Origin of the sequence: Thiohalomonas denitrificans (assembly GCF_900102855.1) — a bacterium.
Lineage (GTDB): Bacteria > Pseudomonadota > Gammaproteobacteria > Thiohalomonadales > Thiohalomonadaceae > Thiohalomonas > Thiohalomonas denitrificans.
The window spans coordinates 1-57,671 of sequence record NZ_FMWD01000001.1; the positions used below are offsets into that span (position 1 = coordinate 1).

Below are 57,671 nucleotides of genomic sequence, written 5' to 3' on the forward strand. Positions count from 1 at the left end.
TTGAGGAGAACTTTCGCGATACCAAGAGCGAGTACTACGGCTTCGGTCTAGAGCGCGCCCGCTCACGCTCGACAGAGCGCTATTCGGTTCTACTACTAGTCAATGCGCTGGCCGTTTTTGTCGCTTGGTTGTTCGGGAAGGCTGCTCGGTCTAAGGGAATTGACCGAGGCTACCAAGCCAATACCATCCGTTCCCGAGCCGTCCTGTCCTGCGTCTTCCTGGGGCTGCGAGTGATCTCGCGGGGCGACATTCAGATGACAACTACAAAGCTACGACAAATCAGGACAATCTTCCGGGGTCCAGAATTAGCCGTGTCTTCGTGAAATTCGTGGGGATCCTTCAGGGTCCGACCCCGCTCTTTTTGGTTTTTATGAGCGGTGATGCTGGCACAGCATCATTGGTAACATAACACCAAGGATCTAAAACACCCCAAACATCTTCTCTTTCTTCAAATACAGATTTTGCTAATTCGCATGTGAGCCATGTATCACTAATACCCAGCATATAATCTAATCTTTTGAAATATAGTTCGTAATTAGCTGGATCATTGTACGCAAATGTCGTTGTTGGCGAAAGAAAACCACCTTTGTGATTTTCCACAATAACTTCAACGATTACACCATCGTCAGTCGGAAATGTCTCTATATTCCAAATGATATTCCCTTGATCAACAGCTAATACCATGTAAACATTGTAAAATCTACCGGCAGTTATTCCATTTTTAGTATACGAAAACTCATAGTCATTACCATCTGATAAATTAAATAGCTCTTCAGATGCACTAATTATTTGTTGTTGATTAAAACCAAAATATTCTTTAGTGGAAAATTTCAAAAACTCATCACGTGTTACTCTTTCTTGTTGGACCGCACACCCTGAAGCGGTAGTAATTAAGATACATATTATTACGAATCTCAAACTAAAACCTCCTTTTAAAATGTCCGCGTTTTTTACACTAAAGCTACGGAGCGCCCGCGTAGCTCAAACTTCCGTAAGCCCTTGATTAGGAATAAGCAAATACCTTTATGCCACAGGGTCAACATTGACGGCTGTTCCGGTGGCCACAAGAAAGAGCATTGACTTCCCACCGCCAGATATTTCACTATAATCCAAGTCGACCCCTATTACTGCATTCGCACCCAACATTAGCGCTTCCCTTCTTAGCTCCATAAGGCATATACGTCTTGCGTCCCTCAAAACCTTTTGGGAAGCAGCGCTCCTGCCACCAAACAAGTCACGCATTCCAGAGAAAAAGTCCCGAAACAAGTTCATCCCAAATACACATTCTGAGCTAATAACATCAAATCTTCGAGTTACGCTGTAACCTTGCATAACTGCTTCCGTTGTTACAATGATTTTATCTGATAAGGACTCGATCTCTGTAACTGATAATTTAGAATAATCACCAGTTCGCTTCGCCTCATTTACTTTCGCTTCAGAAGCTGCCTTTTGGTCTTTTACATATTGAGTTCGTACACCTTCAAGGCTCACTCCGCAAAAGGCGCAAACTGATTCAGTATGGAACGTCTCTTTGTCGCATTTCGGGCAAATTAAAAAATCATCCATCGTAGCTCCAAACGAAATTCTTATTTCTTATGTGAATGGCGGCCAATTCAAAATGACGGCATGGTCTACATTGGTTGGATTCGAACACGTCGTTCGGGTCGATCCGAACCCAGGTGCTTAGCGTCTTGCGCTTCTTTTTCCCGGGCTAACGTTAGGTTTTTTCTCGGTATGTAACTGCCATTGCCATAAGTTGAGGTTCATGCTGTCCCTTGAAAACTAACTAATACTGTTGATTTTCTTGTGTGGATAGGCGGTCGCTCGCCGCAAAACCGCCGAAAATCGGTGATGGCAAGAACGTGGTTGGCACCAAGGAACCAAGTTGGGTTCCGGTGGTGCGCAGTCCGGTAGACGCGCCGGCGAAATAGAGAAGTCGATGTATTGAGCGAACGGGCCGAATGGGTTCAGCTTTGCGTGGGGCGTGACGACGACAGCCTGGTCGATGTTGGCCGGCCGGTGTAGTGGATGTCTGATGTCGGGTCCGGGAGCGGCTGCCATGGCGATATCCGTCTCTTCGTCTTTGCGACGCTTCGGTTCCGGTGGCGTCTGGTAAAGGATGACATTATCGGTTAGGCGGAGGTATGGCAAGTTGGGCGATGGATATTCCGAAGGGTGTCAACCGGTCGGGGGGGGCGCTCGGGGGTCAATCAGTTTGGGAAAAATGAGCGTGGACTTCTGAGAGCCGACTCTGGCTCGAACCTGCTTTCAGGCTTGAATCGTTGGGAATCCATCATTTGAATGGCGGAGAGGGAGGGATTCGAACCCTCGGTACCGGTTAGGGTACACACACTTTCCAGGCGTGCTCCTTCGACCGCTCGGACACCTCTCCAATCATGACTTCCTGCCGGGGCGTCGCGCTTGGCAGCGTTCCGGAGTTCGGAATAACAGACCCGCCCGTGGAAGACGCGAAAGGTTAAACCAGATGGATGGCTGACGCAAGGCCACCCGCCCTACCCTAAACTGAATCCGTCGATCAGGCCCCGAACTTCTTCAGACGGCCGGCATTGGCCAGTGCCAGTCCCATGAGGTGCAGGCCGGGACGAAGCCCGAGGCTACCGGTCGCACAGGCCGTTTCATCGAAGTGCTGGGTGGCGTCGATGCGGGCGTATTGGGAACGAATCAGGGTCGGGACGGGGTGCCAGCTGTGGCGCCCCATCACCGCCGGGGTCGAATGGTCGGATGTGATGACGAGCACATCCGGGTCGATGGCCAGCACGCGAGGTAACAGACGGTCCACTTCTTCAATGACAGCCACCTTGGCCACCCAGTCGCCATCCTCACCCGCCTTGTCGGTGCCTTTTACGTGCAGGAAAAACAGGTCGATGTCTTCATCGTGATACCGCTGCTGCAGGGCTTTGAACATGGCTTCGACACTTTCGGGGCGGGGCCCCAACTTCATTCCCAACAGGCGGGAGACCCCGCGGTACATCGGATATTGCGCCAGGCAGAGGCCGCGCAGTCCGAAACGCTGCTGGATGGACGGAAGGGGTGAATAGCGCTGAAAGCCCCGCAACAACAGGGTATTGGCCGGTTCTCCGGCAAGCGCCCGATGGGCCTGCTCCAGAAAACGATTGACCAGTTCGACGGTTCGGCGCGAGCCCTCATCCTGCGCCTGCGGCGGCAATGGTTCACGGCCGGTCGCCTGCGGATCGGTATCGGTCAGTTCGCCGCCAAGCCCTTCCCCGCGCAGCACAAGCACGGCCCGATGCTCGCTGACGGTTTCCAGGTAGAGCTCACCGTCAAATTCCAGCTCGAGGGAGTCCAGCACCTTTTTGCAGAGACGACGGTTCACGTCGGAGTCCAGGCGTCCTGCGCGCCGATCCACCACCTTTCCCGCTTCACTCGTGGCGAAATTGACCCGGGCGGCCACATCCCCTTCCCGTAGCTCGAAATCGACGCCCAGTGCCGAAAGGACTCCGCGTCCGATGCGGTAGCGGAGCGGATCGTAACCGAACATGGCCAGATGACCCGGTCCGCTGCCGGGCGTGATCCCCGGCCCGACCGGCTCCATGAGACCCGTTTCGGAGGCCGATGCGATGCGGTCGAGATTGGGTGTTCGTGCCCCCTGAAGCGCCGTGCGGACCGTAAACGGGTCCGCCAGGCCGCCGCCGCCGTCGAGGACCAGATAGACGATCTTTCCACCGCCCTGAACCAGATCCTCCCAAACATCACTGATGTCGCCATGTTCCGTCATTCGGCACCTGAGCGTTTTATGCGGTTTCCCTACTGCAAAAGGTCCGTGTCCTTACCATAGCCGGCGATGGAGGGTCGGGCACAGCCGGCGCTGCATGGAAGGATAAACCTGTGACGAATCCACCAGCCAGGGAAAGACCCAGTAATTTACTTGACATTTATCGACTCGCCCGCAAAGATGTATTGGCAATACATCTTACGGGGAGAAGATTTCATGATGCAGGAAACGGCGTGGCTCATCACCACGGTCTCAATCGCAACCCTCGCGGCCGTATTTATCTGGGTGATCACCCGCTCGCGTGAGCGAACCGAGTACGGAGCCATCCAGCAGTCCGGCTACCGCTGGAGGAAGCGGCTGTTCGTAGCGCTCGCCGCAGCCGGTATTCCGCTGATGGGAGTCACTCTGATGAAAATGCCCTATGCCGCCGCCACAAACGCCGACGCGCAGGCGCTGCACGTCGACGCCATGGGTTATCAGTGGTACTGGGAAATCAGCGAATCAGAGGCGCAGGTCGGTCAAACCGTGGTGTTTCGGGTCGAAAGCGCCGATGTAAACCACGGCTTCGGTATCTACGACGAGTCCATGCGCCTGGTTGCCCAGACCCAGGCGATGCCGGGCTATACCAATGAACTGGTCCACGTCTTCGACCAACCCGGCACCTACCAGATCCTCTGCCTCGAATATTGCGGCGTAGCCCACCACCAGATGAAAGCCGAATTCCAGGTGCTGACGAATCAAGAAGAAGGGGGAGCATGATGTCCAACGCAAACGAGAGCGGGAATATCCAATCGGCCCAACCGCTCGTGAACATCTACGTCGCAGTCAGCGCCGTCGTACTGCTATTGATGATGATCGTGGGTCTGGTCATGCGTCTCGCTCAGGGCGAGGTGCTGGATATCTCACCGGGTTTCTTCTACCAGCTACTCACCGTCCACGGTGCCGGCATGGTCGGTATCGCTGCCTTGGGTTCAGCGGCGATCATGTGGTACTTCGCGAGCCGTTATCTCGACCTGTCGCGGACCCTGTTCGTTGCGAATCTGCTCCTGTTCCTGGTGGGCGTGGTGATGATCCTGGGAAGCATTCTGGGCGGCGGTTTCGCTGCCGGCTGGACGTTTCTCTATCCGCTGCCGGCCAAGGGCATGGGACTCTGGGGCACGGGAGCGGCAGCGCTGTTCCTCGGCGGTCTGCTGCTGATCGGCACCGGCTTTCTCATCCTTCACCTCGATTTCGCGCGCGCCATCACCCGCCAGTACGGAAGCCTGGGACAGGGGCTGGGCTGGCCCCAGCTGTTTGGCCGCGATTCGGGTGAGGCGCCGCCCCCGACGGTGGTCGCCAGTACCATGGTCACCATCGTGAATATCCTGGGGATTACCGCCGGTGCGGCGATTCTGGTCATGACGCTGGTCAACCTCTACGTGCCCGCCTTCACCATCGATCCCCTGCTCGCCAAGAACCTGATCTACTTCTTCGGGCACGTGTTTATCAACGCGACCATCTATATGGCCATCATCGCGGTCTACGAGATCCTGCCGCTCTATGCCAAACGGCCCTGGAAACCCAACAAGGCCTTCCTGGCGGCCTGGACCGCATCCACCATCATGGTCTTGATTGTCTATCCGCACCATCTGCTAATGGACTTTTCGATGCCCACCTGGATGATGGTCATGGGGCAGGTCATCTCCTATACCAGCGGGCTTCCGGTACTGGTCGTAACCACTTTCGGTGCCCTGATGCTCATCTACCGGTCGGGCATGCGCTGGGATGTGACCTCCAGCCTGCTGGTGCTCTCCGTATTCGGATGGGCCGCCGGGGTGATTCCCGCCATCGTCGACGCCACCATCAGCGTCAACATGGTGATGCACAATACGCTCTGGGTACCCGGCCACTTCCACTTCTACCTGCTCATCGGCGTAGCCTCCATGCTGTTCGGGTTCATGCATTTCCTCGGGAAAGAGAGCGTGGAACAGGAGGACCGCTGGTTCAGTCGCTGGGCGTTTTGGGGCTTCATGTTCGGCTCGCTGGGCTTCGTGTTCATGTTCCTTTACTCGGGTGCGAACAGCGTGCCGCGCCGGTTTGCGGAACACCTGCCCCAGTGGGTCCCCTACGATCAGATTGCCTCTGCCTTTGTGGCCGTGGTGGTCACCTCGGTACTGGTCTTTGCGCTGCAGTTTCTGGCACGGCTGTTCGCAACCAGACCGGTGGCATTGGCAACCGAAGTGAACTGATGCGAACCGCTCTGGCAACCTTCCTTGTGCTGCTGACCGGAGTCGGAATGCTCTGGACAGCCACGGACGGGGCGCGTGCCTTCACCACCGAGGGTGCGCGCCGCCTGGACATCCGTGAATCCCCCCGCCCGGTTCCTGCGCTGATACTGCAGGACCACACCGGCAGCCGGTTCGGTCTTGAACGGTTCCGCGGGAGCTGGGTGGTACTGGATTTCATCTACACCCGCTGCGCCGATCTCTGCATCACTGCCGGCAACACGCTGAGCGAGATTCGCGATGGGCTGCCCGATAAGCGGCTGGGCCGGGATGTGTCCCTGCTGAGCATCAGTTTTGATCCGACCCATGACCAATTGCCGCAGCTGGAATATTACGCCAGACGCTACCGCGCCCATGCCGATCACTGGTCGATTGCCCGGACTTCCGAACCCGACCGGTTACCGGCGTTGCTGGATACCTTCGGGGTAACCGTGATTCCCGACGGGTGGGGCGGCTATGAGCACAACGCGGCGATGTATGTAATCGATCCCGGCGGCCGTCTGGTTGCCATTTTCGACTACGACGACCCATCAGCCGTGCTCGTGTTTCTGGAGGGCCGCCCATGAAACAGATGAACGGAGGCCTGTTGCTTTTCGGGATACTGGCACTTCCACCGATACGCCATGCCTTCGAGCAGACCATGGCGGGCCACATGCTGCTGCAGATCCCTCTCCTGGTCCTCAGCGGCGTCTGGATCGGGCGGGGATTACCTCCCGGGACGCGGAAAGCTTTGCAGGCGATGAACGGGTACGGCGTAACCGGACTGGCCCTGGTGGTGATCACCGCCCTCTTCTGGATGCTGCCCCGCCACCTGGATGCCGCCCTGGAAGGGACGGCGTACGAGATCGGGAAATTCCTTTCACTACCACTCCTGGTCGGCATCCCGCTCCAGTTGAGCTGGCGCCGTTTGACGGCGATCGGCCGTGGACTCGTCTGGAGCAACCTGATCGCGATGCTGTGGGTGCTCTCCTGGCTCTATCTCAGTGCACCGGTTCGGGTCTGCAACAACTATCGTATCGATGAGCAGGCGCTGGTCGGTCAGATTCTGTTGCTGCTCGGCTTTGTGGTCGCGACGGCATTGACTGTTCGTGCGTTCATCCCTTCACGGCCGTCTGGCCTTGCAGCGCGGCCGCTGCCGCCATCAACAGCTTCGGCCCTGAGGAAAACATGATGCAACCGCACGCCAGGAAGAGCGCTACAGGGTCAGCCGGCTGGGGTGTCGATTCGAAGCAGGCTCTTCAGCCGGGTGCGTCGGGATTGAATCAGATCCTGCAGACTGTAACTGTCCAACACTGCAAGAAAGGCGTCCCGCGCCTCGTCCAATACCCCCCGCAAACCGCAGGCGGCAACGATCGGACAGCCCGGTTTGGCACAATCGATGATGTCGAGATTCCCCTCCATCAACCGCACCACCACACCGACGTTGATCTCGACGGGGTCGCGACCGAGCTCAATCCCGCCCCCGTGTCCCCGGACCGTGCGAACCAACCCGGCGCGACCCAGTTCATGCACCACCTTCATGAGGTGGTTGCGGGAAACGGCGTACGCCTCTGCAATCTCGGAGATGGTTGCCAGCCGTTCCGGCTGGCTGCCCAGATACATCAAAACGCGCAGGGCGTAGTCCGTATGGCGTGTCAGGTTCATAAAGGCGGGCTCCACTCGTATCGCCAAGATGCATTACAAATACTAATTATCAGTCTATTAGGTTTGCCATTCACCGACCACCACCCGGAGTAAAAGAGATGCACCAGGAGATCTCCAGAAGCGATATCGTCAGGGCCAGATCACCGCATGAACTTTTCCTGATCAATCTGATATTCAATCATGTGTTTCTGCTCATTGCAGCGCTGATGGCGACCTCCCTGCGGGGCACGGTGCTCATCGTACCCATCGTGTCGGCAGCGATCCTCGGGTACACCATCTGGCGGGCCAGGCGGTCGCAGGATCGGGATCCGTGGTTCGTTGTCTGTCACTGGCAGATCGCTGCGAAACGAAGCGTGTTCTTCGCGGTCATGTGGGTAGTAGCGGGGGCCGTTATCCTGGGACTGCTGGCGATATCAGGCGGTGATCTGAAACCGGGCCATTATGCGGTCGGTGGGGTCTTCGGAGTTCCGGTGATGGGTACCATGTTGGTACTGATTATCATGGAGTCGGAGGCCATGCAGCAGGCCAGTAACGGCACGCTTCCCAAATGGGCCCTCGAGCGCTATCCACGCCAGGAGGTGATTGCAGAGCAGCCGGAATCCGCGTCACCTCGATAAGGCAGAGCAGCGTCGGTGCTGAAGGAACGCACCCCCTGCCCCACCAGAACAGACAGGTGCATTCCGGCGCGAGAAGGAAGATTTTGATAATATCCGGCAATTATTGCCTCACAGTTGCCGCGGATGACTTCCAGCATTACTGACCCTCCTTTTTCAGCCACCCCCATCGGTATCGCCTGATGAGGCATTCCGCAGCCAAGCGTGTGCCGCAAAAAGCCGTGTGGATTCTCGCGCTGCTTTTGCCCGTTGCCCCGGCCGTCGCCGCCGATGGAAACACCCCCACTATCGAGGATTGCAAGGCAGAGGAAACCATCAGATTTCGCGGTGGGACGGCAAGGCTCGAAAACGACCTTTTTATCGGCAGAGACCAAAACTATACGAACGGTGTGGTATTCACCGCTGTATCCCACGACATTCCGGGCAAACTTCAAACCAGATGCCTGCCGAAACCGGTGCGGCTGCATGCAAAATTCATCCAGTCAGTAAATCCCGGTTTCTGGTCCGATGCGGGAGGCTCCGCACCCACACAAAACGTGGTCGTGAAATTTGGTCAGTCCATGTTCACGCCGGAGGACTATACCAGGACCGATTTAATTCGTGACGATCGGCCTTATGCGGGCTTGCTGTACGTCGGCATGTCGTGGAACCGCCGCAAACATGACCCAGGCAGCAATCGGGAAATGCTCGACACACGTGAGGTCACATTCGGCGTTATCGGCCCGCTAGCGCTCGCGGAAGAGTCACAGAACGTGGTCCACGATATGGTCGGCAGCGAGCGATTTGCCGGTTGGGACCATCAATTAAAGAATGAGCCGGCCCTGCAAATCGCCATGGACCGAAAATTCAGAGACTTTCGGGGGGCGGGGGCGGTTACGCCCGGATTCTCTAGCGATTTCATCCACTCACTGGGACTGCGGGTGGGCAACATCGAAACCTCCGCTACTCTGGGCGTTGAAGGGCGTATCGGCTGGAACCTGCCCAACGACTTCGGGACTTATCCGATCAGGCCGGGCGCCGAAAATCGTCCGCCCTCCGCCTCCGTCCACAGTAGCTCCGGCAATGCAGCCCGCCGCGTGCGTCCGGGTGTGCAACTCTTCGGGACGCTGGAGGCGAAGCTCGTCGCCTACGACTTTTCACTCGACGGTAACCTCTTCCGATCCAGTCACAGCGTCACTCGCCGCCCGTGGGTTGGCCAGGCTGCGGTCGGGATCAGTGTTCACGGCCTGGTGGCAGGACACGGCGTCAAATTGGCTGTAATGCGTGTTTACCGTACCGACGAATTCGAGGAACAGGACGTCAACCAGGCACACGGTTCCATAGCCCTGAGTATCGACTTCTGACCGGCGTCCGGGCTCTAGAAATGAATGCACAAACCTCTGCAGGTCGGGTTTCAGCCCGTCAAGCCCGACCGACCAATGCTGCTACGGCCCGCTCAGATAAACTCATTTGGGCTCATTTGAGCTCATTTGAGCGCTTGAAACCTGCAGCGGTGTGTTACCTTACCCAAACTACTCCCCTGACCCGCAACACAAAACATAAAAGCGACGATGGGTCACCGGCAGCGGAGATGGCACTAAGACCATCGGGAAAAGGGGCGTCTGCCACCAATAAGGAGGGTTTGCAGTGCAAAAACAGCTTCGGTCGTTCCTCACCGGTAACCTTATTAATCTGTCGGTAGCCCTAGCCGGTCTGATCCTGCTCGTCTTCGGCCTGACACTCGGCCAGAACGCGTGGCAATCCACACGGGACATCAGTCACACTAAACGCATCAACGGCGTCGTTGATGCGCTTCTGGCCGCGGCCGATGCCCAGGCGCGCGAGCGTGGCCTGACCTCGGCCCTGATCGGCAGCCGATCACCCGGCCAGATCCCGGATGAACTGGCGGCCTTGCGTGCCGAAGTGGATGCCAACTGGCAGCATGTCAACACCCAGCTCGAAATGGTTGCTACCGAACTGGCGGAAAACGGACCGAACGCAATCGCTGCCCGCACCCGGGAACTGCAGCCCGCACTAGATGCGTTTGCCGAGATCCGCGCACGGGTCGACCGTCAGCTGACCAGCGGCGGTGAACAGGTATCAATGAAGCGATGGTTCGAGGCTACCACCGAACTCAATGCCCGTGCCGCTGCGCTGCGGCTGGAGCTGATGCTCGCTACCGGTGCACCGGATGAACTGATGCGCATTAACCTCCTAATCCGCGAGAACGCCGCCCGACTGGCCGAAAATGCCGGCCAGTTACGCGGACTGCTGGCCTACTACGCCGCCAGCGGTGAACCCATGCCCGATGACCAGCTGGAGATGGCCCATTTCGCTTACCGGCTGGCCCATAGCAACCGGTCCGAACTAATGGTATCCACCAGCGAGCTGGACGGGTATCCACCGCTCGCCCAACAACTGGCTTCCCTGGATGGACAAACCAGCGACCCGGGAGCACAGATGCTGGCGGCGGCGGTCAGCGGCGATTATCCCCTCACCGCCGATCAGTGGTACCAAGTCACCACCCGTCGCATTAACCAGATCTTCGCTCTGATCTCCACCGCGTCGGCGATGGCCATAGAGCATCTGCGCGAGCGGGCACATCAGAACCAGGTGAAGCTACTAATCTATTTACTACTGGCCGCGATTGCCGTCGCACTGGCCATGCTCAGCCTCAGGCGCGTGCACACCAATGCCGAGCTGCTTTTCTTTGAGAATGAGATGCGGGAGACCATTCTTCAATCGGTGGCCGATGCGGTAATTGCCGTCGATGAAAACGGTCTCATTCGCTACCTCAATCCAATCGCACAGGACCTTACCGGATGGACCCTGGCTGAAGCGCAGGGCCAGCATTACAGTAAGGTTTTCCAGCTCTACAACCGGCTGCACACCTCGATGACCGACCCAATCGCCACCTGTATCGAGCACAATATGGTCATCGTCCTCAGCGAGGGGCACGTACTGATCAACCGTGAGGGCGCAGAGACCGCGATCGACGACTCCTGCGCACCGATCCGCAACGCTAATGGCGAGTTGGGCGGCGCCGTCGTGGTCTTCTCGAGTAAGGAGCGCGAGCGTAATTCCGACCGGATTCTGACCTACCACGCGACCCGGGATGCACTGACCGACCTCTACAACCGACGAGCCTTCGAGCGCCAGCTACGTGAACTGATCGAACACGCCCGCACCACCGGTGATTGCCACACACTGGCATTCATCGATCTGGACAACTTCAAGGCGGTCAATGATACCGGAGGCCATACTGCCGGCGATCAGATGCTGCGCCAGATTGCCTTTCTGATGAGGCGGCATGTACGCGATACCGATGTGCTGGCCCGACTTGGCGGAGATGAATTCGGCCTATTGCTGAAAAAGTGCAACGGAAAACAGGCGTTCCATGTCGTCGGTAAACTGCTGGAAGCAGTGCGCGAACTGCGTTTTCCCTGGAATGGCAATACCTTCCAGGTTGGCATGAGCGTCGGCCTGGTGGAGATTGCCGAGGACAGTCCGGTACCGGATGAAGTGGTCCGCGAAGCCGACGCTGCCTGCTATGCCGCCAAGGAGAAAGGCCGCAATCATATCCAGCTATACTCACCCGAAAATACGGAACTGACCCGCCGCCAGGGCCAGATGCAGTGGGTCAGCCGCATCACCGAAGCACTCGATGAAAACCGCTTCGTACTCTTCTGCCAGGAAGTCCGGCCACTGAAGAAACATCTGCCGCCGCATCTGGAACTACTCCTGCGCATGCGCGATCGCGACGGTGAACTGATTCCGCCCAATGCTTTCATTCCGGCAGCGGAACGGCACGGCATCATGCCCGACATTGATCGCTGGGTGGTGGAGAGCGTCAGCCGCAAAATCGGTCCGCTACTGCAAAGAGAACCGAAATTGATCATCAACATCAACCTGTCGGGTACCACCCTATCCGATCCGGACGCCACCGATCACCTGACCGACATCATTCGTCAGCACGGCATCCCGCCAGCGCGTATCTGTTTCGAAGTCACTGAAACCGCCGCCGTCGCCAACCTGGAGACCACGGCGGCGCTCATGCAACACCTGCGCCACCAGGGGTTCCATTTCGCCCTGGACGATTTCGGTGCCGGCCTGTCATCACTGACTTACCTGAAGAACCTGCCGGTGGAGATGGTCAAAATCGACGGTACTTTCGTTCGCCGTCTGCCCGATGATCCCGTAGCCGCAGCCATGATCGAGGCCATCGGCAATATCGCCGGTCTGATGGAAATATGCACCTGTGCCGAATTCGTCGAGAACGAAACCATCCTCGACCGGCTGCGTGAACTGAACATCGATTATGGCCAGGGCTATTTTTTTGGCCGCCCGTTTCCGCTTAGCGAATGGAGCAAATCCCCAAAGGAGTTGGTTTCCCCGGAGTAAAAGCTGGTATAGACAGGAAACGGAAGGGGGAACAGGAAACAGGAAACGGGAACAGGAGGGGCCGGGAACGAACCGGGCGACGCGATTGGCGGAGAGGGAGGGATTCGAACCCTCGGACGGGGGTTACCCGTCACGCGATTTCGAGTCGCGCGCTTTCGACCACTCAGCCACCTCTCCGTTCTTTTCTAACCTGCTGATCCGCACAGGTTTTGGTACAGCATGGACCTCCCTACGAAAGGGAGCCCGCTAGCTTAACGCGGATAGATTTCTGTGACAAGGCGGAAATTGGGCTATATTTGTGGTTAAATGTGACCGCGCCCACAAAACCATCCTTCCATGCTCACTGGCACCTACAAGCGTGTTGCAGCTGGCCTGCTGATGCTGCCCCTCCTCACCGGCTGTTCTTACAGCAATGAACTGGACCGGGTACTGGAAGCGGGAGAGCTGCGGGTCCTCACCCGCAATGCAGCAACCACCTACTATGAAGGTCCCGCCGGTCCGACCGGACTGGAGTACCACCTTGCTAAAGGTTTTGCCGATGAGCTGGGAGTCGAGCTGAAACTGATCACGGTTTCCAGTGTATCCGACGTGGTTTCAGAACTGCGTCAACGCCGCGCGCATTTGGCCGCTGCCGGCCTGACGATTACCAGAGAGCGTAAAAACTGGGCCCGCTTCACGCCACCTTACCAGACCATCAGTCAGCAACTGGTCTACCGGATGGGTACTGTCGACCGGCCCGACAGCATTTCGGAACTCAATGGCACACTGGAGGTGTTGGCAGACAGTTCTCATGCCGAGCGTCTGCGAGAACTAAGGAAAGCCCATCCACAACTGACCTGGATGGAAAATGGTGAGTTGGAGACTGAAGAACTGCTGATGCGGGTATCGGAAAAGGCCGCCGATTTCACGATTGCCGATTCCAACGAACTGCGCCTGAACCAGCGCTTCTATCCGGAACTACGTGCCGCCTTTGATATTTCAGACCCACAGGGACTGGCGTGGGCTTTTCCGAGGGGTCCGGACGATAGCCTCTACGACGCTGCCGTCGACTATTTCGAACGTCTCAAGGCAAATGGCAGACTTGCGCAGCTGATTGAACGCCATTACGGCCACGTCGAGAAATTCGACTACGTCGGCACCCACATGTTTATGCGCCATATCCGCGAACGGCTTCCTGATTACCGCGAATTGCTGGAGAGAGCCGCCGCAGAGAACGACCTGGATTGGCGCCTGCTCGCCGCCATGGCCTACCAGGAATCACACTGGGATCCGAAGGCAGTATCGCCAACCGGGGTACGCGGTTTCATGATGCTCACCCAGGCAACCGCACGATTCTTGGGTGTGCAGAAGCGAACCGACCTTTGGCAGAGTATCGAGGGCGGTGCCCGTTACACGCGTAAACTGATTGAACTGGTACCGGAGCGCATCGATCATCCGGATCGTGTATGGATGGCGTTGGCGGCCTACAACATCGGATATGGCCATCTGAACGACGCACGCATCATTACCCAGAGAAAGGGCGAAGATGCCGATGTCTGGAAGAACGTTAAGAAAAACCTGCCACTGTTACGCAAGCGTGCGTGGTACGAAAACACCAAACACGGCTATGCCCGCGGTAATGAGGCCGCGACTTACGTCGGGAACATCCGGAGCTACTACGACATCCTTACCTGGCTGACGGACCAGGAGAAGCCCTCTCCCGAGGAACTCCAAGCCAATTTCACCATCGCCAGTCCCGCACTCTAGGGTACTGTTGCATGCTTGGCGATACTTTCAGAGCCCGCCACATCAACGCCGCGAACGGAAAAACCGACGCAACAGATCTCCCGATTCTTCCGCCAGAATCCCCGCCGTAATGGCGGCACGATGATTCAGCTGTTCGCTCTGCAGAAGATTGAAAACGCTGCCTGCCGCGCCGGTGCGGGGATCGGCCGCACCGAAAACCACCCGTGCAATGCGCGCGTGAACCATGGCGCCGGCACACATCGGGCAAGGCTCCAGGGTGACATAAAGCGTAGTACCCGACAGGCGATAGTTGCCGACCCGCCGGGACGCATCCCGCAATGCCCGGATCTCGGCGTGTCCGGTTGGGTCGTGCTCCGCGATGGGACGGTTCCAGCCTTCACCGATGATGTTTCCATCCCGCACGATGAGCGCGCCTACCGGCACCTCCCCTTCCTCTCCCGCACGGCGGGCCAGCTTGAGGGCGTGCTCCATAAACCGGATATCGGTCTCCGCGTCACCCACCGGTTTCAGCCAGGTCACGGTCGTGCATGCCGAGTAGATAGAGAATGGCATCGAGACCGAGGGTGGTGATGGCGTGCTGGGCCTGCTCCTTGACCACCGGCTTGGCATGGAAGGCGATGCCGAGCCCGGCGATAGAGAGCATCGGGAGATCATTGGCTCCGTCACCGACGGCAATCACCTGCTCCAGTGAGATCCCCTCCTGCGCAGCCAGCTGATGCAGCAGATAGGCCTTGCGCCGGCCGTCGATGATTTCGCCTTTCACTTTCCCGGTCAGTTTACCCTGGCGGATATCCAACGGGTTGGCGAACACATAATCGATGCCCAGCTTGCGCCTCAGGTGTTCGGCAAAAAAGGTAAAGCCGCCGGAGAGAATGGCCACCTTGTATCCGAAGCGCTTCAGATTGCGGATCAGCCGTTCGGCGCCTTCGGTGATGGGCAAGCGTTCGGCGATATCACGCAGTACCGATTCATCCAGCCCTTCGAGCAGGGCCATGCGCTTTCGAAAACTGTCGGCGAAGTCCAGTTCACCGGCCATGGCGGACCGGGTGATTGCCGCAACCTCCTCCTCCACACCCGCTTCGCGTGCCAGTTCATCGATCACTTCCGCCTGAATCAGCGTCGAATCCATATCGAAGCAGACCAGTCGCCGGTTACGACGATAGATATTGTCCTCCTGAATGGCGATGTCGATCTCCAGCGCCCGGGCGGTCTCCAGGAAATGAGCGTGTAGCATCGTCAAATCCGGAACATCGCCCCGGATGGAGAGCTCTACCGAGGCGATGCGCTTCTCTTCAGGCCGGCGCAGGGAAATACGGCCAGTCAGGCGAGTGATGTTGTCGATATTGAGTCCGTGGTGTGCCACCACCTCCGCCACCCGGGCCAGATGACGGGAACTGATCTGACGGCCCAGCAGGGTGACGATATGGCGCGACTGCCCCTGGGCCGCAACCCACTGTTCGTAGTCCTCTTCACTGACCGGCGTAAAGCGGACATTGAGGTCCAGTTCATGGGCCTTGAGCAACAGGTCCTTGAATACCAGGCAGCCGCCTGCGTCCCGGGGCAGCTCGATCAACATCCCAAGCGATACAGTATCGTGGATCACTGACTGCCCGACATCCAGGATCGTGACGTTGTAATTCGCAAGACAGCCGGTCAGGGCCGCGGTAATCCCCGGCCGGTCAGGTCCTACTACAGTAACCAGGACGACTTCACTCATAGAGGCGGTGGTTAGTTGTTAGTTACTAGTGGCGAGTGGCGAGTGGCGAGTTACCCACCGCGGTCATTGCGAGGAGCCCAAGCGACGAAGCAATCTCACTCTCAAACCAGGTTGTCGCATGGCCCAGGCTCCTCCTGAAGAACTCAACGTCGCTACACCAAATGTAGGATGGGGTGAGCCTGCGAACCCCATCGAGCGCGTGCCGAATCGCAACTCCGAACGCGATACACTCAGGGTAGCGATGGGGTTCGTTTTACTCACCCCATCCTACGGTACAACGTGCGTTCTCACCCTTGAATTTCGAAACACGGGGAACACGGCGCACGGGGAGAAAAAACCGAACAACTTGTTTTACCCCGTGGTCCCCGTGCACCCCGTGGTTACCAGAGAGGACTCGCAATCCACTTGTTTTTCCTCGCCACTGCGGTCATTCCCATTCGATAGTGCCCGGGGGCTTGCCGGTAACGTCATAGACCACCCGTGAGATGCCGTTGATCTCGTTGACGATGCGTCGCGAGACGTGATCGAGGAAGTCGTAGGGCAGGTGTGCCCAGCGGGCGGTCATGAAATCGATAGTCTCCACGGCGCGCATGGCCACCACGTATTCATAGCGGCGGCCGTCGCCGGTGACACCCACCGATTTGACCGGCAGGAAGACGCAGAACGCCTGGGACGTCTTATCGTAGAGATCCTGCTTGCGCAGCTCTTCGATGAAGATGTGGTCAGCCAGGCGCAGGATATCCGCGTACTCCTTTTTGACTTCACCGAGAATGCGCACCCCAAGCCCCGGTCCGGGAAAGGGATGGCGGTAGACCATGTCGGCAGGCAGGCCGAGTTCGACCCCGATCTTGCGTACTTCGTCCTTGAACAGTTCACGCAGCGGTTCCAGGAGCTTGAGATTCATCTCCTCCGGCAGTCCGCCCACGTTGTGGTGCGATTTGATCACATGGGCCTTACCGCTCTTTGCCCCGGCGGATTCAATGACGTCCGGATAGATAGTCCCCTGGGCGAGCCACGCCACGCGCTCGAGCTTCCCGGCCTCCTCATCAAAGACATCGATAAAGGTATTGCCGATGATCTTTCGCTTCTGCTCGGGGTCGGTCACGCCTTTCAACCGGGAGAGAAAACGCTCTTCGGCATCAACCCGGATCACCCGCACACCCATGTGCTCGGCGAAGGTGGCCATCACCTGATCGCCCTCCTGGTGACGCAACAGGCCGTTGTCTACAAACACACAGATAAGTTGATCGCCGATGGCTTTGTGGAGCAGCGCAGCCACCACCGATGAATCGACCCCACCGGAAAGACCCAGCAGGACCTGCTCGTCGCCGACCGATTCCAGAACCCAACCGATAGCGTCTTCGATAATATTGCCCGGCGTCCAGTCGGCAGAGCAACCGCAGATATCGTGCAGAAAACGATTGATAATGCGCTGGCCCTGCCTGGTATGCGTCACCTCCGGGTGAAACTGCACGCCGTAGAAGTGTCGCTCTTCATCGGCAATGCCGGCGACAGGAGCGCTATCAGTGGAGGCCATCAGCTTGAAACCGGGCGGCAGATCGATGACCCGGTCACCATGACTCATCCAGACATCTAACAGGCCGTAACCCTCGGGGCTGGTGTGGTCCTCAATATCCTTGAGCAGGGCAGTATGTCCGCGGGCCCGGACCTGGGCATAACCATATTCATGGTGATCCGAGGATTCCACCACGCCGCCCAGTTGTGCCGCCATGGTCTGCATGCCGTAGCAGATCCCCAGCACCGGGACTCCGAGTTCAAAAACCGCCTGCGGGGCCCGCGGCGTTTCGGCTGCGGTCACCGTCTCGGGGCCGCCGGAGAGGATGACCCCGTCGGGCGCAAAGGTGCGGACCGCCTCGTCCTCCATATCGAACGGGTGCAGCTCACAATAGACCCCGGCCTCTCGCACCCTGCGGGCGATAAGCTGGGTGTACTGGGAGCCGAAGTCGAGGATGAGGATACGATGGGAATGGATGTCCACGGACATGAGTTCTCTCTGGATCGAATACTTGGAAGGCCCGGCCGGCCTCTTTTGATGGGCGGAAACCGGCTAAACCACTAATGATCGAGGAAACGTGGACACCGTGCAACTTTTCCCAATACCGCCGGACCGGGAATCCGCCTTCGAGGCATTTGGCGTCACGGGTTATTGCGCCGGGGCGGCTCTCCTACCAAGGACAGCGCAGGCACATTCCCGGTAGGAGGCGCGCCCTCGCGGCGATTGGCATCACGGAGTATCGCGCCGGGGCGGCCCTCCTACCAAGCACAGCGGAGGCACACTCCCGGTAGGAGGCGCGCCCTCGCGGCGATAGGCATCACGGAGTATCGCGCCGGGGCGGCCCTCCTACCGAGCACAGCGCAGGCACACTCCCGTAGGAGGCGCGCCCTCGCGGCGATTGGCATCGCTGGGCTATCGCGCCGGGGGCGGCCCTCCTACCGAGGACAGCGGCGGCACATTCCCGGTAGGAGGCGCGCCCTCGCGGCGATGGACTCATGGACACTCGCGGCCCGACCGGAAGGACAGGATTCAACCCGGACAGCCGGGCACGGAACCGGTATAATGACCGACCTTTTCAGTACGTATTTGGGGAGCAGCACCTCGTGAAACGCATCGGAGCACATGTCAAGACCGTTGGCGGCGTGGACAAGGCGCCGCACAATGCCCGGGCCATCGGCGCCAAAGCCTTTGCACTGTTCACCAAGAACCAGCGACAGTGGCAAGCCAAGCCGTATACGAAAGAGACCATCACCGCCTTCAAGGCCAATCTGGAGGAGGTGGGCATCGCCCCGGAGCACGTATTGCCCCACGACAGCTACCTCATCAATCTCGGCCATCCGGAGAGTGAAGCGCGGGAGAAGTCCTGCCTTGCATTCCTTGACGAGATGCAGCGTTGTGAACAATTGGGCCTGCCACTGCTTAATTTCCACCCCGGTAGCCATCTCCGTAAGATTTCCGAGGAGGAGTGCCTGAGTCTCGTGGCCGAATCCATCAACTGGGCCCTGGACCGGACCGAGAGCGTGATTGCCGTCATCGAGAACACCGCCGGACAGGGCAGCAATCTCGGTTATCGCTTCGAACACCTGGCTGCCATCATTGATCAGGTCGAGGATAAATCCCGCGTCGGCGTCTGCCTGGATACGTGCCACACTTTCACCGCCGGCTATGACCTGCGCACGCCGGAGGCGTGCGACACCACGTTTGCTGAATTCGAACGACTGGTGGGCTTCAAATACCTGCGCGGCATGCACCTCAATGACAGCAAACCGGATCTCGGCTCCCGGGTCGACCGGCACCACTCCATCGGCCAGGGAAAAATCGGACTGGAGGCGTTTCGCTATATTATGAGGGACCCGCGCTTCGATGAGATCCCGATGGTGCTGGAGACCATTGACGACACCATCTGGCCGGAAGAGATCGAGCTACTCTATTCGCTGGAGCACGAGACGGAGACGGCCTGATAGGGCCGGCAACGGAGGCACATTCCCGGTAGGAGGCGCGCCCTCGCGGCGATTGGCATCAAGGGTTAACAGCGCCGGGAGCGGCCATCCTACCAAGGACAGTGCAGGCACATTCCCGGTAGGAGGCGCGCCCTCGCGACAATCGGCGTCACGGATTATCGCGCCGGGGGCGGCCCTCCTACCAAGGACAGCGCAGGCACATTCCCGGTAGGAGGCGCGCCCTCGCGGCGATTTTTTATCACCACCCGACGATAACCGCATTCGTCCGGCGCGGACTCGGTCCGCCAGAATCCCCAGGAGAAAACCATGCCGACTTTGCCCCGAGATGCCGAGACCAATCTGGTACAGGAACACTACGCCGTGATCTATACTCCGCGGCGTTCGCGCAACCGGTTTCCCGAAAACTGCGTAGAGCTGAAAGAGAGCGCCGAAGAGGCAGCGACTTCTGCCGACCCGGACAGCGGCAGGCATCCGGCCAAGGTACTTGGCCCCTCCCGTTCCTCGGAAGGCTTCCGCCTCTACTACCTCGTCCATTGGCTATAGATCCGCGAATAACGCGGAGAGCACAGGGTTCGGAAACTCGCCGACATAAGTCGGCATTTCCAAACCTTGGCGAAAACCGTATAAAAGGTACAGTAGGCAGATGGCAAAACAGCGCGACCACATCTTTGACGAACCCCGGCCGATGATCGTCGACTTTACTTTCGATGAGCGGGTGGCGTCCGTTTTCCCGGACATGATCCGGCGTTCAGTCCCCGGTTACGGCGAGGTCATCGCCCTCACCGGCCTGTTCGCGGAGCGCTACGCACAGCCGGGCAGTACGCTGTACGATCTGGGCTGCTCACTGGGCGCCGCTACCCTTTCCATGCGCCGACGGGTGCATGCCGATCAATGTCGTATTATCGCCGTCGACAACGCCCCCGCCATGGTGGAGCAGTGCCGGGCAAACCTGGAAGCCGAGCCATCCCCGGTCCCGGTGGATGTGCACTGTTCCGACATTCGCAAGGTGCACATCGAAAACGCCTCGGTGGTGGTCCTCAACTTCACCCTGCAGTTTATCGAACCCGACGAGCGACTCGAGTTGCTACACCGCATCCACCAGGGACTTCGCCCCGGCGGTGTGCTGGTCCTGTCGGAGAAGGTCGTCTTCGAAAACGAAAGGGAACAGCAATTCCAGGAATCCATGCACCTGGATTTCAAACGAGCCAACGGCTATTCGGAACTCGCCATCAGCCAAAAACGGACCGCCCTGGAGAACGTTCTCCTTCCCGAAAGTCTTGAAGCACACACGAGCCGTCTCCGAAACGCCGGGTTCGGAGACGTCCACAACTGGTTTCGCTGTTTCAATTTTGCCTCCATGGCGGCCTTCAAGACCCCCTGAGAACGAGACGACGTCACGGCTGCAGCTCTCCCGATAAACTGATCTGGTTCACGCCAGTATTCCCATTGAAACAGTAGAGTCATCACGAAGGCCTAACGTTCAATAGGGAGAAAGAGTGATGGAGACGACAACACTCGCAACAACCACCGATAATTCGTTCCTGGATGAGGTGGTGGATCATCTACTCGGAGACTGGTCCGGACTGCGCCTCTACCTGCGCCAGCGAAAAACCGGCCGAGCGGCCGACCCGATTATGGATTCGCTGCTTTCAGAACTGCTGCGGCTCCATCTGCACGAAGCCGACGCGGCGAAAGTTTTCGCCTATTTGACCGCAAACCCCGCTGAGCCGCAAACGAAGCTTCACCCCTCCTCGATCTGTTAAACCGGATAGCCCTGCAGGGCCATTCGGGCCCGGCCGGTTGTTACCCTCCCCTGCAAACTGATCACCGCTTACGATTCGGCCCTGGAACCGAATCCTGCCAATCCAGGCAGCCAGGACCCATATGACCGGCTGGTTTGACCCTGACGGTCGGCTCATCAATGCTTAGAGGGTAACCTGAAACGGGCGACCTCACATGGATCTGCGATCCTCTCCTCTGCTGACCGACCTCTATCAGCTGACGATGCTTGACGGCTATTTCGAGGCTGCTATGGAGGAAACCGCGGTATTCGAGTTTTTCGTCCGCAAGCTGCCAGACAGTCGCAATTTCCTGATGGCCGCCGGCCTCGAACAATTGATTGAATTCCTGGAGAACCTGCAGTTCACAAAAGAAGAGCTGCAGTGGCTGGCGGACAGCGGGCGTTTCCGGTCCGATTTCGTCGACTACCTGGCCGGCCTTCGGTTTACCGGCGATGTCGATGCCATGCTCGAAGGCACCCTCTTTTTTGCCGATGAACCGATCCTTCAGGTCGTTGCCCCGCTACCCCAGGCGCAATTGATCGAGTCACGGCTGATCAACATCCTGCATCTGCAGACCATGCTGGTCTCGAAGGCTGCGCGCTGCATGCTCGCCGCACCCGAAGGGTCGCTACTGGTGGACTTCGGGATGCGCAGGGCCCACGGTGCGGATGCGGCACTCTATGCCGCACGGGCCAGCTATCTGGCGGGATTCGCCGGTACGGCCACCGTCTATGCAGGGCCCGCCTTCGGTATTCCGCTCTACGGGACCATGGCGCACTCCTTCATACAGGCCCACGCCCGGGAAACCGATGCCTTCGAGACCTTCGCCCGGGCCCAGCCGGACAATGTAATTCTGCTGATCGATACCTACGATACCGAGGCGGCAGCCGAAAAGGTGGTGCAGTTGGCGCCGCGTCTGCAGGCCGATGGGATCGCCATCAAAGGCGTCCGGCTCGACAGCGGTGATCTGGCCGAACATGCCCGCAAAGTCCGGAAGATTCTGGATGCCGGTGGTCTCGACCAGACGGTCATCTTTGCCAGTGGGGATATCGACGAACACAAGCTGGCTGACTTCGAAAATCAGTCGGCCCCGATTTCCGGTTTTGGAATCGGCACCCGTCTGGATACCTCTTCCGATGCCCCCTATCTCAATTGCGCCTACAAGCTGACCGAGTATGCGGGGCAGGCGCGCCGCAAGCGCTCCGAAGGCAAAGAGATGCTACCCGGGCGAAAACAGGTCTTCCGGCACTATGACAATGGCATCATGTCCAGTGATACCATTGCCCGGGAGGGGGAAGAGCCCGGTGGTGAAGCGCTGCTGCAGCCGGTCATGCGTGGCGGTAAACGGGTCGGTCGGCGACCGACCTTGGCGGAGAGCCGAGAGCATGCTGCCCGGCAGTTGGCAACGCTGCCCGCTCCCCTGCGTGGTCTGGGACCCGCGTCTTACCCGGTCCATGTCTCGAATGCGTTAAAAGAGCTCACCGAGGCGGTGGATCGCTTCGTGACCGACCAGGCAAGGCAATAGCAATCCGGAGCGCCTTGCTGTTCGATCGTCAGTGAACCCGGGATTCAGGAGCCCAGGCGCAGAACCGGCATCTCAAGTCACAAAGGAAGGAAAGGATTTTTCGCCTCTCGTCACTCGCAACGGGTGCCCGTTTTTGGGCGGGAACTATTATAGGATGGTGCGCCTCCACCCTCAAAAGCTGATCTGCATGCAGACCGTTGGCCTGCTGCTGCTGTTCGTCCTGTTTGCGGTGCCAGGTCCACTCCCCGCGGCCGACGCGCCCCGGCTCGAGGTCGAGATCACGGGTATCGAAGACCCGTTGAAAAGCACGATTCGCAATGCCCTTTCCCTGGTGCGTGAACAGGGGCATCCGCTACTGACTCAGTACCGAATCCAGGCCCTGCATCAGGGTACGCCGGATGAGATTCGTAACACCCTGGAACCCTTCGGTTATTACCAGGCCGAAATCGAACCTTTACTGGAGCAGCGTAACGGTACCTGGTACGCCCGCTATCACGTGAATCCCGGACCACCGGTCACCATCGGTTCACTGGATCTGGAGATCCGGGGCCCCGGCGGCTCGAACGAGGTCTTTCAAAACTGGCGCCAGACATTTCCGCTTCAGCCTGGTGACCGTCTGCGGCATGCCGGTTACGAACGCGCCAAGGATGATCTGCTGGCCATCGCGAGACGGTATGGTTACTTCGATGCGAGACTGTCGGAGAGTCGTGTACGCGTTGAACTACCGCAAAACCGCGCCGATATCACCCTGCACATGGATACCGGCCCCCGCTACCGCTTCGGCACTGTTCACTTCAGTGAAACACCGCTGCGTGAATCACTCCTGCAACGATTCCTGCATTTTGAGAGCGGAGAGCCCTTCCACTCCGGCGCACTGCTTGAGCTTCAACGAGCGCTTTCCGACAGCGACTATTTCGAACGCGTCGATGTCATTCCCCTGATCGAAGAGGCGGAGGAACAGCGGGTTCCCATCGAAGTCCGGCTGGAGATACAGAAACGGACCCGTTACGCGTTCGGCATCGGCTATGGCACCGATACCGGGCCGCGTACCACCATCGGCATTGATCGGCGCTGGCAAAACAGCCGCGGCCACAAGGCCGGCACCCGGATCGTCGCCTCCGAGATCCGAACCGAGCTGAACTTCAACTACCGGGTTCCACTCACCCCGCCGACAACCGACTATCTGGACTTCACCGCGGACTACACCGAGGAGACCACCGATACCTCGTCCCGCGAAACGGCGCTCATTGGTGGCGCTCTGACACAAATGAGACGCGGATGGCAGGAGACCCTGTCGCTGAATTATCAGGAAGAGACTTTCGATGTCGGGATCGGAGACGAGCGCGCCAATATGCTGGTGCCGGGTATCGGCTGGCAGCGCGTGGTAGTGGACGATCGCCTTGTCCCGCAACACGGATGGCGACTGGCGGCCGGGCTAAAAGGGGCCTCCGAATCCGTGCTCTCCTCAACGGATCTGGCCCAGGCAACGTTCCGTGGCAGCTACATCACCACAATCCTGGGAGGGAGGCTGATAACCAGACTCGAGGCGGGTGCATCGGAGACCTCAAATTTCGATCGGCTGCCGGTATCGCTACGTTTTTTCGCCGGAGGAGACAGCAGCGTCCGCGGCTACGGGTATCAGACACTGGGCCCGGAAAACAGCGCGGGGGATGTCATCGGTGGCAAGCACCTTCTGATTGGAAGCGTGGAGTACGACTATTTCTGGAGCGAGAACTGGGGCGCGGCAGTGTTCATTGATCAGGGCAACGCGTTCAACAGCACCGGTGACTTCGATCTTTCCCAAGGGGCCGGTCTGGGCGTCCGATACAAACTCCCCTTTGGTCTGATCCGCGTCGACGTCGCCTCGGCCGTCAGCGAGTCCGGCAACCCCTGGCGGCTCCATATCAACATCGGGCCTGAACTGTGAAACGCCGCCTGGCAACGGTCGCGCTTGTCATCCTCGTGCTGATAATGGCTGGTGCGACATGGCTATTGAATACCGAATCGGGATTGCACTGGACCTGGACCGCAGCCAGAGCGTGGACGGGAGTTGAACTTTCGGCCGATTCCCTGCGCGGAACCCTTTCGGGCCCATTGCAAGCACAACAGCTGAGGGTCCGTGCCGGGGAAACCCTCATCGAAGCCGGCGCGCTTACGCTGGACTGGCAACCCACAGCTCTGCTGCGGGGCACTCTCGCCTTTCGGCAGCTGACCGGCAGCGAAGTCAACATCCGTCTGCCTGTACAAGAGAAGGAGAAGACCGGTGAGGACGAGCAGCAGCCATTCAGCGGGATCCGTCTCCCTTTCTCCATCGAACTCGCTGACGTTCGGCTCGACGGCCTGGAGGTGCTCAAGGGAGCCGAAACACTTTTTGTTGTAGACAGCAGCGAACTCTCGGCCCGATTCGAGCAAGCGGGAGTGGAAGTGGCGCATTTGATGATGGAAGGCCCCTGGGGGCGATTCGGGGCCGAGGGAAAAATCGGTACGCTACCCGCCATGGCCATCGACCTGATCACCCGCTGGCAAATCACCGTTGCACAACTGGCACAGCCGATCGCCGGCAACGGCCGTATCGGCGGAACGTTCGGCAAACCGCAGATCCAGCAACGAATCACCAGCCCGGTCGTGATCGAGGCGGAAGGTGGGCTCGACTGGCAGGCAGAACCACTTGACTGGCATGCGCGTCTGAAAACCGCCGGAGCACATCTGGATCAACTCAGCAGCGGCTGGCGTCCACTCCTTGTGGCGGGGACGGTTACCGCCGAGGGTCAGGCGGCGTCCTTTACTGCGACCAGCAACCTATCTATCGATGACCCGGAGCTGGGCCGCTGGGAATTCGACAGCCGCTTGCAGGCCGATGAGCGCTGGAACCTGGAGCAGCTGGAATTGCAGCAGGTGGATGGTCCCGCCCGAATGAAGGCCCGGGGGGCATGGATGCCGGCGTTCGGAACACCGGATCTGATCGAGGAGGCCCGGTTAACCCTCGACTGGCAGGATCTCTCCTGGCCCCTGGCAGGTGCCGACCCGCTGGCAGCCAGTCCGCAAGGCAACCTCACCGCTTCCGGCAGCCTTTCCGATTATACCCTGGAGAGCTCTCTGCAACTGAAGCGCCCCGGCCAGCCGCCAGCAATGCTCCAACTGGCCGGTGCAGGAGATCGTGAACAGCTCCGGGCCGAAAGGTTCCGACTCGAATGGCTTGATGGCAAAGCGGCTGGCAGTGGTCGACTGCAATGGTCCAATGGCCTGGCCTGGGACGCTGACCTGAAGGGCAGCGGATTCAATCCGGCCATCCTGCTACCGGAGTGGTCCGGCGACATCGGCTTTGCCGCCCGGGGACACGGAACTCTGCCGCCGGAAGGTGTCGCCACCGTTGATGTCACCCTGGACGACCTGTCCGGCAGCCTGCGGGGTGAATCACTGGCCGGAAGTGCCGCCGCACGATTGACCGGTAACCGGTTGAACCTCGAGCAACTGCAACTGAACATCGGGACGGCTTCCCTCAGCGGTTCAGGTGTCGTTGCAGAAAACTGGAAGATGAACTGGGAACTGGCGGCCCCGCAACTGGGGATCATCCATCCTCAACTTGGCGGGAGTGTGCGTGCTGCGGGTCGACTGGAGGGTGCGAGAACATCGCCGCGGGTCCGCCTGGACGCTTCAACCGAAGGGCTGCAGGTTTCGGGAATTCGCTCGGAAGCGGCAAACCTGCACGCCGACATCGATCTGGCAGGGAAGACACCCTGGGATGCACGGCTTGAGGTCACCGCAATCAGCGGCCCCCCGATACCCCCCATCGACCGGATAACCATCACCGCCAACGGCAACGCCGCCAACCACACCCTACGGGCCGAAACCGCCGGTAGCGAACTCTTTTTCACCCAGACGGCCTCCGGCAGCTACGCGTCGGGGAGTTGGAGTGGCCGGTTGACCGATGGCGCCGTTCGCGGGCTCCCGCCCGCCACCTGGCAGCAATCAGCGCCCGCGTCCCTGTCCGCCGATAGCAGCGGTATCGTACTGAAGACGCTTTGCTGGTCGTCTGCTGACGCCCGGGCCTGTACGAGCGTCGAAGGCAGCCTGGGACAACTTCAGTTGAGTCGATTCCCGCTTACCGCGCTCTCTCCGTTCATCGCCGACACCGATGTTCGCATCGATGGTCTTGTCAATGCCGATATCGAAGCCGATGCCGCCTCCGGTTATCTCGACGCGGAAGTCAACGCAGTGGGCGCCGGTGTCACCTGGGGTGAAGGCGAGACGGATCTGGCCTTCGATATGGAGACCGCCCGACTGGTCGCCAAAAGCAACCAGCAGGGCACATCGGCCGATCTCGAGCTGTCCGTGAAGCGCGGTGGATACCTGCGGGCCACGGTGCAGTCGCCCAACGCTCTCCCCTTTGGAGCGGACGCTCCCATAAATGGCACTATCGAACTCCGCGCCACACAGCTCGGCTGGGTTTCCCTGCTCGTCTCCGATATCGCCGATCCCGACGGGCAGGTCAGGGGGGACTTCCAGGTGGCGGGCACGATAGGCAGTCCCGAAGTCGACGGGAGTCTGCTGCTCGAGGATGGCAGCGCTTTCATTGTTCCGGCCGGTATTCGTATTCAACCGGTCCGACTGGAACTGCGTGCCTTCGGCGAGGATGAACTGAGGCTTAGTGGTGAAGCCGTTTCCGGAGAGGGACGAATCAGCCTGGATGGTCGCATGGAACGCACCGAAGAGGCATGGCGAATAACAGGAACGGTTTCGGGAGAAGACTTCGAGGCGAGTCAGCTGCCCTACGCCCGGGTCTTCGTGAGTCCCGATCTGCAGTTGGAAATCGTGCCGGGTTTGGTGACGGTTAGCGGGCGATTGCATGTCCCCCGGGCGGATATCGAATTGCGCGAACTCCCCCAGAGCGTCCAGCGCTCTCCCGATGTCGTCGTCATCCGGGAGGATGTACCCGTCGAGACCAGGCCTGGCTGGCGAACCCGCACGGATGTAACCGTCACGTTCGGTGAACGCATCGGACTGGAGGGCTACGGTTTTTCGGGCCGGCTTTCGGGCCGGCTTGCCATCTCGGAAAGACCCGGCCAGGCGGCGACCGCCAATGGAGAGCTTCGCATTCTGGAAGGACGCTATGAGGCTTACGGCCAGGAACTCACCATCAGCGAAGGCCGGTTGCTCTTTGCCGCAAGTCCGCTAACCAATCCGGCCATCGATCTGCGCGCCATTCGTGTTGTGGAAGAGGTAACCGCCGGTATCGAAGTAACTGGACAGCTCAAGGACCCGGAGATCCGTCTTTTCTCCGAACCGCCCATGGAGGAGAGCGACGCCCTCGCCTACCTGATTGTCGGACGTCCCCTGAGCCGGGCCAGCCGGGCGGAAGGAAACCTGCTCTACAACGCGGCACTGTCACTCGGACTGCGCGGTGGAAACTTCCTTGCCCAGCAAATCGGCAGTGAGTTCGGCATCGAGGAGGTTGAAGTCGAAAGAGATCCTCAAAGCGAAGCCGCCTCCCTCGTACTGGGCACCCACTTGTCGCCGCGCCTTTATTTGCAGTACGTGGTGGTTTTCGCCGAAGCAGTCAATCGGGTACGCATCCGTTACGACCTGGGTACCAACTGGACGCTGGAAGCCGAAAGCGGCGAACAGGCGGGAACCGACTTGTTCTACACCATCGAGCGCTGAGCCAAGTTCGTCCCCCTCCGGCGAATCACTTCACTCTGTCGTTAATGCCCGGGCACAACCGGGAGAACCGGACGACCAAACAGGTATCCCCGTAAGGCATCGCAGCCCTGCGCTTTCAGTAACCATGTTGCGACACCAGCCGAGAGGCTAACCGGCACTATGTGGAAGAGTTTGCCAGTCAAGGGTCACCGACGGGCCGCTCGGTGAAGCCAATGAAACCCAATGTCGAAACGATGGGAGTGCTGACCAACCCGAAGCAGGCGCTCAGTAACTCCCCCCCTGCCCCGCCTTCAGAAGCAGTCGATGGGTCTCCTCATCAGGTACCCGCAACCGACCGAACTCGAACTCCGGAAGACGGCCCGGATAGGATTCCCGACGTTTCACCGACGCTCCCACCGAGTCCAGGAACAGTGGCTCACGACCCACGTTCTTGTCGGAAGGTGCATTCATTTCTAATCACCGGGTAAGGAACCGAATGGCTGCTCGACTCAGGCCGATCAGGAGCCCGGGAGCACCGTCATCACTAGTTGGAAGAGATCCCCGATGGTCGGACTGGCACCATCGATGGCCAATACCCAAACCAACGCCATCGCGCCACCGGCAACCACCAACAGGGATTCAACACAGCCGATCGTGGGGCTGCACTGCTTTTCCTTGCGTATCCGTTCCATGGTCCCTCCTCACACTTTCCTTTTTGCGGGAGCCTTAAACAGGTTATGGCAGAGGTATGCCCCGGCCGCAAGGTTAGGGCTCCGAAACAACGATGAGCGGGACTTTCCCCATATTCCGGCCTCTGCCATTCCTAACCCGGTGCATCACTTTACGCCCGCTGTAGTTCGAACCTGGGCCCGACCGGGCGCCGTTTCCAACGTCTTTTTACGCAGTAAGTAGGGGTTTTCCGGTCCGGTGCCTACACTCGTCCTGTCGAAAAAGTAGGGTTTTCCCTACCCCACCCGCATTCGATGGCGGACTAGGTTTACTAGGCAGACAGCTCGCCTGAAGGGTGGGCGATTCGCACAGCGGAAACCCACAAAAAGCCAAGGATGGTTTATGAAAAAACAATCTGCAGTGCTGGTGACCGGCGGGGCCGGCTATATCGGCAGCCATGTAGTACGACAGCTTGCTGAAGTCGGCGAACGCGTTATCGTCCTGGATAATCTTTCCACCGGTTTTGCCGAATCGGTCCTGCACGGCGATTTGATTGTCGGGGATACCGGCGATCGAGACACGGTGCTGGCTATCTTGCGCGAATACCGGGTAGATGCGGTGATGCACTTCGCCGCCCACACGGTAGTTCCGGAATCGGTACGTGATCCACTGAAGTATTATGGCAACAACACCTCCAGCACCCGGAACTTGCTCGAGTGCTGTCAGGAGGCCGGTGTCAAGCATTTCGTATTCTCCTCCACCGCGGCGGTGTACGGTACGCCCGATGGGGGACTCGCCAGTGAAGAGACACCGACCCGCCCGATCAATCCCTACGGACGCTCGAAACTGATGTCGGAATGGATGCTGCACGACCTTTCGCAGGTCACTGATTTGAACTATGTCACTTTTCGCTATTTCAATGTGGCTGGCTGCGATCCTTATGCACGTATCGGGCAGTCGACCCCGAATGCCACCCTGCTCATCAAGGTCGCCTGTGAAACTGCGATTGGAAAACGGGCACAGCTCAAGATCTTCGGGACCGACTACCCGACACCGGACGGCACCGGCGTCCGTGACTTCATCCACGTAGAGGACCTTGCCGAGGCTCACCGGCTGGGACTCGAGTATCTTCGCAACGGTGGCGACTCATCGGTGTTCAACTGCGGTTACGGACATGGCTACAGTGTGCGGGAAGTACTCGACTCGGTGCAGCGGGTTACCGGCAAGTCACTGACGATTGAAGAGGTTGCACGTCGGCCCGGCGACCCACCACGCCTCATTGCCGACTCCGGACGCCTGCACCAGAGACTCGGCTGGAAGCCCCGTTACGACGATCTCGACTTTATTGTGGAGACTGCCTGGAACTGGGAACGGCGCGTCTCGGCACCCAAAAGTCAGGGCCCATGGCTGGCCCCCGTTCGCTAATGTACTGTTGCATGCCTATGATTAGGTCGGCCTTAAGGCCGACACCAAGTCGGGTTAAAGACAGACCTATGCGAGTATCGAAAGCTTAATGCGAACAGTGCTCTCTAATGGTCCATGTGGATTTTGAGGGATCGGTCGGGAACTTTTATGAGGATTGGAAGTCACAGGAGTGTCCGTGGCGAGTGAGGTGGGAGAGTGCAACAGGTTTTTCACGATCTGAAAGCACGGTCCATGTTGGAACTTCAAGGTGGGTTGTGAACCTCTTCACCGTTCCTGTACGGCTTCTGTCCTAGCATCAGCCCGACTCTTGCAGCGGATACTGCGTCCTATGTCACCCCTTCGATTTCTTCTCCTGCTTGCCATCCTCGGCTTCGGAATCGCTTCCGCAGAACCGGCCGAGGATACCCAACGCGGCTCCGTCGCCCAAAAGACTGAATTGACAGTCCAGTCCGACCAACCCGACTCCAACCGGGCTGAGCAACAGGCCAGACTGGCGGAATTGGCGCCGAGCGACATCACCCCTTCCATGGTGGAACAGGCAGAACTCGACGTGGAATCGGCGCGTGTTCAGCTGGAGGGAGCTCGCCTCGACCTGCAGGTGGCGGAGAAGCGCAACGAAGAGTTGGTTGCGACCGTCCAAAAACTGGAGCAGAAGCTCCAGGAATCGCAAGACCTCTCCCCATCCGAGGGCAACCCGACTCCCGATGCCAACGTCCTGGAACTCGAACGGGAGCTGCAGAAGAACCGTACGCTGTTGCAAGAGGAACAGGGCCGAATCTCCTCTGGTAAAGCCACCCTGGAAACCGCCCGGACAGAGCTGAAGATGGCCAAGGAGTGGTCTACGGGTCTCAAGGAGCTGAGTCGGCAGGCCCGCGAGGCGAGTCAACAGACAGTCCTGGAAGCGCTCAAGATGCGCTTCGAACGTGAACAGCAGCAGTGGCAAAGCCGTGCCGCGGAGTGGCGGGAAAAGCTGCAAAACAGGGCCGATGGGACCCCGACCGAACAGCACCAACTGTGGCGCAGCCGGCTTTATGAGGCTGAAGAGCAAGCGCGGCTGGCCGGGCAGGAGATCCGCATCGCACAATTCGAGGACCGTATCGCCAGCTTTGAGTCGGATCTGCTAAACCGCGAGATGTCGGCCATACAGCTGGAATCCATTCTCGAGCAAATCACTACCATTGGCGCGGAACTGGAAGCGGGCCGCGCCCTTCTCGACAAGCGCCTGAAAGTGCTCCGCCAGCAACACGAGGTGGCGAGCAAACGGGACCTGAAGTCCGAAGAGACGGAGATCTATCGGGAACTGGAGCAGGCACTCAATGCGCAATCAGCGAAAATGAACGAGCTGACCACGCGTGCCACCCCGCTACCGAACAAAGTCGAAAAGCAGCTCAGCGAAATTCTGCACCGGGGCCTTACGGCCAGCCGTCCGCTTCCGGCGAACAGCGACGAATGGCAGCAGCTGATCCATGACCTTGCACGGTTCCCGTCGGTATTGACCAAAGCCCTTGCCACTGACCTGAATACCCTGGCCCGTGGAGCCTTCGGATTGACCGTCGATCGCTGGCTTCTTCTCGTCGTGGGGCTCACCTTCTGGCTGACTTTTGTGAGCCGAACACAGCAAATGCTGGTTGCGCGCCAGGCGCCCCGCGGGGGCTGGGGTGCACTATTGGAATTCCCGCTGCTACTGCTGGAGCGTAGCGCCCGTCCCATCGCCGTTGCCGGTACGGCGGCCCTCCTGGTCTGGACTTTTCTGCCATCAAACGCTTCGGCTGCACCGCTGATCGCGCTGCTGGTGTGTGCATTGTCGGCCTATCTGCTGCTCAACTTCAGCCGCACGCTGCTAATGGCACCTGGCGGAGTACAGAAGCCGCGGCTCTATCGTCAGTTGCAGTGGACAACCCTGGCGGTTGGCTCTCTCGGCGTCGTGGTTGCGACCGTCCATGCCCTGTCGCTGGCGCCCTCGCTGGTGAACTTCGTGGATCGCGTATTCATGCTGTCGGTGCTGATGTTCGCAGTCCCGATGTTCGAAGTGCGACGACTCAGCCTAGCTTACCTGGATGCCCGGTTAGGCGAGCGCTATTGGGCCCGTGTGATACGAATTCTGAGCCTGTTGGCACCCGCCTCGGTGTTGGCTGCCGCCTCTGTGGGAGTTGCCGGTTACGTCAATCTGGCCTGGGCCATCGGAGGGTTGCTGGCCACCGTACTCGTCATTCTCGCCGTCTGGCTGGTGACCGCCCGCCTTCTGCGCGAAGCCGGCGACAGTCTGAAGAATTACGTCAATGTGCATACCGATCACGGGATGCTGCTGGCCAAGGGGGTGATCGAACCGGTCCATTCGCTACTCAAGGTCATTGTTTTTATCGCCCTTTGGGCACTGCCTTTTGGCATCTACGGCATCGGCCCGGAGACGCCGGTAGTATCGAAGCTCCTGGCATACCTGCAGGTTCCACTGTTTTCGATCGGAGGCAATACCGTAACGCTGTTCGGCCTGGTGCTTGCACTGGCCGCCGTTCTGGCGGTGGTACGGACTGGCGGCTGGCTGCGTCTGGTCACCTATCGCTGGGCACTCTCCGGCATTACCGACCAGGGCGTCCGGCACAGCCTTTCGGTGTTCAGTCAGTACACCTTCGTTCTCGCCGGTGTCCTTATCAGCCTGCAGCTTGTCGGCATCGACCTCACTTCGGTCGCCATCTTCGCGGGGGCACTCGGTGTCGGCATCGGTTTCGGCCTGCAGAATATCGCCAACAATTTCATCAGCGGCATTCTGCTGCTGGTGGAGCGTCCCTTGCGGACCCACGACATCGTTCGGGTGGGCGAGCACGAGGGCGAGGTGACCCACATCGGCATGCGTTCATTGACCGTCAAAACCTGGGATCACCAGGAGGTCATCATGCCCAATGCCGATGTCATCTCGAACTCCTTCACCAACTGGACGCACAATGACAACATCGTCCGCACGGTGGTCGAGGTGGGCATCTCGTATGACGAGAACCCGCGCCGAGCGGCAGAGGTCGTCGCCACTATCCTGCGCGACCATCCCGCTGTACTCGACGAACCGCCTCCCCAGGTCTGGATGAAGGAATTCGCTGCATCGACGGTACTGTTCCATGTGCAGTACTTTATCGACCTGAAGTATCACGGCCGGCTGGAGATCCGTTCCGAAATCCTGATGGCCATTTGGGAGGGATTCCGCGAAGCGGGTATTCGCATCCCCTATCCACAACTCGACATCCATATGGACCGTGCGTCGCCACCGGCCGAAAACCTGCCTCCGATGCAAAATTCCGCAACCATTCGCCGGGTCAGGCCTTCCTGACCACTCACTCCCGCAGTTTGGCCTCCAGCCGCCGGCAACGATGCTCCCGTTCGACGGAGGGGGGCAGACTACGGGCGAAGACCAGCGCCTTTTCCCAGTCACGCCTTTGGTGCTCGTAGTACTTGGCGAGTCGCTCCGCGGCTTCACCGCACCCTTCGCCGGCCAGCCGCTCCCAGATCGCATGGGCCCGCTCCCAGTCCTGGCGGCCGCGATGCAGACGCGCCAACTCCAGCAGCCCGGCCTCTTCCAGCTCCTGCTCCGCCTCCTGCAACAGCGCATAGGCCTTCGGCTCATCTCCGGTCTTAAGGGCGACACGCGCAATCGCCAGGACGTCGGCACCCTGCAAACCGGGTGCACGGTGAACATCCGCCAGGGCGGGTAACAGCGCAGCCAGAGAGACGATATCCCAATGGTTGTGTATCGCGATGCCCGGCAGCCGGGAGGCATCGCCCCGATGCAGATAGGCAAACCAGGCCGCCGGGGCTTCCGAGCCGGGAAGATCATCGATACGGGAGAAACCCAGCAGTTCTTTTTCGGTGGTCGCCAACCTGCAGTCGGGCCACCGCTTCCCGTAAGCGCGTCGCACAGGGTGCAGCAAATCGACATGCCGCAATCCGTGGAAGACATCGCTAGTCCCCGCCAGTCGGGCCCGTGCGGCCAGTAGCGGCTGATCGAAGCTCTTGCCGTTGAAGCTCACCAGTGCCCGGGGGCTCTCAAACCAGCCAGCGGCATCCTCCAGCATGGCCCGTTCCGCCGCAAAGGAGGTAATCAGGTACTGGCGCACCACCAGCGCCTCTTCCAGCAGACGGCCCAGCCCCAGCATGAATACCGCCGTTCCGGTGCCTCCGGAGAGGCCGGTAGTCTCTGTATCGAAGAACACCGCATCACGGGCATCGAGCCCATCCGCTTCGGGCAGCGCCCGGTGGTCCTCCAATACTCGCTCCAGGGGAATGTCTCCGTGAGCGTCCGAAAGCAGCAGACGTCTTTCGATGCGGATCAGCCCCTCGCCAATCACCTCGCCTCCGACCGACTCGGCCACCACCTCGACCGGCGTGGCCAATCCCGTTTTCGATGGCGTGCCGCCGCCCGGCCGCAACCGCGACACCCGATCGGCAAACGGCGATGCCGTCGGTGCTTCGGGCGCGTCCTGGCCCGTCTCTCTTTTGAGGGTTTTGAGCCGGTCTTTCAGTGCCATTGTTTAGAGGCCTAACCGCAAAGGCGCCAAGGCGCGACGAAATGAAGTTTCTGTTAGATCACCCCTCTCCGCGAAACACTTTTGCCTGTCGTGCAATTCCTTGCTCTTTGCGGTCACCGGTCACCCGCCCCGAACAGATCGAGCACCAGCAGCGCCGCGGTTTTTGGTGAATAGCCGCGTACCTCATCCGAGGCGAGAATGGGGCCGACACAGGCGGGGCAGCCGTACAGACAGTCGCAGGCATGAACCATCTCGCGTGCCTTGGCCACCACTTCCGCCCGGCGATCGTAGAGCGGTGCGGAGAGCCCGACGCCGCCGGGATAGTTGTCGTAGAGGAACAGCGCCGGACGGAAGCGGCCGCCGGTCTGTTCAGGGGCATCGGGTGAGAGCTCTCCCCCTTCGAAGCTGCGGATCTGCCCGCGACCATTGGCCCCCACGGTGGCGAACCATTTGGCGTCGCCGTCACCGACGGCACGTCCCAGATCGTGGGGCTCGGACATGGTGGCGAGGGCGGCTACGTGGTGCATGGCATAGGCGGCCCCCAGAAAGCCGTCCAGGGCCTGCTGACGATTCTCGAAAGCGGCCTCCAGCACAGCCGGGCGCACCTGCCACCACACTGCGGTGGTGTGCATCTCCTGGTCGGGCAGATTGATGTTGCCGTAGCCGATATTCTCGTGGGTGTAGTAGCGGATCTTCTTGTAACCGGAGATGCGCCGCACCAGATGCACCTCACCACGGGCCGTTTCCGCCCGTTCACCGCTGCTGTGTTCGAAATTCTCCAGGATCTTCAACTTGGTGTAATCGATAGCATCGGTGTAGTAGTCGGCGCGGGTCTTGCGGACGAAGGCCTTGCGTCCCTCCCAGTCCAGCTTCTCCACCTGATAGGGCGAGGCCTGCACCAGGTAGATGGCGCCCTCGTAGATCGTCATCGGTGCCGACGCGTAATCCACCTCGGCGACGATGGTCTGCCCACCTTCGCTGATGTCGATTACCACGAAATTGCCCTCAGCCACCGAACGCAGGGAAACGGCATTGGCGGGGTAGCTGTCGGCACTCCAGTGCCAGGTGTCCCCCTCCGGATGGACAATGCCCTCCTCCTGCAGGTATTCCAGCATCTCCAGCAGGTTGTCTCCGCCGAAGCGTTCACCCTCCCTGAACGGCAGTTCGAAGGCGGCACAGCGAACGTGGTCCAGCAGTATCAGCAACTGATCCGGATCGATACGGGCGTGCTCGGGCGAGGCGCCGAGAAAGAACTCCGGGTTACGCACGATGTACTGGTCCAGCGGCTGGCTGGTGGCAATCAGCACCCCCAAAGCGGTGCGGCGACGGCGCCCCGCCCGGCCCAGGCGCTGCCAGGTGCCGGCGATGGTTCCCGGATAACCGTTCAGCACGCAGACGTCGAGGGAGCCGATATCCACCCCCAACTCCAGGGCCGAGGTGGCAATCACGCAGTCGATACTGCCCGAGCGCAGCTTCTTCTCGGTTGCGCGCCGTTCGGTGGGCAGATAACCCCCGCGGTAGGCGGAGACCCGCGGCGGCTTGCGCGGGTCTTTATCAAATACATCCTTCAGGTATTTGGTCAGCACTTCCACCATCAGCCGGGTCTGGGCGAAAATGATGGTCTTCATTCCCGCCCGCACCGCGGTACGGGCGATGCGGGTAGCCTGGGAACGGGCGGAGGCGCGAATGCCGAGATCGGCGTTAATCACCGGCGGGTTCCACAGCAGCAGGTGTTTCTCGCCGCTGGGCGCCCCGCTCTCGGTAATGGCGTGAACCTCTTCACCGAGGATCTGGGCGGCCAATTCCCCCGGATTGGCAATGGTGGCCGAACAGAGCACGAAACGCGGATCGGAACCGTAAAAACGGCAGATGCGGCGCAGCCGGCGGATGACGTTGGCCACATGGGAGCCGAACACGCCGCGATAGGTGTGCATCTCGTCGATGACCACATAGCGCAGGTTTTCGAAAAACTGCGCCCATTTCGTATGGTGCGGCAGGATCCCCTGATGAAGCATGTCGGGATTGGAGACCACGATATCGCCCCGGGTACGCACCGCCTTGCGCGCGTCACCGGGGGTATCGCCATCGAAGGTGTAGGCGCGCACCCCTAGGTCGCCGGCCTGGTTCAGCTCCAGTATCTCCGCCACCTGATCCTGGGAGAGCGCCTTGGTGGGAAACAGATAGAGCGCCTTGGCCTCCCCCGTCAGCGCCGACTGGAGTACCGGCAGGTTGTAACACAGGGTCTTGCCGGAGGCGGTGGGGGTGACAATAACGGTGTGCTGCCCCGCTCGTATGGCATCCCAGGCCTCGCGCTGGTGGGCGTACAGCTGCGTGATGCCCCGCTCTGCCAGGGCATTTTTCAGTCGTGTATCCAGCGCATCGGGCACCGGGGCATAGCGCCCGGCTCGAGCCGGGACAATCAATTCACCGGTAATCCGGCCCTTGTGTTTGGCGCGCAGCCGCTCGGAGAGGCGCTGGACGGAGTCGATCGTCTGTCTTTTGGAGCCGACTTGCCCGGCGGGGGTACTCATGGCGTTTGTTCTCTTGCTCGCGGGGTGTTCCTCAAGGCATGATAAAAGAAGCGCCACCGCACGAACAAACGCCGTTAACAGATTCGTCGGGAGCCCCCTACCCTGCCCCGCCCCGCTGCCGGATTTCCGCAGGGGGGCTATCCATCTCGCTGAGTTGTTTGTTAACGTCATCTTTGTTTCAAGGGACACAAATATAAATAGAGTTCACATCATGCGCACTGCACTACTGTTGGTGATTCTTTCTGTCTCGTTCGCGGCATCAGCCTCACCCTCCATTTCCGGCGGGCTCTGGAGCAACTACCGGTACATCACCGATTCGGAATTCACCTCCGCACCTTTCAATGAGGAACTGGACCGGGAGACCGTCGGCGATGTCGCCGATGAGGCACTGATCCTGTACCTGGACGACGAACAGGAAGGGAGCCCATGGTCACTCTCCGCTGAAATGCGCTTCGGTCCGGGAAGTTTCACCGACCCGGGCAACAACTCCACCGGCGACACGTTTGGCCTGCACAAGGCCTGGGTCGGCTACAGCATCAGCGACACCCGCGACCTCAAGCTGGGCAAGAGCCAGGTCCCGTTCGGCTGGAAAACGGTCAATTTCTGGCCCGGCGACCTCCTGCTCGGCGGCTACGGTGATCAGATGGATGTGGGCGTGAAATACAGCGAGGCCGGTAAAAACACCCGCTATCAGCTGGCCTATTACCATGCCGACGACTGGGGCGAGACCAGCACCGACACCATGGATGACAACGGACATTGGGGCTCGTCGGAAAGCTATCGGAAGGTCCATACCGTCGTTGGCAATATCGACTACCAGGTCGCCGCTGACCAATGGATGGGAATATCCCTGCAGGCTGGCGAACTACAGGATCTGCGATTGATCGACACTGTTCCGGCCGAGGCGGAAGTCAGCGGTGATCACAGCGCCTGGAACCTCCACTATGAGGGTCGTTTCGATGAGTTTTTGCTCAAGACGCAGTGGCTGGATATTCGACGCGACATCCCGGGCGGGACCTCGGAAATAAAAAACCGGCGCGCCGCCATCGAACTCGGCTTCGATGCCACCGAACGCTGGTTCACCTATCTCGACGCGAGCTGGGCCGACACCGACACGGCCGGGAACGACAGCGATGCCGTAACGGCGTTCGCCCCGGGCGCCCGCTATCATTACGGACCGGGCTGGATCTATCTCGAATATCTCACCAGCACCGGCGATATCGGTCGTGATGGTGACATTTACGAGGCCGATTTCTCCGCTTTCTACGCGTCGATCGATTACTACTTCTGACGGATGCTGACCGGGAGAAAGCAACCGGCCCAAATTTGTCATGCAACCGAAAAGGAGCCGACTGCATGTTCAACAAAATCATGGTACCGGTGGACCTGGCGCACCTGGATGCGCTTGAGAAGTCACTCACCGTCGCCGCCGATATGGCTCGACACTATGACGCCGCGCTCTGTTATGTAGGCGTGACCACATCCCAGCCCAGCGCGGTGGCACGGACACCGGAAGAGTACAAGACCAAACTCACGGCGTTCGCCCGCCAGCACACCCCCGACAACGGGCATCCCGCCACAGTCGCGGTCTACAACAGCCATGATCCGGTGGCCAACCTCGACGACATTCTGATACAGGCCATCAAGGATGTGAAAGCGGACCTGGTCGTGATGGGTACTCACCTGCCCCACCATATCGATGCCGTCATGCCGGCCAATGGCAGCAAGGTAGCAGCACACAGTGACGTATCCGTCTTCCTGGTACGCCCCTAAGGCGCTGTAGAACAGACATAACGGAGAACCCTCGTGGAGAGCAGACCCGACAACGATGATCTCGAGCCATCCGTTGGCATTCCGGCCCCCGAAGGAGCGGCAAACCTGATCGATACCGACTACCAGATCGGCCAGGATAACTACAGCACCAGTAAATTCGGCATCCATGTCGATATCCATGGCGCCGTCTTTGCCTTCTCCTCGCTGGTGATTCTGGCTTTCGTCATCATTACCCTGGCGCTACCCGAACACGCCGGGTCGGTGTTCGAGAGCATGAAAGACTGGATTACCGGCAATCTCGCCTGGTTCTTCCTCCTGGCGGGGAATATTTTCGTCCTGGTCTGCCTGAGCCTGATCTTTTCGCCTCTCGGCAGGGTGCGCATCGGCGGTGTCAGTGCCGCGCCTGATTTCTCCTATCTCTCCTGGTTCGCAATGCTGTTTGCCGCGGGCATGGGCGTTGGCCTGATGTTCTACGGCGTTTCGGAGCCACTGACCCACTACGCCACCTCACTGGCTGGCACGACAATGGAAGGCGGCCTGCGCACCGACTGGGCGCCATTAGGTGCCACCGCGGATGATCCGGAGGCAGCCATGCGCCTCGGCATGGCGGCGACCATCTTCCACTGGGGCCTCCACCCCTGGGCGATCTACGCCGTCGTTGCCCTGTCCCTGGCGATCTTCTCCTACAACAAGGGGTTGCCCCTCACCGTACGCTCCATCTTCTATCCGGTTCTAGGTGAACGCATCTGGAGCTGGCCGGGCCATATCATCGATATTTTGGCGGTGTTTGCCACGCTGTTCGGCCTGGCGACCTCACTCGGGATCGGGGCACAGCAAGCGGCCGCAGGACTTAGTTACCTGTTCGGCATCCCCACCGGCAACACCACCCTGGTGCTGCTGATCACGGGTATCACCGCTGTTGCACTGGTCTCCATCATTGCCGGTGTGGACAAGGGGGTTAAACGCCTGTCGGAGATCAACATGGCGCTGGCCTTTCTGCTGCTGATGTTCGTATTCCTTGTCGGCCCCACGCTGCTGATCGCCACCGGCTTTGTACAGAATATTGGCGCCTACGTGCTCGAACTGCCATTCCTGTCGAACCCGTTCGGACGCGAGGATGCAAACTTCAGCCAGGGCTGGACGACCTTCTACTGGGCCTGGTGGATAAGCTGGTCGCCGTTCGTGGGCATGTTCATCGCCCGAATCAGCCGTGGACGCTCCGTGCGCGAATTCCTGATTACCGTACTGCTGGTTCCCTCGGCCGTATCGGTATTCTGGATGACCGCCTTCGGCACCACCGCCATTGAGCAGGTAATGAGCGGCTTCGAGGGAGCGCAGAATGCCGACCTGGAGTTGCAGCTGTTCCATGTGCTGGGACAGATGCCCCTGACCGCCATTACCTCCTTCATCGGCATCGTGCTGGTGATCGTGTTCTTCGTTACCTCTTCGGACTCCGGCTCGCTGGTTATCGATACCATCACTGCGGGCGGCAAGATCGATGCGCCCAAGCCCCAGCGCATGTTTTGGGGGGTTATCGAAGGCGGGATCGCCATCGCCCTGCTGGTCGGCGGCGGGCTCAGCGCCCTGCAGGCCATGGCGGTCTCCACCGGTTTGCCATTCACTCTCGTGCTTCTGGTGGGATGTTACGCCATCATAAAAGGGCTGATGGACGAGCCGCGGCCAGCCAACAGAATGTAGGATGGGGTGAGCCCCCGCGAACCCCATCGAGAACCGACCATATCCGATGAATGACGGGGTTCGCAGGCTCACCCCATCCGGCGATGATCGGACGGAGGCCAGCAGGTGCAAGCGTCTCCTGCCGGGCTTTCTAGCCGAGACTGCGGTGTCAGAGCCACAGCTCGCCAATGGGGGTGTCGGGCGAGTAATACCGGGCCACCTGGGCCTGAAACAGCTCGGCCGTTGCCATGGCATCGACTTTGGCGTGGTGTGAGGCGTAGTCCGGCAGACCGTAGCGCTGACGACTGTCCATCAGACGAATCGACTGCCTGGGAAACCCCAGCAGACTCCGCAGACGCGCCATCATTCCCTGGCGGGTCCGAATGGCCTCAATGGTCATGGTGTCGATCACGGGAAACAGGCAGTGCTCGCCCCGCCGGGCCATCACCTCCGCGTCCAGAAACGGGCGTTCGATGTTCCGATAGTGCACCACCGGAACGTGTCCGGCCATGGCATCGAGAATCTCGCCCAATACCTCATCCAGATCCGGTGCACCCGCCACCTCACTGTGAGTGATATGGTGGATACTGATCGAGTTTGCATTCATCCGGCCGGGCGGCCTGACCAGCCAGTAGTGACCCCGCGCAGGCCAGATACGCTCCAGGGTAAAGGGCACCATGCCAATGGAGACAATGGCATGCCAATGGGGATTCATCCCGGTAGTCTCGAAATCCAGCGCCAGAAAGTTGAGGTCACGCAATGCTGTCCCGGCGCCGGGCAGACCCGCAGCATAGAAGCGTTGCAGGTCCGGATCGCGACAGAGCCGGGCCTGTTGCTCAAACCAGATGGCCCAGTCTAGCGCCTCCCGGGATTCGGATTTTTCCATCGACACCACTTCAGCGAATCGGCGTCGGGTACCGGTAACGCAGAAATTTCTGCGCATTGCTCAACACCTGAAAGGCCTCCTTGAGATTGTGCCTCTCACTGTCCGATACGTTTTCCGGTTCGATATTGTTGTCTGGTGAATGATCGGTTCGCAGGCCATGTGCCTGATGGCGGATCCGCACCATGGAGATAAACTCGAGCGCGTAGCGCAGTTTGTCCACCTGTCCGGCCGGTAATATCTGGGCCCGTTCGATATCATCCAGCCGATCAAAGGAGTTCTGCGACCTTGAGCCTATTGCCAAGGCATGAACTCGAATCACATCCACCATCGGTGCCGTTCCGCGGCGCTTGAGGTCAATCGAGTTTCTCTGCCGGCCATCCTTTTCCATCACGAAGGTGCGAAAAAAACCCAGCGGCGGCGTACGACCCAGGGCGTTACGCGCCAGAGCGGCCAGGAAACGCGGGCTCTTGCTCGCCCGGGTCGCCATCAGGTCCTGCAACTTCTCGACGAACCGCTCATCACCATAAACCGCATCGAGATCAAAAAAGATAGAGCTGTGCAGCAGTCGTTCGGGATCGGGCCGGGAGACCCACTTTTCGAAATAGCGTTTCCAAACCGACAACGGCTGACGCCACTTCTCGTTGGTTGCCATTATGCCCCCGGTACAATAGGGATAGCCGCACGCACTCAATCCATCGCTGACCCGTTTCGCCAATTCGAAAAAATAGCCGTCATGCTCCCCGGGATTGAAGCGATCATCGAGGATGAGTGCATTGTCTTGATCGGTAACCACCGTCTGCTCGTCACGCGCCATTGAGCCGTTAGCCATCAGGCAGTAGGGGATTGGAGCCGGTCCGAGTTCCTCCTCGACCAGCTCAATCAAACGACGAATCAGACTGCGGCCCACCGTAGACATGGCACTGCCGATCATCCGCGAATTGGCGCCCTCGTCCACCAGGCGAACAAAGGCCGCGCGTACGTCGGGCATCAGACGCGCCAGCCCCTTTACGCTGGGTTGGTGGAAAATATTGCTGATCAGGTAGAGGCTGCTCTGAGTCTCGTAGCGGACGACATCCGACAGGTGCACCACACCGACCGGGCGACGACGATGCAGGACCGGCAGGTGGTGCACGTTTTTGCGCAGCATCACCAGCATCGCCTCGTAGATCGTCTCGTCCGACTGGACCGTCACCAGCCGCCCATGGTTGATCTGAGCCAGCGCTATCCGGGGCGAGCTCCCCTCTGCCAGTACACGCACGCGAAGGTCATGATCGGTCAGTATGCCGCTCAATCGCCATGACGACGAATCACCGAGTTCCTGAAACGCCTCCTCATCAGCCTCTTCTGCAGGCGCCAGCAGCAATACCGAAGAGACATGGTGCTCGGTCATGCGCCTTGCCGCCTCCTCCACGGTGGACGATTCCTCGATGGTAACCGGCAGGCGACTGAGCAGGGTGCGTACGCGAGTGACCATCATGTCGTTTTCGCGCGCGCTCTGCTCGACCGTCGCCTTGAGCCGCGAACCGAACAGCTCGACAAAATCGGAGAAATTCTCATCCTCGGCGCAGAGGCGGTCAAACACCGTGTCCGGAATCAGGTAGACGAGCGTATCCTCGATCGCCCAGGCCGGAAAACGGACCCGTCGATTGCGTAGCAGTCCAAAGTGGCCAAAGATATCCCCCTCCCCGAGCCGGTTGTAGAGCTCCCCGTTATGTCGATAGACCTCCACCGCACCACGTCGAATGTAATGGAGTGCGTGGATCGGCTCACCGAACTCGAGGATGGCAGAACCGGCACGGAAATAGGCGATCTCCACCGAGCCCGCCACCATCTCCAGCAACTCTTCGCTTAGCCGATCAAAGGGCGGGAAACGACCCATGTGTTCACCGATTTCTCGCACTTCCGCTTCCATAAAGAAACTGACCTCATATGTCGCGACTTCCCACAGGAATCGCCGGCTGACAGAGTTTCAACAGCGAAAGTAGCAGTCTCGTCAGCCAACAGGAAGGGGTCGGCCACCGTGTTCCCACCACTGAGAACACAGAGAATTGTTCAAATACTCAGTGCCCTCTATGGTGATCCCCCTGATTTCCCCGAGTCCCCGTGTACCCCGTGGTTCAATTCGCGACATTCAGTGTCCCCTGTGGTTTTACCTGGCAACGGCACGAGTTGCTAACCTTGGGGAAGACCCGACGGAAAATTTCCCATGGACCTTGCTCATAAAGTCGCCTTTCTGCGTCAGCCTGAAACCTATCCTGCGACTGTGGAACGAGTCGAGGCCATCGAAACCCACATGTCGTGGGTATTCATTGCCGGAGGTGATGTCTACAAGCTCAAAAAACCGGTCCGCTACAGCTATCTCGACTTTCGCACTCTGGACGCCCGTCACCAGGACTGCCTCGAAGAGGTACGACTCAACCGCCGCCTGGCCGATGGTGTCTATCTGGGAACACTGCCGGTCACGGCCCGTAGCGACGGTGGGGTGTCCATCGATGGCGGAGGTCGAATTGTCGACTGGGTGGTACATATGCGACGACTGCCCCGGGAGAGAATGCTGGACCGGCGCATCCAGAGCGGGGAGCTGGACGCCGATGAGCTCCGTCCCGTTGCCGAACGGCTCGCCGATTTCTACCGGCAGTTATCTCCGGTCGAAATCAACCCGGAGGAGTACCGGCACCGATTCGCGGACGATATCGACGAAAACCGACGCGAGTTGATGGACCCGGAATTCGGACTGCCGGCGATGCAAGTGAAGGTCCTGTGCGATGCACACGACCAATTCCGTCAACAGAACGCAAGCGAACTGGACCGGCGCGTAGCCGACGAGCGGATTATCGAGGGCCATGGTGACCTGCGTCCCCAGCATGTCTGTCTCACCGAGCCGCCGGTCGTGATCGACTGCCTGGAATTCAATCGCGGTTTCCGAATCCTGGATGCCGTGGATGAGCTCGCCTACCTGGCAGTCGAGTGCGAGCGTCTGGGTGCCGACTGGGCCGGAACGCAGCTACTAACCACCTACTCCGGCATAACCGGCGATCAGCCGGAACCCGCGCTCGTAGATTTTTATGCCAGCTTCCGGGCCACCCTGCGGGCAAAGATCGCCATATGGCACAACCGCGACGACGATGTCAATAATCCGGACAAGTGGGTGCAGCGGGCCAGGCAGTACCTCGCCCTGGCCGAACATCACGCGAAGCGTTTCTGAAGATGCCGAGGCAGGAGGCTCGCGCCCCAAGACGATTTCGTAATGGCCATCGCGCCGAGGGCGGCCCTCCTACCCCAGCACGCCCTCGCGGTGATTGGCATCATGGGTTATCGCGCCGGGGGCGGCCCTCCTACCAGAAAGAGCGGAGGCACATTTCCGGTAGGAGGCGCGCCCTCGCGGTGATTGCCATCATGGGTTATCGCGCCGGGGGCGGCCCTCCTACCAGAAAGAGCGGAGGCACATTCCCGGTAGGAGGCGCACCCTCGCGGCGATTGGCATCACGGGTTAGCGCGCCGGGGGCGGCCCTTCTACCAGAAAGAGCGGAGGCACATTCCCGGTAGGAGGCGCGCCCTCGCGGCGATTGGCATCAGCGGCGATTGGCATCACGGGTTAGCGCGCCGGGGGCGGCCCTTCTACCCAGAAAGAGCGGAGGACATTCCCGGTAGGAGGCGCGCCCTCGCGGCGATTTGCGTCAGTGAGGCAACGATTTCAATAACCGTAGACCTGCGACAGATCCGCCAACGATTCGCCCCCATGCAGACGGCGGATGGCTTCGGCGATGAAGGGACCGAGCCCGATCACCTCGACCCGCTGTTGCAGAAAGGCCGGATCGAGGGCCGCCGGTGGAATGGTGTCGCCGATGAAGATGTGCTCCAGCGGGGATTGGCCCAGTTTGTCGTCCGCTCCAGGGGCAAATACCCCGTGGGTGGCGACGGCGATCATGCGACGCGCGCCGCGCTTTTTGCATGCCTCTGCCGCCCTGGCCAGGGTGGTGCCACCGGCGATCAGGTCATCGACAATGATGATTGTCTTATTAGTCACATCGCCGACCAGCTGCTCTCCGGAGACGACACCGCCGCTGCGCTTTTTCTCCATGAACCCGTTACCGGCCGGCCTTTTCAAGTGCCGCTCCAGGACTTCACGAAACCGCTCGGCGCGCTTGACCCCACCGGCGTCGGGGGAAAGCACCAGGGCGTCGTCTGCCCCGATGAAGTCAGCCACGGGGGCAACGAAGACGTGCCGTGCCTCCAGGTGTTCGGTTGAGCAGCGAAAGGCATTTTCGAAGGCCGAAGGATTATGGACATCCACCGCCAGCACTCCATCAGTGCCGACGGCTTCGAACAGCATCGCCACGTACCGCGTGGTAACCGGGTCATGGGGTTTGGTCCGACGATCCTTGCGGGCGTAACAGAGATAAGGCAGAACCGCGGTCACCCGCGCGGCCCCCGACTCCTTCAGGGCCCCGATAAAAAACAGCAGCCGTACCAGCTTTTCGTCGACACTTTGGCCGCCCCGCCCGTGCAGCGACTGGACTACGTACGCATGCCGGTTCCGCACCTCGACCAGGGGGCGCGCCTTGTGTTCACCATCCTCGAACTCGCGCTCCTCATGTTCGCTGAGCGGTACCTCCAGGGTCCGCGCCACACTTTCGCCGAACTCCCGGGAGGCCTCAAGGGCAAACAGCATCGGTATGGATGCCATGCTCATTGCTCCGTATGAGTCTGGAGCCACTCCCTGGCCAGGCGCGCGACCTCTTCGAGTTTTCCGGGCTCTTCGAAGAGATGAGTCGCACCGGGGATGATCTCCAGGCGAATCTCTGCCTGCATCTGGTCGGCAGCCTCGCGGTTGAGCTGGATCACCTGCTCATCACGTCCCCCCACCAGCAGCAGCGTTGGAGCCTTCACCCGGGGTAGTGCCTCTCCAGCCATATCGGGTCGGCCCCCGCGGGAGACCACAGCCGAGATACTCTCGGGCTTTTCAGCGGCTACCCTGAGTGCAGCCGCCGCACCGGTGCTGGCCCCGAACAGGCCGATAGCCAGCGAATGCAGCTCCGGCTGTTTCCGAACCCAATCCACCGCGTTTCCCAGACGGCGGGAGAGCAGCCCGATATCGAAGCGCAACTCGGCACTGTATTGATCGATTTGATGCTCATCCGGCGTCAGCAGGTCGAAGAGCAGGGTCGCCAGGCCACCGCCATTGAGGTCTTCGGCGACCAGGCGGTTACGCGGACTCAGTCGGCTGCTGCCGCTGCCGTGGGCGAACAGCACGATGGCACGGCTCCCCGCAGGTACATTGAGGTTCCCCGGGAGCGTTGCGTCCGGCGTTTCTACCATGACCTCGCTTTTAGCCACGGCGGGTCGATCACTCATGCTGGTTCCCTCCCAGAAGCGCAATGACTTCATCATCCGTGACCTGCCCGAAGTCCCGGAAAAACTGCCCGACCGCCATGAACGAGCCCGGCGTCTCCAGACAGACCATCTCATCCACCGCTTTGCCGATGCGATCGGCCGTCTCCGGCGGCGCTGCACCGATGCCGACGATCACCTTTGCAGGCTTTTGCTCCTGCACGGAGCGGATCGCCGCCTGCAGCGTGGAACCGGTTGCGATACCGTCATCGACCAGGATAACTACACGGCCTTCGGCCTTTGCGGGGGGACGTCCGTAGCGTTCACGGCGCTGCCGGATCTTCGTCAGCTGCCGCTCCGCCTCGTCATCGATATAGGATTGCTCGATGCCGTACTGCCGAGCCACCGGAGTCAGCTCCACATGGCCGCTCTCATCCACGGAACCGATGGCATACTCCGGGTTCCCCGGTGCACCCAGTTTATGGACAAGAACTACATCCAGCTCGCCCTCGAGGCGATCGGCGATGATGCGTCCCATGGGGGCACCGCCCCGGGGAATCGCCAGAATAAGGGGGTCATCGCCGCGGTGATGTTCCAGGCGATCGGCAATTTTTTCGGCGGCTTCCTCGCGATTTTGGAACATGGCGCTCCACCCTTCCCGTTCGATACCCGGAGTATAGGAAAGGGAAAGGGGGTTTTTCGGGCAATGGTAAGCACGCCCCCAGGGCAACCGCATACTTTAACTCTGAAGCGAGTGATGCAAATCCTTAAATAGCAGGTAGGCCGTGAATATGTCCGGGGTTCTAGCGCAGCACCCCTGCTGCCCACGACCTGCTATCAAGGCCTTACATCGCGCGCCGGCACAGCAAAATACCGGTATGCGTTTACCCTAAATAGCTGTTCCGAAATCGTGTCCAACACGCTCCTTTGGAGATATACATGTAGGAGCGACGGAAGCCGCGATTTGGCGTATCGCGACTTCCGTCGCTCCTACATCCATGGACACCGATTTGGAGCACGTATTTAGCCCAAAAAATTTACGAATTAACCGCAAAACTTCCGCTCCTGCGCACGCCCCTCACCTACATCCATGTAGTCGAAGACGCCAAGAGCGCGCGAAGAATTCAAGGGCTTATTGGCGCACATGGCCGAGAACCATCGGAAACGGCACAACCGTGGTCGGTCCAGGAAAACACGCAATCAAAACTTTGCGTTCTTTGCGTCTTAGCGGTGAATAACAGGTTAGTGGACTCAGGGATGGAACAGTCCCGAAATGCTCAGTGCACCCATACCAATAAGCATGGCGCCCGCGGCCCGTTCCAGTCCGCCCTTCCAGCCGGACAGGCGTTCACGGACCTCGGCCCCGATGTGCGCCACCACGAGACTGAACAGGACCGCGGGAATGGCCACCGCACCCAGCCCGAATCCCAGCCCCAGCATCAGGCCGGCCATGGGATCGGCCGTGACCGCCGCCGCCAGTGCCACGGTGCCAAGCGGTACACAAGGATTGAGCGCCATCGCCGTACCCATTCCGAACAGCCCCATCGGCATCAATGGGGCATCGGCGGGTTTGCGGTGAAGGGTGATTTTCGCCTCACCTTCCGGACTCCGATGCCCGCTGCAAGATGCCGGGCTGCCTTCACTTTTTCGGACTGACCGCCACAGGATCACCAGCCCGACCGTTACCGAGGCGATCCCCAGCACAATGGTCCCGGTGCCGTTTTCCAGCTGCACGGTTACCGCACGCCCCGCGGTCGCCGCCATCGCGCCAAGGACCGCGTAGGCGGACAGCCGCCCCAGGGAGAACGGCAGGATGGTGCGCCAGGCCTGCCGAATACCGCCCGAACGGGCCAGAAAGACGGGCCCCAGATAGGGCAGACAGGCAATGTTGCAGGGTCCGGCACCGTAGATCAGGCCCATCACTACTGCTGCCGAGAAGCTGAGTGCAACCGGTTCCATTTACCTGCTCCGGGATTCAAATCGAGTGGACTGAACAGGGTCAGCGAGAACATGGATGACCCACCAGGGCTCTCCCCGGAGAGGGCCATTTAAAGAGGGGCGTCCCTGCGTCTGAACTCCTGTTGTGCTTAGAAACGCAGGGTCGCACCTGCATAGTAGGTGCGGCCCGGATTCACGACGATGGAGAGGTCTTCTTCGTCGTAGACGCCGTCTTCGTTACCATCCCCGGTACCACGAACGGTGTTATAGAACTGCTCGTCCAGGACATTGTCGACCCGGGCAAAGAAAGACCAGCTCTCCCTATCGTAATTCACCAGTAGATTGAACACCTCGTGGCCGTCAATTTTCAACTCATTGATTTCATCGGCGTAGTAGGAGGAGATGGCATCCATTTCCCCGGTCACCAGCCAGTGGCTGGCCGGCCGGTAGAACGCACGCAGATTAAGGTGGTGGTCCGACACACGAGGCACCTTGTTGCCGGCATTGTCGTAGGTCTTGTCGCACGCCGCCACACTCCCCCGCTCGATGATGGGAGTAAACCCGGCTGCACAGCTTCCATCTATCGGTTCCACCCTCAGGTGATATTCGTCATAGTTCGTATAGGTGCTGTCCAGATAGGTGTAGGCAAGATCCATGGAAACCTTGCGAGAGGGATCCGTCATCAACGAGAGCTCAAGACCGCGGCTCCGGAAATCCCCTACGTTGTCGTAAACGGCATCCGCACTGGTGGAGTACTGGCCACCGGTGGAACGGATGTGGTCGTAACGATCGAGCTGGAAAATGGCAGCATCGAAATCGACCGGCACACCGAGCCAGCGGGACTTGGCGCGAACCCCAATCTCCTTGTTGACAGTGGTTTCGGGATCGAGGTCGGGATTGGCCGCGGTGCGATGGCTGGGGCTGTTGCTGCCGACGAACAACTGCTCCGGAGAGGGCGCCCGGAAGCCCGTGGAGGCGTTGGCGTAGAGGTCCAGGTTGGAGCGAAGCGAATAGTTACCCCCCAACCGCCACGAACCGACATCGAAATCCTCCTTACCGTTGAGCTCCGGCTCGAGCTTGTCCTCGTATTCGAGCTCGATACGGTCCACCCGGCCATTGGTGGTTACCGTCAGCCGTTCGGCCGCCTGCACCTTTACTTCACCATACAGCGCCTGCACCTTCTCGTCGGTGTCGTTGAAGTTGTGCGGATCGCCCGGTTGGTAGGTTGTCCTGTCCCAGCCGGTGGTTTCGATACGATAGGTGTCACGATTTTCATAAATATTATCCCGCAGATCCACTCCCGCCATCCAGGCAACACTGTCGCCACCGGTTCGGAACTCCGACTTCACCCCGCGCTGTACCTGATGGTAGTCGTTGTCGTAGGTATAGACTTCCGGGTCCTCATCGGTGGGATTCGTCACGAATACGGTATCGTCGGTGAACTGGTAGGCATTGACCATCCAGTTGGAGGTTTCCCCGATATCATTGGAATAGGTCAGGAAGTACTTGGAAAGGTCGACGTCATAGTGATTGGCGTAATCGTTGTAGGAGGGGTCCTCGCTCTTCGGGTCCTCCTCGGCCGCCGTGACGCCCTTGACGTTGCCGTGGCTGTTCTTCTTCCGGTTCGAGAGCTCAAAGCCGAAGGTCAGGTCGCTGGTATCACTCAGGTAATACTGCATCTTGCCGTTGAGATAGTCGGCTTCGGAGGCGGAATCATCATGGTAACCGTCCGTTTCGCGACGGGAGACCTGAACATGCCCGCTGCCCTTTTCACCCGCAAATCCCGCTCGGGCCAGTCCCTTCCGATATCCGAAGCTGCCCGCTTCGGCCTGTACGGTATACCCGGCCATATCGGCACCGCGCTTGGTGGTGATAATTACCGCACCCGAGAGTGCATCATCACCAAACAGATAGGAAGCGCCGCCCTTGACCACCTTGATGGATTCGATGTTATCGAGGTCGACGTTGACACGGCCCGTGCGTTCAAACACAGGCACACCGTCGATGACCACGGCCACACCCGGCTTCTCCCCCATGTAGACCTGGTTCTCGACGCCGCGAATGTGGATCTTCAGCGAATCACCGCTCTGGACTTCCGTGGTGACACCGGGAACCTGCTGGAGTATCTGCTGGATATTTTTTGGGTGATTTGCATCCACCTCTTCGCCGCTAATCACGGCGATATTCGACGGTTCATTTCGCTTGTTGTCAAAGCGATCATCGATCGTGGTGGACTCCACCTGGATGATCCCCAGGTCTTCTGCCACGGCCACCTGTGTGCCGGAAAGCATCACACCTCCCAGCAACGCTGTGCTGACGGCTGCTGCCAATCGAGACTCACGAAATTCAAACATGCCTAACCCCTTAACTATCACTTGTAATTGAATTATGTTTTTTCTATCCGTGTCATTGCCTCCCTGATAGCCTCCTTGGCACCGGTTTATATCCGCTGAATAGCTAATCCGACTGAACCCATTCTTTTCAAAAAGCGATCACGGTTTTCCGGACAGATTTCAACTCTCAGGACCGGCCGGCTCGGCATCAGCCACTTCCGCCTGCCACGCTTCACGAGCGAGAATCGCGGCTCCGTAGGCCGTGGTGATTTGAGGAATATCGGGAATGACCAGCTCGCGCATCAGTTCCTCTTCAAACGCCGCCACAAGTCCCTTGTTCAGCGCGGGACCACCGTCGAAATAGATGCGATCCTCCAGACCGACCCGCTTCGCGAGCCTGATGGTTCGCTTGGCGATCGAATAGTGGATACCTGCAACAATCTCCTCTTTGGAATAACCGCTCGCCAGCAGACCGATCACCTCCGATTCGGCAAACACCGCGCACGTGCTGTTGATCGCAGGCGGCGCACCCTTGAGGTTGAAATGACAATCGCCGAGTTCGTCCAGGTTGAGCTCGAGGTTGCGCGCCGCCATGTCGAGAAAGCGACCAGTACCTGCGGCACACTTGTCATTCATGGCGAAATTGACCACATTGCCGTCGTCGTCGATCTGAATCGCCTTCGAATCCTGACCCCCGATATTGATAATGGTCCGCACGCCGCCGTAAGCCTCTCCCGCCTTTTTTGCCCCCATGGCGTTGGCGGTGATCTCGCTCACCGATTCATCCGCTTCGCGATAGAGTTTTCGTCCGTAGCCGGTCGCCGTGACGAATCCGACGTCGCCGTGCTCAAGGCCGTTTTCCTTCAGCAGCGAATAAAACGCCTCCCGGGCATTGCCGTAGAAGTGGCTGCCGGTTGCAACGGTCTTGCTGGCGAAGAGGTTATCCGCCTCATCGACCAGAACCACCTTGATCGCGGTCGACCCGATGTCGATACCTGCAAAATACGGCATGCTACTTTCTCCTCCTGCGTGCCTTGAGCGACTCGATAAATGCCTCGATACGCGTCGAAAGTTGTCCGATATCATCCGGGCTGTAATCGGTCTCCACATACAGCGAAGGTATGCCCTCGTCGGCCAGGAAGCGGCTGATACCGCGCTGCTCCATTTCAAAGACCTGACACCCGGAAAAGGCCTGGTACACCACACCATCCACCGCAAATGTGCGTGCCAACTCCAGTAGCCGGCGCTTGCGATCCTCGTCACTGACAAAGATGGGGCAGGTGCAGGGTTTGAGGGCACGGTCGGCGAGTGCATCCACCATGTCGTAGAGCTGCCACTCATCGACATTGACGGCGTCATAGAGCATGCGATTGGCGGAGCAGGTTTCGTCGGCAACGATGACCGCCCCCGACTGCTCGATCAGCGTGGGCAGCTTGAGGTTGGGAAAGATGGGCGGTGAACCGGTAAACAGGATGCGCGGTGCCCGGCGCTGGGCGGCGGCGAAGCCCTCCTCGCAGCGTTTCTCCACCTCATCATTCAGCGCCTCGACGGCATCGGTCCAGGCATCGATGTCATCGAAGAAATAGGCATTCGTCACCAGAAACACATCCTTGCCGAGGATGGGCGCGAGCGGCGCCATGCGCAGGCGATGCAGTCTACGAAAGGCCTGCTGTGCGCGCGCCACCCTGGCGATACTGTCGCGCAGGCTGTTGCGGGTAATCTTGTGCCCGGTGAGTGAACCCAGCTCGCGGGCAAACCCGTTGACATTGCTCTGCCAATAGGTACGGGCCGCCTCACTCTCCTTGGAGGGAGGCAATTCGAGGTGATAGACCCGGTAGCCGGCCTCCTCCATCAGACGACCCGACTTGGTCTTCTGGTCACAGGTGGTCACGTTGACAATGTCCCGGCCTTCGTCGAGCCAGGAGGCGAGTCCACTGGAGAGCATGCCGAGTGTCGCCTTGACCAGGGAACAGGACTTGGCCGGCATGAACTCCGCCCCGAGTTGGTCGTGCGTATGGGACCCGTTGCAAAGACGTACGGGTACGGCACCGGCGGCGTAGATGAGCTCATCGGGGACCTGCACGCAGGTGGTGCCGATGACCCGTTTCCCCGGGTGCGGCACTTCGCCCTCGCAGTGAATGCGGCGGTAGAGTTCATAGAAGTAATCCATTGCCTTCGGATTGTCGGGAAAGTCCTTTTCAATCTTGTTCAGCGCCTGAGCGGATTCGCGGGATAGCTGCTTGCGCGCCATCTCGGTCTGTTTTGCCTGTGCCTCGGCGCTCATTTCTTCCTCCTCTTGGTCATGCGCTTGAAGAAACCGGCTTCGGTCGATTCATAGATGGGGATCCCCATGAACGTGGCCTTGAGTGCCCCCTCCTCGGGGCAGGAGGCGACGCACTTGAAGCACATCATGCAGTCATCCTTGACCAGCGTCTTGCTCTCGACGTCGTCCGCTATTTCCTTGATCTGCATGTCGCAGGCACGATAGCAATCACCGCAACGGGTGCACTTGCTGCCGTCCTTGCGCAGCTTCAGCAGCGCCACTTTCGAAAACAGCGAGTGGAGCGCGCTCATGGGACAGAAAAAGCAGAAAAACCGCTTGTTGATGAACCCGCCGATAAAGAAGATCCCGAGCACCAGCATCCCCAGCCCCGTCATGGTGGCGGCGGTTCCGGTGGAGAAGTCCACGGTCCACTGGGAGAAATCACCGGTAAACGCCGGGATGACCATGCGCGCCGGGCAGATCTTGCAGAACGGCGTCCCCATGTCCTCCGGCAGCGTCGGCAGTCCCGCCACGGAATTCGCCATCAGAAACGGGAGCACGATCAGGAGGATCAAGAGGATGTACTTGATCTTCTTGAGTCGGGTGAACCAATCCAGGCTGTAGGTGGAATAGCGGATGCCGAGCTTCTGTCGCAGGCTCGTCATCCAGTCCTGGATGGTCCCCAGCGGGCAGGCATATCCGCACCACGCCTTGTTGAAGACAAACAGCCAGGCGACAAAGGTCAGCAGGCCGGTGAGAATACCCAATCCGCGCCAGCTGATGATGCTGTCCCAGGGGATATGGGTCTGGTGCTGCAGCGGCAGGAGATAGCAGACGCCCGCCCGCCCCGGCTGGTTGAAGCCACAGGAGAACGTCGGCAGGGATTGGCCGAGATTGATCAGGAAATACCCGCCGTACACCAGCAGAACAAAAAACCCTAACTGTATCCAGAAGCGAAAGCGCCGGATATCCGCCCCGTTGATAAATGCCCGTAGCCGCTTCACTGGAGCCGCTCCCGTCCCGCCCGACTGTGCTTCAGCCGATAGAGGAACAGGCCTGCGGCGCCCAGTGCCGCTGCGACCAGCGCCACGATGAGACCGACCAGATAGGACGAATACTCCAGTTCGGAGGGATAAAACGTACCCGGCAGGGTCGCCCGGTAATGGGCCTCTTCAAACGGTGTGCCATCCAGCTCACCGGACGCCTCGACCCGATACTCCGCGGTGACCAGGAAGGCCTCGTGATGCCTCTTGTCGAAGTCGTTCCAGGCGGGGTAGTAATCGCGAATCAGTTTGAAGACAGCCCGGCCGTCCGCGTCTGCCACCACCTGTTTGGTCCAACCCTCCTGGGTAGTCAGACTGACGTTGGCACCGGCGGCGGGGCTCCCTTCGTAGTGGACCCGAAAGCCCACCTCATCGCCGGATCGAATCCGCGTATGGAAATCTTCACCGGGGAGACGTTCGCGAATGATCTCCAGCGGCATACCGGCCCGGTCCCGCGGCGGCATGCGTGATGCAGTGAGTTTGGGATCGTGTCCCTCGCCGCAGCTGTGCTTGAGGACCTCCGCCTTGACGATGGAGCTCTTCAGCACGGCATCTTCGACGCTGCGTTCGATAAAATAGGCGTTATAGAATCCTTCTTCGGGCATGGCGAAGGTGATGCCGCCACCGCTGTCGACCTTGAACAGGTCGGGTGTAAGACTTTCGCCATCGATGCCGAACACGCCGAAACTTGCATCATCAGCGGGCTGCGTATAGACGGCGGATGCCGGCTCACCTCCGGATCTCAGCCAGAGACGCTTGACGTAAACCCCTCCACGGCCCCGTTCGACCATGCCACCGTGCGCATGATGTGCGCGCTTGGCCCATTCCGCATTCGGCGGCTGATCGGAAAACCAGACCGGTCCGGCCTGCACACTTCCAGCCAACCCACCGGACAGCAATGCCAAACCGATCACCCAGCGTCGCCATTCAGCCATCTTCTCTCCCATACCCATTCACCCCAACCATCGAACCAAGGTCCTGAAGACGTGCGTGCGTTACCGCTCGTTTTTTTAATGGAGTACCTTGAGCGGGCCATTCAGCCTCGACACTGGTCAGATGCCCTGACGGCAGTTCAGACACACACGGACACACACAGACACAAACGGACACAAACCAACACAAACGATGCAGTTAGCATGTTCCATGCCTGCAGATAAACCGCTGTATTTATTGGGCAAAAATCTCAAACAAGACTGACAGTGCGTGTTTTGCCGCACCTGACAGCGGCAAAGCACACAGATTGGCGGCGAAACCGGTTCGCAACGCCCGGATGCGCTATCTTTTGCTTATAAGGTATCCAGGGAGGTCTGCCCGACATGTCGACCTTGCATCCCGCTGACGTTCTGCGTCAGCTCGCGACCGAGTTCCATCACCGCAAGCAGGAAAACAAGGAGAAGGCGGGGCACCACAGTCAGCAGCGGCGCCATCATGAAAAGGAGCTGGAGGAGCTACAGACCGATTTCGAGTCGATATTGCAGCGCTGGGTGGACAATGAACCCGAACGCGAGGCATGGCGTGCCCATTTCTATCACTTTGAGCCGGTGCCTGCGGGTCCGGAACTGGAACAGCCGCCCCTGTTCAGGGGGCGCAGTTCCAGCGGAGGTGTTTTGGAAATCTGCAAGGCGCCAGGCCCCGCCTACGAAATCATTCTCGATGGAACACCGGTTCGACGTACCAGTGAAGCCCCCGGACTGACCGAGCGGCGGATTGACCGAATGCGTTTTGAAGAAACAGAATTCGAAGAGGTATTCGACGCACCGGAGGAAGCGCAGGCCCCACTGGCCGACTTCTATGACGGGCCACGGGGTGCTGCCCCCTGGGAGTACTCCCGATCGCTCTTCAGCGACGGGCTCATCGATGCAAATTTCGGGCTGACAGAGAGGGGCCAACGGTGGCTCGATACCCGGCGACAGGGGCGTGAAGGCGGAGTCCAAGTCTGGTTGTAATCGTTACGGATTCACCCGATAATCGCCCACGCACAGAACCCGGGTCAACGGGGAGTCGGCTATGGCCCACAGACAATTTCCGACGCTCGTTCGATACGGATTGATCATCCCGGCGTTACTGCTTGCGGGCCTGCTGCGCCTCGCCCTTGACCCTGCGCTTGGCTTCTATGGACCGATAACCACCTTCTTTGGCGTCTCTATGGTGGTCGCCTGGTATGGCGGCCGGGGACCGGCGCTGCTTACCCTCTTGCTGGGTGCCCTCGCAGCCGCCTACCTCTTCATGCCGCCACGCGGCAGTTTTTCGGCTGCGCCGGGCCAATGGCTCGGGGTCACACTGTACCTGGCCATCAATTTCGTTGTCGTTCTTCTGGTGGTGTACCTCAAAAGCAGCAAGGAGAGTGCCGAGCTCAACGACTTTCGCTTCCGGCGTCTGCTGGAGGCGGGCAACGTCGGGATCGCCCTCGCCGACAGTACAGGGCATATCAGGCATGCCAATCCCGTACTTCTGAACATGCTCGGCTATACCCCGGCCGAGGTCGAAGCCGGCGAGCTTCGCTGGGATCGCCTCACGCCTCCTGAATTCACCGAGATCACCCTGGCAGCACTTCGCCAGGTCGATTCCGACGGCCTGCCATTTGGCCCTTACGAGAAGGAGTACATTACCAGGAGCGGGGGACGGATCCCGGTCCTGATCGGCCTGGTACCTTTCGAGAGAACGCCCGACGGGCCCCTGACCGGGGCCATCTTCGTTATCGACCTGAGCCCGATGAAAGAGGTGGAAAAGCAGCTTCGGCTGCAGGAGG

General features: G+C 59.6%; 45 protein-coding genes, 2 tRNA genes and 1 pseudogene (1 of these 48 running past the window's edge). 24 read left to right on the forward strand and 24 right to left on the reverse strand.

Annotated features, from left to right (window positions below):
* A pseudogene (locus tag BLP65_RS17045) lies at positions 1 to 323 on the forward strand (IS4 family transposase); the annotation flags it as partial.
* Positions 324 to 339: 16 nt separating this feature from the next.
* Here BLP65_RS17045 and BLP65_RS16555 read toward each other — a convergent pair.
* From BLP65_RS16555 to BLP65_RS00020, 4 genes are all read right to left on the reverse strand, one after another.
* Entirely contained in the window at positions 340 to 918 is a 579-nt protein-coding gene (locus BLP65_RS16555; RefSeq protein ID WP_139181388.1) for a hypothetical protein, read from the reverse strand.
* A gap of 105 nt (positions 919 to 1,023) precedes the next feature.
* Positions 1,024 to 1,566 (reverse strand): heavy metal-binding domain-containing protein, encoded by a 543-nt coding sequence (locus BLP65_RS17270; protein WP_092991363.1) that lies wholly within the window; start codon positions 1,564 to 1,566, stop codon positions 1,024 to 1,026.
* Between the two features lie 736 nt (positions 1,567 to 2,302).
* A tRNA-Ser gene (locus BLP65_RS00015) sits at positions 2,303 to 2,392 on the reverse strand.
* A 144-nt stretch (positions 2,393 to 2,536) separates the two neighbouring features.
* On the reverse strand, positions 2,537 to 3,757 hold the full coding sequence (locus tag BLP65_RS00020; protein WP_092991365.1) for a 2,3-bisphosphoglycerate-independent phosphoglycerate mutase: 1,221 nt from the start codon (positions 3,755 to 3,757) through the stop codon (positions 2,537 to 2,539).
* A gap of 213 nt (positions 3,758 to 3,970) precedes the next feature.
* Here BLP65_RS00020 and BLP65_RS00025 point away from each other — a divergent pair, with 213 nt between their 5' ends.
* From BLP65_RS00025 to BLP65_RS00040, 4 genes are read left to right on the forward strand one after another with little or no spacing between them, the layout of a single operon-like run.
* Positions 3,971 to 4,513: a cupredoxin domain-containing protein gene (locus BLP65_RS00025; RefSeq protein ID WP_245688187.1), complete on the forward strand. Its 543-nt coding sequence runs from the start codon at positions 3,971 to 3,973 to the stop codon at positions 4,511 to 4,513.
* Entirely contained in the window at positions 4,510 to 5,982 is a 1,473-nt protein-coding gene (locus tag BLP65_RS00030) for a cbb3-type cytochrome c oxidase subunit I (RefSeq protein ID WP_092991367.1), read from the forward strand. Before BLP65_RS00025 ends, BLP65_RS00030 begins: the two co-directional genes overlap by 4 nt.
* Positions 5,982 to 6,584 (forward strand): SCO family protein, encoded by a 603-nt coding sequence (locus tag BLP65_RS00035; protein ID WP_092991369.1) that lies wholly within the window; start codon positions 5,982 to 5,984, stop codon positions 6,582 to 6,584. Before BLP65_RS00030 ends, BLP65_RS00035 begins: the two co-directional genes overlap by 1 nt.
* Positions 6,581 to 7,189 (forward strand): hypothetical protein, encoded by a 609-nt coding sequence (locus tag BLP65_RS00040; RefSeq protein ID WP_092991371.1) that lies wholly within the window; start codon positions 6,581 to 6,583, stop codon positions 7,187 to 7,189. Before BLP65_RS00035 ends, BLP65_RS00040 begins: the two co-directional genes overlap by 4 nt.
* Before the next feature lie 32 nt (positions 7,190 to 7,221).
* On the opposite strand, the gene BLP65_RS00045 is transcribed toward BLP65_RS00040, so the two are convergent.
* Entirely contained in the window at positions 7,222 to 7,662 is a 441-nt protein-coding gene (locus BLP65_RS00045; RefSeq protein WP_092991373.1) for an Rrf2 family transcriptional regulator, read from the reverse strand.
* Between the two features lie 98 nt (positions 7,663 to 7,760).
* Here BLP65_RS00045 and BLP65_RS00050 point away from each other — a divergent pair, with 98 nt between their 5' ends.
* The 3 genes from BLP65_RS00050 to BLP65_RS00060 all read left to right on the forward strand — a co-directional run bounded on the left by BLP65_RS00050 (position 7,761) and on the right by BLP65_RS00060 (position 12,656).
* The gene (locus BLP65_RS00050; protein WP_092991375.1) at positions 7,761 to 8,279 is read left to right on the forward strand and encodes a hypothetical protein; all 519 of its coding nucleotides are present in this window, start codon (positions 7,761 to 7,763) and stop codon (positions 8,277 to 8,279) included.
* A gap of 179 nt (positions 8,280 to 8,458) precedes the next feature.
* Entirely contained in the window at positions 8,459 to 9,619 is a 1,161-nt protein-coding gene (locus tag BLP65_RS00055; RefSeq protein ID WP_092991377.1) for a lipid A deacylase LpxR family protein, read from the forward strand.
* A 283-nt stretch (positions 9,620 to 9,902) separates the two neighbouring features.
* Positions 9,903 to 12,656: an EAL domain-containing protein gene (locus BLP65_RS00060; protein ID WP_092991379.1), complete on the forward strand. Its 2,754-nt coding sequence runs from the start codon at positions 9,903 to 9,905 to the stop codon at positions 12,654 to 12,656.
* A gap of 86 nt (positions 12,657 to 12,742) precedes the next feature.
* On the opposite strand, the gene BLP65_RS00065 is transcribed toward BLP65_RS00060, so the two are convergent.
* A tRNA-Ser gene (locus BLP65_RS00065) sits at positions 12,743 to 12,833 on the reverse strand.
* A 159-nt stretch (positions 12,834 to 12,992) separates the two neighbouring features.
* Between BLP65_RS00065 and mltF the strand changes: the two genes are divergently transcribed.
* Entirely contained in the window at positions 12,993 to 14,402 is a 1,410-nt protein-coding gene (gene mltF / locus BLP65_RS00070) for a membrane-bound lytic murein transglycosylase MltF (RefSeq protein WP_092991381.1), read from the forward strand.
* Positions 14,403 to 14,444: 42 nt separating this feature from the next.
* Here mltF and tadA read toward each other — a convergent pair whose 3' ends face one another.
* The 3 genes from tadA to guaA all read right to left on the reverse strand — a co-directional run bounded on the left by tadA (position 14,445) and on the right by guaA (position 18,124).
* Positions 14,445 to 14,912 (reverse strand): tRNA adenosine(34) deaminase TadA, encoded by a 468-nt coding sequence (gene tadA, locus BLP65_RS00075; RefSeq protein ID WP_281180141.1) that lies wholly within the window; start codon positions 14,910 to 14,912, stop codon positions 14,445 to 14,447.
* Positions 14,896 to 16,119, reverse strand: a complete 1,224-nt coding sequence (gene serB, locus BLP65_RS00080) for a phosphoserine phosphatase SerB (RefSeq protein WP_092991383.1) — start codon at positions 16,117 to 16,119, stop codon at positions 14,896 to 14,898. Before serB ends, tadA begins: the two co-directional genes overlap by 17 nt.
* 427 nt (positions 16,120 to 16,546) lie before the next feature.
* Positions 16,547 to 18,124 carry a glutamine-hydrolyzing GMP synthase gene (gene guaA / locus BLP65_RS00085; protein WP_175452379.1) on the reverse strand — a complete coding sequence of 526 codons (1,578 nt, stop codon included), beginning with the start codon at positions 18,122 to 18,124 and terminating at the stop codon, positions 16,547 to 16,549.
* A gap of 614 nt (positions 18,125 to 18,738) precedes the next feature.
* Between guaA and nfo the strand changes: the two genes are divergently transcribed.
* The 7 genes from nfo to BLP65_RS00120 all read left to right on the forward strand — a co-directional run bounded on the left by nfo (position 18,739) and on the right by BLP65_RS00120 (position 28,563).
* Positions 18,739 to 19,596, forward strand: coding sequence for a deoxyribonuclease IV (nfo, locus tag BLP65_RS00090; RefSeq protein ID WP_217631855.1), 858 nt, complete (start codon positions 18,739 to 18,741; stop codon positions 19,594 to 19,596).
* 306 nt (positions 19,597 to 19,902) lie between these two features.
* Positions 19,903 to 20,139, forward strand: a complete 237-nt coding sequence (locus tag BLP65_RS00095) for a hypothetical protein (protein WP_092991387.1) — start codon at positions 19,903 to 19,905, stop codon at positions 20,137 to 20,139.
* A gap of 100 nt (positions 20,140 to 20,239) precedes the next feature.
* A complete protein-coding gene (gene cmoA, locus BLP65_RS00100) occupies positions 20,240 to 20,977 on the forward strand; it encodes a carboxy-S-adenosyl-L-methionine synthase CmoA (protein ID WP_092991389.1) in 738 nt (245 codons plus the stop codon).
* Positions 20,978 to 21,095: 118 nt separating this feature from the next.
* Positions 21,096 to 21,359, forward strand: coding sequence for a hypothetical protein (locus tag BLP65_RS00105; protein ID WP_092991391.1), 264 nt, complete (start codon positions 21,096 to 21,098; stop codon positions 21,357 to 21,359).
* Between the two features lie 193 nt (positions 21,360 to 21,552).
* Complete coding sequence (locus tag BLP65_RS00110; protein ID WP_092991392.1) at positions 21,553 to 22,902, forward strand: nicotinate phosphoribosyltransferase; 1,350 nt, start codon at positions 21,553 to 21,555, stop codon at positions 22,900 to 22,902.
* 187 nt (positions 22,903 to 23,089) lie between these two features.
* The gene (locus BLP65_RS00115; protein WP_175452380.1) at positions 23,090 to 24,829 is read left to right on the forward strand and encodes an autotransporter assembly complex protein TamA; all 1,740 of its coding nucleotides are present in this window, start codon (positions 23,090 to 23,092) and stop codon (positions 24,827 to 24,829) included.
* Entirely contained in the window at positions 24,826 to 28,563 is a 3,738-nt protein-coding gene (locus BLP65_RS00120) for a translocation/assembly module TamB domain-containing protein (RefSeq protein WP_092991396.1), read from the forward strand. The genes BLP65_RS00115 and BLP65_RS00120 overlap by 4 nt, the downstream gene beginning before the upstream one ends.
* A gap of 264 nt (positions 28,564 to 28,827) precedes the next feature.
* Here the strand turns inward: BLP65_RS00120 and BLP65_RS00125 are convergent, their stop codons facing one another.
* Positions 28,828 to 29,013, reverse strand: coding sequence for a hypothetical protein (locus BLP65_RS00125; RefSeq protein WP_092991398.1), 186 nt, complete (start codon positions 29,011 to 29,013; stop codon positions 28,828 to 28,830).
* Positions 29,014 to 29,060: 47 nt separating this feature from the next.
* Positions 29,061 to 29,234 carry a hypothetical protein gene (locus BLP65_RS16820; protein ID WP_175452381.1) on the reverse strand — a complete coding sequence of 58 codons (174 nt, stop codon included), beginning with the start codon at positions 29,232 to 29,234 and terminating at the stop codon, positions 29,061 to 29,063.
* Between the two features lie 379 nt (positions 29,235 to 29,613).
* On the opposite strand from BLP65_RS16820, the gene galE reads away from it, so the two are divergent.
* Positions 29,614 to 30,636: a UDP-glucose 4-epimerase GalE gene (gene galE, locus BLP65_RS00130; RefSeq protein ID WP_092991400.1), complete on the forward strand. Its 1,023-nt coding sequence runs from the start codon at positions 29,614 to 29,616 to the stop codon at positions 30,634 to 30,636.
* A 328-nt stretch (positions 30,637 to 30,964) separates the two neighbouring features.
* Positions 30,965 to 33,952: a mechanosensitive ion channel domain-containing protein gene (locus BLP65_RS00135; protein WP_092991402.1), complete on the forward strand. Its 2,988-nt coding sequence runs from the start codon at positions 30,965 to 30,967 to the stop codon at positions 33,950 to 33,952.
* A 4-nt stretch (positions 33,953 to 33,956) separates the two neighbouring features.
* On the opposite strand, the gene BLP65_RS00140 is transcribed toward BLP65_RS00135, so the two are convergent.
* Positions 33,957 to 35,147 (reverse strand): ribonuclease H-like domain-containing protein, encoded by a 1,191-nt coding sequence (locus BLP65_RS00140; RefSeq protein ID WP_092991404.1) that lies wholly within the window; start codon positions 35,145 to 35,147, stop codon positions 33,957 to 33,959.
* Between the two features lie 113 nt (positions 35,148 to 35,260).
* Positions 35,261 to 37,678: a DEAD/DEAH box helicase gene (locus BLP65_RS00145; RefSeq protein WP_217631856.1), complete on the reverse strand. Its 2,418-nt coding sequence runs from the start codon at positions 37,676 to 37,678 to the stop codon at positions 35,261 to 35,263.
* A 211-nt stretch (positions 37,679 to 37,889) separates the two neighbouring features.
* Here BLP65_RS00145 and BLP65_RS00150 point away from each other — a divergent pair, with 211 nt between their 5' ends.
* The 3 genes from BLP65_RS00150 (at position 37,890) to BLP65_RS00160 (ending at position 41,149) form a co-directional block, all read left to right on the forward strand.
* Complete coding sequence (locus BLP65_RS00150) at positions 37,890 to 38,969, forward strand: hypothetical protein (protein WP_092991408.1); 1,080 nt, start codon at positions 37,890 to 37,892, stop codon at positions 38,967 to 38,969.
* 65 nt (positions 38,970 to 39,034) lie between these two features.
* On the forward strand, positions 39,035 to 39,451 hold the full coding sequence (locus BLP65_RS00155; RefSeq protein ID WP_092991410.1) for a universal stress protein: 417 nt from the start codon (positions 39,035 to 39,037) through the stop codon (positions 39,449 to 39,451).
* Between the two features lie 33 nt (positions 39,452 to 39,484).
* Positions 39,485 to 41,149 (forward strand): BCCT family transporter, encoded by a 1,665-nt coding sequence (locus BLP65_RS00160; protein ID WP_092991412.1) that lies wholly within the window; start codon positions 39,485 to 39,487, stop codon positions 41,147 to 41,149.
* Positions 41,150 to 41,297: 148 nt separating this feature from the next.
* Here the strand turns inward: BLP65_RS00160 and BLP65_RS00165 are convergent, their stop codons facing one another.
* A complete protein-coding gene (locus BLP65_RS00165) occupies positions 41,298 to 42,071 on the reverse strand; it encodes a 3'-5' exonuclease (RefSeq protein WP_245688188.1) in 774 nt (257 codons plus the stop codon).
* Positions 42,025 to 43,926 (reverse strand): DUF294 nucleotidyltransferase-like domain-containing protein, encoded by a 1,902-nt coding sequence (locus BLP65_RS00170; protein ID WP_092991416.1) that lies wholly within the window; start codon positions 43,924 to 43,926, stop codon positions 42,025 to 42,027. The genes BLP65_RS00165 and BLP65_RS00170 overlap by 47 nt, the downstream gene beginning before the upstream one ends.
* 294 nt (positions 43,927 to 44,220) lie before the next feature.
* On the opposite strand from BLP65_RS00170, the gene BLP65_RS00175 reads away from it, so the two are divergent.
* Positions 44,221 to 45,219, forward strand: coding sequence for a hypothetical protein (locus tag BLP65_RS00175; RefSeq protein ID WP_092991418.1), 999 nt, complete (start codon positions 44,221 to 44,223; stop codon positions 45,217 to 45,219).
* Positions 45,220 to 45,708: 489 nt separating this feature from the next.
* Here BLP65_RS00175 and BLP65_RS00180 read toward each other — a convergent pair whose 3' ends face one another.
* From BLP65_RS00180 to BLP65_RS00220, 9 genes are all read right to left on the reverse strand, one after another.
* The gene (locus BLP65_RS00180) at positions 45,709 to 46,701 is read right to left on the reverse strand and encodes a ribose-phosphate diphosphokinase (protein WP_317623040.1); all 993 of its coding nucleotides are present in this window, start codon (positions 46,699 to 46,701) and stop codon (positions 45,709 to 45,711) included.
* 2 nt (positions 46,702 to 46,703) lie between these two features.
* Entirely contained in the window at positions 46,704 to 47,369 is a 666-nt protein-coding gene (locus BLP65_RS00185) for a dienelactone hydrolase family protein (protein WP_092991422.1), read from the reverse strand.
* Positions 47,362 to 47,988 carry a phosphoribosyltransferase gene (locus BLP65_RS00190; protein ID WP_092991424.1) on the reverse strand — a complete coding sequence of 209 codons (627 nt, stop codon included), beginning with the start codon at positions 47,986 to 47,988 and terminating at the stop codon, positions 47,362 to 47,364. The genes BLP65_RS00185 and BLP65_RS00190 overlap by 8 nt, the downstream gene beginning before the upstream one ends.
* Before the next feature lie 608 nt (positions 47,989 to 48,596).
* Positions 48,597 to 49,304 (reverse strand): sulfite exporter TauE/SafE family protein, encoded by a 708-nt coding sequence (locus tag BLP65_RS00195; RefSeq protein WP_092991426.1) that lies wholly within the window; start codon positions 49,302 to 49,304, stop codon positions 48,597 to 48,599.
* A 128-nt stretch (positions 49,305 to 49,432) separates the two neighbouring features.
* Positions 49,433 to 51,637: a TonB-dependent receptor gene (locus BLP65_RS00200; protein WP_092991428.1), complete on the reverse strand. Its 2,205-nt coding sequence runs from the start codon at positions 51,635 to 51,637 to the stop codon at positions 49,433 to 49,435.
* A 159-nt stretch (positions 51,638 to 51,796) separates the two neighbouring features.
* The gene (locus tag BLP65_RS00205; protein ID WP_092991430.1) at positions 51,797 to 52,627 is read right to left on the reverse strand and encodes an acyl-CoA dehydratase activase; all 831 of its coding nucleotides are present in this window, start codon (positions 52,625 to 52,627) and stop codon (positions 51,797 to 51,799) included.
* Between the two features lies 1 nt (position 52,628).
* Positions 52,629 to 53,900, reverse strand: a complete 1,272-nt coding sequence (locus BLP65_RS00210) for a double-cubane-cluster-containing anaerobic reductase (RefSeq protein WP_092991432.1) — start codon at positions 53,898 to 53,900, stop codon at positions 52,629 to 52,631.
* On the reverse strand, positions 53,897 to 54,883 hold the full coding sequence (locus BLP65_RS00215) for a 4Fe-4S binding protein (protein ID WP_092991434.1): 987 nt from the start codon (positions 54,881 to 54,883) through the stop codon (positions 53,897 to 53,899). The genes BLP65_RS00210 and BLP65_RS00215 overlap by 4 nt, the downstream gene beginning before the upstream one ends.
* Entirely contained in the window at positions 54,880 to 55,857 is a 978-nt protein-coding gene (locus BLP65_RS00220; RefSeq protein ID WP_139181389.1) for a DUF4198 domain-containing protein, read from the reverse strand. Before BLP65_RS00220 ends, BLP65_RS00215 begins: the two co-directional genes overlap by 4 nt.
* A 381-nt stretch (positions 55,858 to 56,238) precedes the next feature.
* On the opposite strand from BLP65_RS00220, the gene BLP65_RS00225 reads away from it, so the two are divergent.
* Both BLP65_RS00225 and BLP65_RS00230 read left to right on the forward strand, forming a co-directional pair.
* The gene (locus BLP65_RS00225) at positions 56,239 to 56,868 is read left to right on the forward strand and encodes a hypothetical protein (protein ID WP_092991438.1); all 630 of its coding nucleotides are present in this window, start codon (positions 56,239 to 56,241) and stop codon (positions 56,866 to 56,868) included.
* A 61-nt stretch (positions 56,869 to 56,929) separates the two neighbouring features.
* Positions 56,930 to 57,671: the beginning of a sensor histidine kinase gene (locus tag BLP65_RS00230; protein WP_092991440.1), read on the forward strand. It continues 1,136 nt past the right edge of the window; the window shows 742 of its 1,878 coding nt (coding positions 1–742); the start codon lies at positions 56,930 to 56,932; the stop codon falls past the right edge of the window.

What these genes read in the sequence shown, in the direction of transcription:
- BLP65_RS17270 (WP_092991363.1), bottom strand. Translation starts at nt 1,566, where the DNA reads ATGGATGATTTTTTAATTTGCCCGAAATGCGACAAAGAGACGTTCCAT.
- BLP65_RS00020 (WP_092991365.1), bottom strand. Translation starts at nt 3,757, where the DNA reads ATGACGGAACATGGCGACATCAGTGATGTTTGGGAGGATCTGGTTCAG.
- BLP65_RS00025 (WP_245688187.1), top strand. Translation starts at nt 3,971, where the DNA reads ATGATGCAGGAAACGGCGTGGCTCATCACCACGGTCTCAATCGCAACC.
- BLP65_RS00030 (WP_092991367.1), top strand. Translation starts at nt 4,510, where the DNA reads ATGATGTCCAACGCAAACGAGAGCGGGAATATCCAATCGGCCCAACCG.
- BLP65_RS00035 (WP_092991369.1), top strand. Translation starts at nt 5,982, where the DNA reads ATGCGAACCGCTCTGGCAACCTTCCTTGTGCTGCTGACCGGAGTCGGA.
- BLP65_RS00040 (WP_092991371.1), top strand. Translation starts at nt 6,581, where the DNA reads ATGAAACAGATGAACGGAGGCCTGTTGCTTTTCGGGATACTGGCACTT.
- BLP65_RS00045 (WP_092991373.1), bottom strand. Translation starts at nt 7,662, where the DNA reads ATGAACCTGACACGCCATACGGACTACGCCCTGCGCGTTTTGATGTAT.
- BLP65_RS00050 (WP_092991375.1), top strand. Translation starts at nt 7,761, where the DNA reads ATGCACCAGGAGATCTCCAGAAGCGATATCGTCAGGGCCAGATCACCG.
- BLP65_RS00055 (WP_092991377.1), top strand. Translation starts at nt 8,459, where the DNA reads ATGAGGCATTCCGCAGCCAAGCGTGTGCCGCAAAAAGCCGTGTGGATT.
- mltF (WP_092991381.1), top strand. Translation starts at nt 12,993, where the DNA reads ATGCTCACTGGCACCTACAAGCGTGTTGCAGCTGGCCTGCTGATGCTG.
- serB (WP_092991383.1), bottom strand. Translation starts at nt 16,119, where the DNA reads ATGAGTGAAGTCGTCCTGGTTACTGTAGTAGGACCTGACCGGCCGGGG.
- guaA (WP_175452379.1), bottom strand. Translation starts at nt 18,124, where the DNA reads ATGTCCGTGGACATCCATTCCCATCGTATCCTCATCCTCGACTTCGGC.
- BLP65_RS00095 (WP_092991387.1), top strand. Translation starts at nt 19,903, where the DNA reads ATGCCGACTTTGCCCCGAGATGCCGAGACCAATCTGGTACAGGAACAC.
- cmoA (WP_092991389.1), top strand. Translation starts at nt 20,240, where the DNA reads ATGGCAAAACAGCGCGACCACATCTTTGACGAACCCCGGCCGATGATC.
- BLP65_RS00105 (WP_092991391.1), top strand. Translation starts at nt 21,096, where the DNA reads ATGGAGACGACAACACTCGCAACAACCACCGATAATTCGTTCCTGGAT.
- BLP65_RS00110 (WP_092991392.1), top strand. Translation starts at nt 21,553, where the DNA reads ATGGATCTGCGATCCTCTCCTCTGCTGACCGACCTCTATCAGCTGACG.
- BLP65_RS00115 (WP_175452380.1), top strand. Translation starts at nt 23,090, where the DNA reads ATGCAGACCGTTGGCCTGCTGCTGCTGTTCGTCCTGTTTGCGGTGCCA.
- BLP65_RS00125 (WP_092991398.1), bottom strand. Translation starts at nt 29,013, where the DNA reads ATGAATGCACCTTCCGACAAGAACGTGGGTCGTGAGCCACTGTTCCTG.
- BLP65_RS16820 (WP_175452381.1), bottom strand. Translation starts at nt 29,234, where the DNA reads ATGGAACGGATACGCAAGGAAAAGCAGTGCAGCCCCACGATCGGCTGT.
- galE (WP_092991400.1), top strand. Translation starts at nt 29,614, where the DNA reads ATGAAAAAACAATCTGCAGTGCTGGTGACCGGCGGGGCCGGCTATATC.
- BLP65_RS00135 (WP_092991402.1), top strand. Translation starts at nt 30,965, where the DNA reads ATGTCACCCCTTCGATTTCTTCTCCTGCTTGCCATCCTCGGCTTCGGA.
- BLP65_RS00140 (WP_092991404.1), bottom strand. Translation starts at nt 35,147, where the DNA reads ATGGCACTGAAAGACCGGCTCAAAACCCTCAAAAGAGAGACGGGCCAG.
- BLP65_RS00145 (WP_217631856.1), bottom strand. Translation starts at nt 37,678, where the DNA reads ATGAGTACCCCCGCCGGGCAAGTCGGCTCCAAAAGACAGACGATCGAC.
- BLP65_RS00150 (WP_092991408.1), top strand. Translation starts at nt 37,890, where the DNA reads ATGCGCACTGCACTACTGTTGGTGATTCTTTCTGTCTCGTTCGCGGCA.
- BLP65_RS00155 (WP_092991410.1), top strand. Translation starts at nt 39,035, where the DNA reads ATGTTCAACAAAATCATGGTACCGGTGGACCTGGCGCACCTGGATGCG.
- BLP65_RS00165 (WP_245688188.1), bottom strand. Translation starts at nt 42,071, where the DNA reads ATGCGCAGAAATTTCTGCGTTACCGGTACCCGACGCCGATTCGCTGAA.
- BLP65_RS00170 (WP_092991416.1), bottom strand. Translation starts at nt 43,926, where the DNA reads ATGGAAGCGGAAGTGCGAGAAATCGGTGAACACATGGGTCGTTTCCCG.
- BLP65_RS00175 (WP_092991418.1), top strand. Translation starts at nt 44,221, where the DNA reads ATGGACCTTGCTCATAAAGTCGCCTTTCTGCGTCAGCCTGAAACCTAT.
- BLP65_RS00180 (WP_317623040.1), bottom strand. Translation starts at nt 46,701, where the DNA reads ATGGCATCCATACCGATGCTGTTTGCCCTTGAGGCCTCCCGGGAGTTC.
- BLP65_RS00185 (WP_092991422.1), bottom strand. Translation starts at nt 47,369, where the DNA reads ATGAGTGATCGACCCGCCGTGGCTAAAAGCGAGGTCATGGTAGAAACG.
- BLP65_RS00190 (WP_092991424.1), bottom strand. Translation starts at nt 47,988, where the DNA reads ATGTTCCAAAATCGCGAGGAAGCCGCCGAAAAAATTGCCGATCGCCTG.
- BLP65_RS00195 (WP_092991426.1), bottom strand. Translation starts at nt 49,304, where the DNA reads ATGGAACCGGTTGCACTCAGCTTCTCGGCAGCAGTAGTGATGGGCCTG.
- BLP65_RS00200 (WP_092991428.1), bottom strand. Translation starts at nt 51,637, where the DNA reads ATGTTTGAATTTCGTGAGTCTCGATTGGCAGCAGCCGTCAGCACAGCG.
- BLP65_RS00205 (WP_092991430.1), bottom strand. Translation starts at nt 52,627, where the DNA reads ATGCCGTATTTTGCAGGTATCGACATCGGGTCGACCGCGATCAAGGTG.
- BLP65_RS00210 (WP_092991432.1), bottom strand. Translation starts at nt 53,900, where the DNA reads ATGAGCGCCGAGGCACAGGCAAAACAGACCGAGATGGCGCGCAAGCAG.
- BLP65_RS00220 (WP_139181389.1), bottom strand. Translation starts at nt 55,857, where the DNA reads ATGGCTGAATGGCGACGCTGGGTGATCGGTTTGGCATTGCTGTCCGGT.
- BLP65_RS00225 (WP_092991438.1), top strand. Translation starts at nt 56,239, where the DNA reads ATGTCGACCTTGCATCCCGCTGACGTTCTGCGTCAGCTCGCGACCGAG.